At 67.8% G+C, this 52655-nt stretch carries 41 protein-coding genes, 1 tRNA gene, 1 other RNA gene and 2 pseudogenes; 28 read left to right on the forward strand and 17 right to left on the reverse strand.

Annotated elements, in window-relative coordinates:
• Positions 1–13073 (forward strand): non-ribosomal peptide synthetase (locus tag AWC25_RS27730; RefSeq protein WP_142279029.1); only part of this gene is annotated, 13073 nt, incomplete at its 5' end.
• Here the strand turns inward: AWC25_RS27730 and AWC25_RS23925 are convergent.
• On the reverse strand, positions 13070–13507 hold the full coding sequence (locus AWC25_RS23925; RefSeq protein ID WP_085167993.1) for an SRPBCC family protein: 438 nt from the start codon (positions 13505–13507) through the stop codon (positions 13070–13072). The genes AWC25_RS27730 and AWC25_RS23925 overlap by 4 nt on opposite strands.
• Positions 13508–13636: 129 nt before the next feature.
• Between AWC25_RS23925 and AWC25_RS23930 the strand changes: the two genes are divergently transcribed.
• Entirely contained in the window at positions 13637–14971 is a 1335-nt protein-coding gene (locus AWC25_RS23930) for an FAD-binding oxidoreductase (protein WP_211281075.1), read from the forward strand.
• Positions 14968–16284, forward strand: a complete 1317-nt coding sequence (locus AWC25_RS23935) for a class I SAM-dependent methyltransferase (RefSeq protein ID WP_069399983.1) — start codon at positions 14968–14970, stop codon at positions 16282–16284. The genes AWC25_RS23930 and AWC25_RS23935 overlap by 4 nt, the downstream gene beginning before the upstream one ends.
• Here the strand turns inward: AWC25_RS23935 and AWC25_RS23940 are convergent.
• The 3 genes from AWC25_RS23940 to ffs all read right to left on the reverse strand — a co-directional run bounded on the left by AWC25_RS23940 (position 16281) and on the right by ffs (position 19792).
• Complete coding sequence (locus tag AWC25_RS23940) at positions 16281–18131, reverse strand: DNA polymerase III subunits gamma/tau (RefSeq protein ID WP_085167964.1); 1851 nt, start codon at positions 18129–18131, stop codon at positions 16281–16283. The genes AWC25_RS23935 and AWC25_RS23940 overlap by 4 nt on opposite strands.
• A 189-nt stretch (positions 18132–18320) precedes the next feature.
• Positions 18321–19616 carry an aspartate aminotransferase type Ic gene (locus AWC25_RS23945; protein ID WP_069399985.1) on the reverse strand — a complete coding sequence of 432 codons (1296 nt, stop codon included), beginning with the start codon at positions 19614–19616 and terminating at the stop codon, positions 18321–18323.
• Between the two features lie 81 nt (positions 19617–19697).
• Positions 19698–19792, reverse strand: an RNA gene (ffs, locus tag AWC25_RS23950) — signal recognition particle sRNA small type.
• Between the two features lie 80 nt (positions 19793–19872).
• Between ffs and AWC25_RS23955 the strand changes: the two genes are divergently transcribed.
• Positions 19873–19958 (forward strand) — tRNA-Ser (locus AWC25_RS23955).
• Between the two features lie 99 nt (positions 19959–20057).
• Positions 20058–20879 carry a lipid uptake coordinator LucA gene (lucA, locus tag AWC25_RS23960; RefSeq protein WP_069399986.1) on the forward strand — a complete coding sequence of 274 codons (822 nt, stop codon included), beginning with the start codon at positions 20058–20060 and terminating at the stop codon, positions 20877–20879.
• Here the strand turns inward: lucA and AWC25_RS23965 are convergent, their stop codons facing one another.
• Positions 20880–21635, reverse strand: coding sequence for an enoyl-CoA hydratase/isomerase family protein (locus AWC25_RS23965; RefSeq protein ID WP_084229274.1), 756 nt, complete (start codon positions 21633–21635; stop codon positions 20880–20882).
• Positions 21636–21856: 221 nt separating this feature from the next.
• Between AWC25_RS23965 and AWC25_RS23970 the strand changes: the two genes are divergently transcribed.
• The 3 genes from AWC25_RS23970 (at position 21857) to AWC25_RS23980 (ending at position 25495) form a co-directional block, all read left to right on the forward strand.
• Positions 21857–22339 carry a lipoprotein LpqH gene (locus AWC25_RS23970; protein ID WP_069399987.1) on the forward strand — a complete coding sequence of 161 codons (483 nt, stop codon included), beginning with the start codon at positions 21857–21859 and terminating at the stop codon, positions 22337–22339.
• 73 nt (positions 22340–22412) lie between these two features.
• Entirely contained in the window at positions 22413–24137 is a 1725-nt protein-coding gene (locus tag AWC25_RS23975) for a hypothetical protein (RefSeq protein ID WP_085167966.1), read from the forward strand.
• Positions 24134–25495 carry a CHAT domain-containing protein gene (locus tag AWC25_RS23980; RefSeq protein ID WP_069399988.1) on the forward strand — a complete coding sequence of 454 codons (1362 nt, stop codon included), beginning with the start codon at positions 24134–24136 and terminating at the stop codon, positions 25493–25495. The genes AWC25_RS23975 and AWC25_RS23980 overlap by 4 nt, the downstream gene beginning before the upstream one ends.
• A 3-nt stretch (positions 25496–25498) precedes the next feature.
• Here AWC25_RS23980 and AWC25_RS23985 read toward each other — a convergent pair whose 3' ends face one another.
• Positions 25499–25777 carry a hypothetical protein gene (locus tag AWC25_RS23985; RefSeq protein WP_069399989.1) on the reverse strand — a complete coding sequence of 93 codons (279 nt, stop codon included), beginning with the start codon at positions 25775–25777 and terminating at the stop codon, positions 25499–25501.
• Between the two features lie 44 nt (positions 25778–25821).
• Here AWC25_RS23985 and AWC25_RS23990 point away from each other — a divergent pair, with 44 nt between their 5' ends.
• Genes AWC25_RS23990 through AWC25_RS24000 form a run of 3 tightly spaced genes read left to right on the forward strand, consistent with a single transcriptional unit; the run spans position 25822 to position 29395 of the window.
• Complete coding sequence (locus AWC25_RS23990; RefSeq protein WP_069400075.1) at positions 25822–27150, forward strand: hypothetical protein; 1329 nt, start codon at positions 25822–25824, stop codon at positions 27148–27150.
• On the forward strand, positions 27147–28310 hold the full coding sequence (locus AWC25_RS23995; protein WP_085167968.1) for a hypothetical protein: 1164 nt from the start codon (positions 27147–27149) through the stop codon (positions 28308–28310). The genes AWC25_RS23990 and AWC25_RS23995 overlap by 4 nt, the downstream gene beginning before the upstream one ends.
• A gap of 29 nt (positions 28311–28339) precedes the next feature.
• Positions 28340–29395 carry an NAD(P)H-dependent amine dehydrogenase family protein gene (locus AWC25_RS24000; protein ID WP_085167970.1) on the forward strand — a complete coding sequence of 352 codons (1056 nt, stop codon included), beginning with the start codon at positions 28340–28342 and terminating at the stop codon, positions 29393–29395.
• Here AWC25_RS24000 and lipL read toward each other — a convergent pair.
• Both lipL and AWC25_RS27065 read right to left on the reverse strand, forming a co-directional pair.
• Positions 29392–30711: an esterase/beta-lactamase LipL gene (gene lipL, locus AWC25_RS24005; RefSeq protein WP_069399991.1), complete on the reverse strand. Its 1320-nt coding sequence runs from the start codon at positions 30709–30711 to the stop codon at positions 29392–29394. The genes AWC25_RS24000 and lipL overlap by 4 nt on opposite strands.
• 106 nt (positions 30712–30817) lie before the next feature.
• A complete protein-coding gene (locus tag AWC25_RS27065; RefSeq protein ID WP_169717164.1) occupies positions 30818–30973 on the reverse strand; it encodes a hypothetical protein in 156 nt (51 codons plus the stop codon).
• Positions 30974–31126: 153 nt separating this feature from the next.
• Here AWC25_RS27065 and AWC25_RS24010 point away from each other — a divergent pair, with 153 nt between their 5' ends.
• The 3 genes from AWC25_RS24010 to AWC25_RS24020 all read left to right on the forward strand — a co-directional run bounded on the left by AWC25_RS24010 (position 31127) and on the right by AWC25_RS24020 (position 32662).
• Entirely contained in the window at positions 31127–31300 is a 174-nt protein-coding gene (locus AWC25_RS24010; protein ID WP_069399992.1) for a CsbD family protein, read from the forward strand.
• A gap of 19 nt (positions 31301–31319) precedes the next feature.
• Entirely contained in the window at positions 31320–31820 is a 501-nt protein-coding gene (locus AWC25_RS24015; protein ID WP_069399993.1) for a nitroreductase/quinone reductase family protein, read from the forward strand.
• Between the two features lie 143 nt (positions 31821–31963).
• Positions 31964–32662, forward strand: a complete 699-nt coding sequence (locus AWC25_RS24020) for a cutinase family protein (protein ID WP_244899603.1) — start codon at positions 31964–31966, stop codon at positions 32660–32662.
• A 160-nt stretch (positions 32663–32822) separates the two neighbouring features.
• Here AWC25_RS24020 and AWC25_RS24025 read toward each other — a convergent pair whose 3' ends face one another.
• A complete protein-coding gene (locus tag AWC25_RS24025) occupies positions 32823–33632 on the reverse strand; it encodes an alpha/beta hydrolase (protein ID WP_069399994.1) in 810 nt (269 codons plus the stop codon).
• A gap of 239 nt (positions 33633–33871) precedes the next feature.
• Positions 33872–34258 (reverse strand): PPOX class F420-dependent oxidoreductase, encoded by a 387-nt coding sequence (locus AWC25_RS24030; RefSeq protein WP_069399995.1) that lies wholly within the window; start codon positions 34256–34258, stop codon positions 33872–33874.
• 158 nt (positions 34259–34416) lie between these two features.
• On the opposite strand from AWC25_RS24030, the pseudogene AWC25_RS24035 reads away from it, so the two are divergent.
• Positions 34417–35561, forward strand: a pseudogene (locus AWC25_RS24035) (LLM class flavin-dependent oxidoreductase).
• Positions 35562–35676: 115 nt separating this feature from the next.
• Here the strand turns inward: AWC25_RS24035 and AWC25_RS24040 are convergent.
• Positions 35677–36096: pseudogene (locus tag AWC25_RS24040) on the reverse strand (cytochrome P450); the annotation flags it as partial.
• A gap of 217 nt (positions 36097–36313) precedes the next feature.
• On the opposite strand from AWC25_RS24040, the gene AWC25_RS24045 reads away from it, so the two are divergent.
• From AWC25_RS24045 to AWC25_RS24070, 6 genes are all read left to right on the forward strand, one after another.
• Positions 36314–36859 (forward strand): PaaI family thioesterase, encoded by a 546-nt coding sequence (locus tag AWC25_RS24045; RefSeq protein ID WP_069400078.1) that lies wholly within the window; start codon positions 36314–36316, stop codon positions 36857–36859.
• Positions 36856–38103, forward strand: a complete 1248-nt coding sequence (locus AWC25_RS27180) for an SDR family NAD(P)-dependent oxidoreductase (RefSeq protein ID WP_211281076.1) — start codon at positions 36856–36858, stop codon at positions 38101–38103. The genes AWC25_RS24045 and AWC25_RS27180 overlap by 4 nt, the downstream gene beginning before the upstream one ends.
• On the forward strand, positions 38028–38573 hold the full coding sequence (locus AWC25_RS27740) for an SDR family NAD(P)-dependent oxidoreductase (RefSeq protein ID WP_198166636.1): 546 nt from the start codon (positions 38028–38030) through the stop codon (positions 38571–38573). Before AWC25_RS27180 ends, AWC25_RS27740 begins: the two co-directional genes overlap by 76 nt.
• A 108-nt stretch (positions 38574–38681) precedes the next feature.
• Positions 38682–40058: a diaminopimelate decarboxylase gene (lysA, locus tag AWC25_RS24060; protein ID WP_085167974.1), complete on the forward strand. Its 1377-nt coding sequence runs from the start codon at positions 38682–38684 to the stop codon at positions 40056–40058.
• A gap of 2 nt (positions 40059–40060) precedes the next feature.
• Positions 40061–40882 (forward strand): rhomboid-like protein, encoded by an 822-nt coding sequence (locus AWC25_RS24065; protein WP_142279030.1) that lies wholly within the window; start codon positions 40061–40063, stop codon positions 40880–40882.
• 64 nt (positions 40883–40946) lie between these two features.
• A complete protein-coding gene (locus AWC25_RS24070; RefSeq protein ID WP_069399999.1) occupies positions 40947–41162 on the forward strand; it encodes a hypothetical protein in 216 nt (71 codons plus the stop codon).
• Here AWC25_RS24070 and ligD read toward each other — a convergent pair.
• Positions 41159–42202, reverse strand: coding sequence for a non-homologous end-joining DNA ligase (gene ligD, locus AWC25_RS24075; protein WP_069400000.1), 1044 nt, complete (start codon positions 42200–42202; stop codon positions 41159–41161). The genes AWC25_RS24070 and ligD overlap by 4 nt on opposite strands.
• A gap of 25 nt (positions 42203–42227) precedes the next feature.
• Between ligD and AWC25_RS24080 the strand changes: the two genes are divergently transcribed.
• The gene (locus AWC25_RS24080) at positions 42228–43301 is read left to right on the forward strand and encodes an ATP-dependent DNA ligase (protein ID WP_085167978.1); all 1074 of its coding nucleotides are present in this window, start codon (positions 42228–42230) and stop codon (positions 43299–43301) included.
• An 18-nt stretch (positions 43302–43319) separates the two neighbouring features.
• Here the strand turns inward: AWC25_RS24080 and AWC25_RS24085 are convergent, their stop codons facing one another.
• Complete coding sequence (locus tag AWC25_RS24085; RefSeq protein WP_085167980.1) at positions 43320–43616, reverse strand: CDGP domain-containing protein; 297 nt, start codon at positions 43614–43616, stop codon at positions 43320–43322.
• 216 nt (positions 43617–43832) lie between these two features.
• On the opposite strand from AWC25_RS24085, the gene AWC25_RS24090 reads away from it, so the two are divergent.
• Positions 43833–44165 carry a DUF732 domain-containing protein gene (locus AWC25_RS24090; protein ID WP_069400003.1) on the forward strand — a complete coding sequence of 111 codons (333 nt, stop codon included), beginning with the start codon at positions 43833–43835 and terminating at the stop codon, positions 44163–44165.
• A 25-nt stretch (positions 44166–44190) separates the two neighbouring features.
• On the opposite strand, the gene AWC25_RS24095 is transcribed toward AWC25_RS24090, so the two are convergent.
• Complete coding sequence (locus AWC25_RS24095) at positions 44191–45471, reverse strand: cytochrome P450 (protein WP_085167982.1); 1281 nt, start codon at positions 45469–45471, stop codon at positions 44191–44193.
• An 80-nt stretch (positions 45472–45551) separates the two neighbouring features.
• On the opposite strand from AWC25_RS24095, the gene AWC25_RS24100 reads away from it, so the two are divergent.
• Complete coding sequence (locus AWC25_RS24100) at positions 45552–46562, forward strand: DUF2330 domain-containing protein (RefSeq protein WP_244899601.1); 1011 nt, start codon at positions 45552–45554, stop codon at positions 46560–46562.
• 34 nt (positions 46563–46596) lie between these two features.
• On the opposite strand, the gene AWC25_RS24105 is transcribed toward AWC25_RS24100, so the two are convergent.
• Genes AWC25_RS24105 through AWC25_RS24115 form a run of 3 tightly spaced genes read right to left on the reverse strand, consistent with a single transcriptional unit; the run spans position 46597 to position 49373 of the window.
• Positions 46597–47502 carry a haloalkane dehalogenase gene (locus AWC25_RS24105; protein ID WP_085167984.1) on the reverse strand — a complete coding sequence of 302 codons (906 nt, stop codon included), beginning with the start codon at positions 47500–47502 and terminating at the stop codon, positions 46597–46599.
• A 21-nt stretch (positions 47503–47523) separates the two neighbouring features.
• A complete protein-coding gene (locus tag AWC25_RS24110) occupies positions 47524–48009 on the reverse strand; it encodes an NUDIX hydrolase (RefSeq protein ID WP_069400006.1) in 486 nt (161 codons plus the stop codon).
• Between the two features lie 5 nt (positions 48010–48014).
• Positions 48015–49373 (reverse strand): WS/DGAT/MGAT family O-acyltransferase, encoded by a 1359-nt coding sequence (locus AWC25_RS24115; protein WP_085167986.1) that lies wholly within the window; start codon positions 49371–49373, stop codon positions 48015–48017.
• A 236-nt stretch (positions 49374–49609) separates the two neighbouring features.
• Between AWC25_RS24115 and AWC25_RS24120 the strand changes: the two genes are divergently transcribed.
• Genes AWC25_RS24120 through AWC25_RS24135 form a run of 4 tightly spaced genes read left to right on the forward strand, consistent with a single transcriptional unit; the run spans position 49610 to position 52573 of the window.
• Positions 49610–50692: an NAD(P)H-dependent amine dehydrogenase family protein gene (locus tag AWC25_RS24120; protein WP_085167988.1), complete on the forward strand. Its 1083-nt coding sequence runs from the start codon at positions 49610–49612 to the stop codon at positions 50690–50692.
• Positions 50689–51198, forward strand: a complete 510-nt coding sequence (locus AWC25_RS24125; RefSeq protein ID WP_069400009.1) for a VOC family protein — start codon at positions 50689–50691, stop codon at positions 51196–51198. Before AWC25_RS24120 ends, AWC25_RS24125 begins: the two co-directional genes overlap by 4 nt.
• Positions 51195–51968 (forward strand): SDR family NAD(P)-dependent oxidoreductase, encoded by a 774-nt coding sequence (locus tag AWC25_RS24130; RefSeq protein WP_069400010.1) that lies wholly within the window; start codon positions 51195–51197, stop codon positions 51966–51968. The genes AWC25_RS24125 and AWC25_RS24130 overlap by 4 nt, the downstream gene beginning before the upstream one ends.
• A complete protein-coding gene (locus tag AWC25_RS24135; protein WP_069400011.1) occupies positions 51965–52573 on the forward strand; it encodes a TetR/AcrR family transcriptional regulator in 609 nt (202 codons plus the stop codon). Before AWC25_RS24130 ends, AWC25_RS24135 begins: the two co-directional genes overlap by 4 nt.
• Positions 52574–52655 lie beyond the last annotated feature (82 nt).

Genomic DNA, 52655 nt, shown 5'->3' on the forward strand with positions numbered 1-52655 from the left:
CCCCCCAACACCCCACCATCAACCAACCCCCCACCACCGCCATCGAAGAAATCCTCACCGGCATCTACGCCCAAATCCTCGGCCACGACCACATCAACACCAACGACTCCTTCTTCGACCTCGGCGGCGACTCGTTGTCGGCCATGCGCCTGATCGGCGCGATCAACTCCGGGCTCGACGCGGGCCTGCAGGTGCACACCCTGTTCGACGCGCCCACGATCGCCCAACTGGCGCCGCGCATCGGCACCGGCCGCGGCTGGCTGGAACCGCTGTCGGCGACCGAACGGCCGGCAGTGGTGCCGCTGTCGTTTGCGCAAACCCGGTTGTGGTTCCTCGACCAGTTGCAGGGCCCCTCACCCGTCTACAACATGGCGGTTGCATTACGGCTGTCCGGCCATCTCGACGCCGACGCACTGGCCGCGGCGCTGCGCGACGTGATCGCCCGACACGAGAGCCTGCGCACACTGATCGTCGCCCCCGAGGGCACGCCGCAGCAGCTGGTGCTGGCCACCGATGTGGCCGAATTTGACTGGCAGACAATAGATGCCAGCGACTGGTCGACGACGATGCTGGAGGCGGCGATCGATGTCGCGGCCCGGTACACCTTCGACCTCGCCGCCGAAATCCCGTTACGGGCGGCGCTGTTCCGGCTCGCCGACGACGAGCACGTGCTGGTGGGTGTGGTGCACCATATCGCCGCCGACGGCCTGTCGGTTGGTCCACTGGTGCGCGATCTGGGTGAGGCCTATGCCGCCCGGGTGGCGGGTGAGCGCCCGCGCTGGGCCCGACTGCCGGTGCAGTATGCCGATTACTCCCTGTGGCAACACGCCCAGTTCGGCCGGCTCGACGACCCGGACAGCCCGATCGCGGCCCAGCTGTCCTACTGGCAAGAGGCCCTGGCCGGCCTGCCGGAGCGCCTGAGGCTGCCGACGGATCGGCCGTATCCGCCGCTGGCCGATCAGCGAGGAGCCAGCCTGACGGTGCAGTGGCCGGCCGACCTGCAGCAGCGGGTGCGTGCGCTGGCGCGCAACCACGATGCCACCAGCTTCATGGTGGTGCAGGCAGCGCTGGCGGTGCTGCTGACGACGGTGAGCGCCAGTTCCGATGTGGCGGTCGGCTTTCCGATCGCCGGGCGCCGCGATCCCGCCCTCGACCCGCTCATCGGTTTCTTCGTCAACACCCTGGTACTGCGGGTCGACGTCGCCGGCGACCCCACCGTCACCGATCTGCTGACGCAGGTTCGCCGACGAAGTCTGGCCGCCTTCGAAAACCAGGACGTGCCCTTCGAGGTCCTCGTCGAACGCCTTAACCCCACCCGAAGCCTCAGCCATCATCCGCTGGTCCAGGTCATGCTCGGTTGGCAGAGCCACTACGGTGACGACCCCGCCGCCGTGTTGGCGTTGGGCGATGTTCGCGTCACCCCGGTGCCGATCGATTCCCACACGGCCCGAATGGATCTGGCGTTCTCGCTGGTCGAACGCTGGACGCAGGACGGCGAACCCGCCGGGATCTCTGGCACGGTGGAATACCGGACCGACGTGTACGACGCCGACAATGTCCGAACGCTGCTGCGGCGATTCGAGCACGTGTTGGACGCTGTCACCGCCGACCCGGGCCGGCGCATCTCCGCGATCACCGTGGTCGATGCCGACGAGCGGGCCCGCCTGGACGAACTGGGCAATCGGCGGGCGCTGGAAACCGAACCCGCCGAGTTGTCCGTTCCGGAGTTGTTCGCCGAACACGCGGCCCGGGCGCCCGAGGTCGCGGCGGTCAGCTTCGATGCCCGCACCCTCACCTACCATGAGCTTGACGTGGCGTCGAACCTATTGGCGCACAACCTAGTTGCGTGTGGCGTGCGGGCTGGTCATTACGTGGCGCTGCTGCTGGAACGTTCCGCCAAGGCGATCGTCGCGATGCTGGCCGTACTCAAATCCGGAGCCGCCTACCTGGCCATCGACACCACACTTCCGGATGCCCGAATCGGCTTCCTGCTCGACGACGCCGCACCCACCGCCGCGATCACCACCGCGGCCCTGCGCAGCCGGCTGGACGGACGCGACCTGACCATCCTCGACATCGACGACCCCGCCCCGGATACAGCGCCCGAGGCCGCGCTGCCCGCGCCGTCACCCGACGACATCGCCTACCTCGTCTACACCTCCGGCACCACCGGTACACCCAAGGGTGTGGCCGTCACCCACCGGAATCTGGCCCACCTCGCGGCGTCGACACCCGGCGCGCTGCCGGCTCGCCAGGTGTGGACGCAATGCCATTCGTACGCATTCGACTTTTCGGTGTGGGAGATCTGGGCCGCGCTGCTCGGCGGCGGTCGATTGGTCGTGGTGCCCGAGTCGGTGACCGCCTCGCCGGACGATTTCCATGCCCTGCTGCTCGCCGAGGGTGTCAACGTGCTCACCCAAACCCCCTCTGCGGTCGCCGGTTTGGCGCCGCAGCGGATCCCGGCCCCGGCTTTGCTGCTCGGTGGCGAGCCGTGCCCACCCGACGTGGTGGATCGGTGGGCGCCCGGCCGGGTGGTGATCAATGCGTACGGCCCCAGCGAGGCCACCGTGTACGCCTCGATGACCGCACCGCTGACGCCCGGCGTCACGGTGGTGCCGATCGGCGCGCCGGTGACCACCGCCGCGCTGTTCGTGCTCGACCGGTGGTTACGCCCGGCACCGGTGGGCGTGACGGGCGAACTGTATATCGCGGGCCCGGGGGTGGCGTGCGGGTACCTCGGACGCTCGGGGTTGACGTCGTCTCGATTTGTGGCCTGCCCCTTCGGTGCCCCCGGAACGCGCATGTATCGCACCGGCGACCTGGTGCGCTGGCGCGCCGACGGCCAACTAGATTACCTCGGCCGCGCCGACGATCAGGTCAAGGTCCGCGGCCACCGCATCGAGCTCGGCGAAATCCGTTCGGCACTACTGGCTTTGGACGGCGTGGAACACGCGGCGGTCCTCGCCCGCGAGGACCACCCCGGCACCACTCGGCTGGTCGGGTACATCACCGGCACCGTCGACCCCGCACAGGCCCGCGCCGCGCTCGCCGAACGGCTGCCGCCGTACCTGGTCCCGTCGGCCCTGGTGTTGCTGGACTCGTTGCCGCTGACGGTGAACGGCAAGCTCGATACGCGCGCCCTGCCCGCCCCCGACTACGGCAACACCGAGCACTACCGCGCCCCCGCCGGCGAACTCGAGGAGACGCTGGCCACGATCTACGCCCAGGTGCTCGGTCTCGGCCGGGTCGGCGTCGACGACTCCTTCTTCGACTTGGGCGGTGACAGCATCCTGTCCATGCAGGTTGTCGCCCGAGCGCGGGAGGCGGGCGTATTGTGCCGTCCGCGCGACATTTTCGTCGAGCAGACCGTTGCGCGGCTGGCCCGCGTCGTCACCATCGCCACCGACAGCGACGTCGTCGACGGGGGCATCGGGCCCGTGCAGGCCACCCCGATCATGCGCTGGCTGCAGAGCGTGGACGGTCCCATCGAGCAGTTCAACCAGACCATGGTGGTGCAGGCCCCCGGCGCGGTCACCGAAGCCCAGGCGTTGGTGGTCCTGCAGGCGTTGCTCGATCGGCATGCCATGCTGCGACTGCGCGTCGAAAACGACTGGGCCATGCGGATACCCGAGCCGGGCGCGGTGGACGCCCGGGACTGCATGCGGACCGTCGAAGCCCTCGACGACGACATCCTCGATGCGGCCCGGGCCCGGCTGAACCCCGCCGACGGCGTGGTGGTCAGCGCGGTGTGGGCCGGGTCCACCCGTCAGCTGCTGCTGGTCATCCATCACCTGGCGGTCGACGCCGTGTCGTGGCGAATCCTGTTGGAGGATCTCAACATCGCCTGGGCCCAGCAGCGCAGCGGACAACCCATCGCGCTGCCCGCCGGTGGCACCTCGTTCGCTCGCTGGTCGTCCCTGCTCGCCGAGCACACCCACACCGTGACCGACCAGCTGCACACCTGGGCGCGGGTGTTGGCGGTCCCGCGGGCGCTGCCCGCGCCGCAACCCGGCGATACCTACGCCACCGCGGGGCAGCTGACCCGTCAGTTGCAGGGCGAAACCACGCAAGCACTGCTCGCCGAGGTACCGGCGGCGTTCCACGCCGGCGTTCAGGACATCTTGCTGATCGCATTTGCGTTGGCCTGCAACGAATTACTGGCCGGTGGCGGTGCCCCGCTCGCCATCGACATCGAGGGCCACGGCCGCCACGACGACCTGTCCGGCCGCGTCGACCTGTCCCGCACCGTGGGTTGGTTCACCACCAAATACCCGGTTGCCCTCAGCGTCGGAAATCTGACCTGGGCGCAGGTGGCCGGCGGAGACCCCGCGCTGGGCGCGGTCGTCAAGGATGCCAAAGAACAACTGCGCGCGCTGCCCGACGGCCTCAGCTACGGCCTGCTGCGCTACCTCAGCCCGGAGTCGGGTCTGACGGGCGACGACCCCACCATCGGATTCAACTACCTGGGCCGGCTCGGTGGCGCCGCGGAGCTCTCCGATGACGCGTGGCACATCCGCCCCGAGGCCGCTGCGCTGGCAGCGCGGGCCTCGGCGCTGCCAATTCGATTGGGACACAGCGTAGAGCTCAACTCTGTCGTCATGGACACCGGGACGGGACCGCACCTGCACGCCGCTTGGACCTGGGCGACCTCGGCGGTGGACCACGCCCACATCGACCGGCTGAACCGGCTGTGGTTCGACGCACTGACCGGGATCTGCGCGCACGTGCAACGGGGTGGCGGCGGGCTCACCCCGTCCGATATCGCCCCGACGCTGCTGAGCCAGCACCAGATCGACGAGCTGTCCCGCCAGCAGTCCGTCGCCGACATCCTGCCGCTGACGCCGCTGCAACAGGGGTTGTTGTTCCACGCCGACACGATGCGTAACAGCGGCGACGACATCTATGCAATGCAGCTCGACATCACCATCACCGGCCCGCTGCGCCCGGACCGGTTGCGCGACGCCGTGCGCGCCGTCGTCGGCCGCCACCCCAACCTGGTCGCCCGATTCTCTCGCCAGTTCGGCCAGCCGGTTCAAATCATCCCCGCCGACCCCGAAGCGGCCTGGCAGTACTTCGAATTCGGCGATGGCGAGCGTCAGGTGGACCGAGTGGCCGCCGCGGAACGCGCCGCGGTCTGCGACCTCACCGTGCCGCCGGCTTTCCGGGCCGCGTTGATCCGCGTCGCCGAGGACCACCACCGGCTGGTCCTCACCAACCACCACATCGTGCTCGATGGCTGGTCGTTGCCGATCCTCGCGCAGGAAATCTTCGCCAGTTACTTCGGACAGCGGCTACCCGCGGCCGTACCGTATCGCCGCTTCGTCGACTGGCTCGCCGAACGCGACGTCGCCGCGGCGCAGGCAGCCTGGTGCGAGGAGTTCGAGGGCTTTGAGACTCCCACCCTGGTGGGCCCGCCGGCGCGAATGGGCTTGGGCCGCCGCGGCGTACAGATGTCGCGTGTCGCCGCGCGCACGACGGAGGCGCTGCAGCAGCTCGCCCGGACCCATCACACGACCGTCAACACCGTCTTGCAGGTGGCTTGGGCGCAGTTGCTGATGTGGCTCACCGGCCGACCCGACGTCGCCTTCGGCACCGCGGTTTCGGGTCGACCGACGGAGGTCCCGGGCGCCGAGGCGATGGTCGGCCTGCTGATCAACACCGTGCCGGTGCGGGCCCGGTGCACACCGATGACCACGACCGCCGACCTGCTCGAGCAACTGCACCGCGCCAACCACCACACTCTCGAGCACCAGCACCTGGCACTCGCGGAGATCCATCGTGTCACCGGGCACGATCAACTCTTCGACACCCTGTTCGTGTTCGAGAACTATCCGATCGACACCGCGAACCTGGTGGGCGTCGACGGGCTGGCCATCGGCAAGATGGCGGCTCGCGAATACAACCACTATCCCCTGACGTTGCAGGCCATGCCGGGCGCCGAGCTCGGTTTGCGGGTCGAGTACAACGCCGACGTCTTCGCGACGGACAGTATCGAGACGCTGATCGAGCAATTGCACCAAGTGTTGCTGGACATGATCGCCAAGCCCAACCGCAGGTTGTCGTCGACTCCGCTGTTGAATCCCGACGAGCAGACGCTGGTCGATGAGCTGGGCAACCGGCGGCTACTGACCCGGCCCGCGCCCGCGCCGCTGTCGATTCCGGAACTGTTTGCCGAACACGTGCACCATGACCCCGACGCGGTGGCGGTGCGCTACGACGGCCGCGCCCACACCTACCGCGAGCTGGACGAGGGCGCCAACCGGGTGGCCCACCTGCTCGCCGACTACGGCGCCGGTCCGGGACAGGTTGTGGCGCTTCTGTTTTCCCGCTGTGCTCAGGCGATCGTCGCGATGCTGGGAGTGCTGAAGGCGGGGGCGGCGTATCTGGCGATCGATCCGGCCCATCCCGACGCCCGGATCGGCTTCATGCTCGCCGACGCGGCACCGGTCGCCGCCCTGACCTCCGCCGGACTGCGTGGGCGCCTGGACGGATACGGCGTGCCCGCCATCGACATCGACGATCCGGCGCTGAACGGTCAGCCCGCCACCAGTCCGCCGCCGCCGACCGCCGATGACATCGCGTACCTGATCTACACCTCGGGCACCACCGGAACGCCCAAAGGTGTTGCGGTGACTCACGGTAACCTGGCCCACCTGGCCGCCTCAGAACCCCACCACCTGCCGCTGGCGCAGGTGTGGACGCAATGCCACTCCTACGGCTTCGACTTCTCGGTCTGGGAGATCTGGGCCGCGCTGCTCGGCGGCGCCCGCCTGGTCGTGGTGCCCGAGTCGGTGACCGCCTCCCCGGCGGACTTCCACACCTTGCTGGTCGACGAGGGCGTCACCGTGCTTACTCAAACACCCTCGGCGGCAACGATATTGACACCACAGGGACTGGACTCGGTGGCCGTGCTGCTGGGCGGGGAGGCCTGCCCCGCCGACGTTGTGGACCGATGGGCGGACGGCCGGGTGGTGATCAACGCCTACGGTCCCACCGAGGTCACGGTCTACGCCTCGATGAGTGCGCCGCTGACGGCGGGATCGGGCGCGGCACCGATCGGCGCGCCGGTACCCACCGCCGCGCTGTTCGTGTTGGACGGCTGGCTGCGTCCGGTGCCCATCGGCGTGGTGGGCGAGCTGTACGTCGCCGGCGCCGGCGTCGCCTGCGGCTACCTCGGTCGCGCCCGGCTGACCGCGGAGCGGTTTGTGGCCTGCCCGTTCGCTGAGCGTGGCGCCCGGATGTACCGCACCGGCGACCTGGTTCGCTGGCATCCCGACGGCCAACTCGACTACGTCGGCCGGGCCGACGAACAGGTCAAGATCCGCGGCTACCGCGTCGAGCCCGGCGAGATCCAGGCCGCGCTGGCCGCCGCGGACGGCGTCACCCAGGCCGCGGTAGTCACCCGCGACGACGGGCTCGGCGGCACCCGCGTGGTCGGGTATGTCACCGGGACGGCCGACCCGGCCGAGCTGCGAAACCGCTTGGCGGACAAGTTGCCCGGATACCTGGTGCCCGCGGCCGTCGTGGTGCTGGAGACGTTGCCGCTGACCACGAACGGGAAACTCGACACCCGCGCCCTGCCGGCCCCCGACTTCGGGGACACCGGTAACTACCGCGCCCCCGCCGGGGCCGTGGAAGAGATCCTGGCCGGCATCTACGCCCGCGTCCTGGGCCTCGACCACGTCGGTGTCGACGACTCGTTCTTCGACCTAGGCGGGGACTCGCTGTCCGCGATGCGGCTGATCACCGCGATCAACTCCGGCCTGGACACCGATCTAGACGTGCACTGCCTGTTCGACGCGCCCACGATCGCCCGGCTGGCGCCGCGCATCGCGACCACCACAGCCGGGCGACGCAAGCCTTTGGTCGCGGGGCAGCGGCCGGCGCTGATTCCGTTGTCGTTTGCGCAATCTCGGCTGTGGTTCCTGTACCGGTTCGAGGGCGGGGTGGCGACCTACAACATGCCGACCGCATTCCGTATCGAGGGCGCCCTGGACGTCGCGGCGCTCGCCGCGGCGCTTGACGACGTGGTCGCCCGCCACGAAGCGTTGCGCACCATCTTCGTCGACATCGACGGTGTGCCCTACCAGGAGGTGCTGCCGGCCGCGCCGGGGCTGTGGCGGCGCGGCAACGACGCGGTGCGGTCGTTGCCGGGCGCGGAGCTGCTGCCCGAGTTGACCGCGCTGGCCACGTACCGGTTCGACCTGTCGGCCGAGATTCCGATTCGTGCGCAAATTTATTCGCTCAGCCCCGAGGATCATGTCGTCGGGATTGTGGTGCACCACATCGCCTTTGACGGGTGGTCGCTGGCGCCGATGGCCCGCGACATCGGCGAGGCGTACCGGGCCCGGCGCCGCGGCGGGGCGCCGGAGCGTGCCGCACTCTCGGTGCAGTACATCGACTACACGCTGTGGCAACGAGCGCAGTTCGGCGACCTTGCCGACACCGACAGCCCCATCGCGGGGCAGCTCGCCTACTGGGAGGGCACGCTGGCGGGCATGCCGGAGCGGCTGCAGCTGCCCACCGACCGCCCCTACCCGCTGGTGGCCGACTACCACGGCTCCCAGGTGACGCTGCAGTGGCCGGCCGAGTTGCAGCAGCGGATGCGCGAGGTGGCACGCGAGCACAACGCCACCAGCTTCATGGTGATGCAGGCCGCCTTGTCGGTACTGCTGTCCACGCTGACTTCGAGTTCCGATGTTGCGGTGGGCTTCCCGATCGCCGGGCGGCGCGACCCGGCACTCGATGAGCTGGTGGGCTTCTTCGTCAACACCCTGGTACTGCGCGTCGAGGTGACCGGCGATCCCACCTTTGCCGAGCTGCTCGCCCAGGTCCGCCGGCGCAGCCTGGCCGCCTACGAGAACCAGGACGTACCGTTCGAGGTTCTCGTCGAGCGGATCAACCCCACCCGCTCCCTGACCCATCACCCGCTGGTGCAGGTGATGCTGGCCTGGCAGAGCGTCCTGGGCCACAGCGCCGACGCCGCGTCCGGACTGGACCTGGATGATGTGAAGGTCAGCCAGCTGACCATGGATACCCGGACCGCCCGAATGGATTTGGTGTTCCACCTGGCCGAGCACTGGAGCGACGCGAGCGCACCCGCCGGGATCAACGGGAGGGTCGAGTACCGGACCGACGTGTTCGACGAGACCACAATCCGCACCGTGATCGACCGACTGCACCGGGTCTTGGTGGCCGTCACCGCAGATCCCGTGCGGCGATTGTCGTCGGTGAATCTGCTGGAGGCCGACGAGGTTGCGCGCCTACATGATTGGGGCAACCGGGCGGTCCTGGACCGGTCCGTGCCGGCGCTGGGCTCCATCCCGGGCCGGTGGGCCGCGCAGGTGGGCCGCACACCCCACCGCCCGGCGGTGACGTTCGCGGGCCTGTCCATGACGTACCTCGAGGTCGACGAGGATGCCAATCGGCTGGCGCACCTACTGGTCGCCCACGGCGCTGGCCCGGGACGGGTGGCGGCGCTGCTGTTCACCCGATCCACCGAGGCGATCATCGCGATCCTGGCGGTGCTGAAGACGGGTGCGGCCTACCTGGCGATCGACCCCGCGCACCCCGACGCCCGGATCGGCTTCATGCTCGCCGACGCCCAGCCCGTCATCGCGATCACCACCGCGGCGCTGCGTGACCGGCTCGACGGCCACAACCTGCCCGTCGTCACGGTCGACGACCCCCGCATCGCGGGTTACCCCGGCACCGCATTGCCAATGCCGAGCGCCGACGACCTTGCCTACCTGATCTACACCTCAGGCACCACCGGCACCCCCAAGGGGGTCGCCGTCCCGCACCGCAACGTCATCGCGCTGCTGGGATCGCTGTCCGGCGAGCTGGGCCTGGAACAGGTGTGGACACAGGCACATTCGTTAGCATTCGACTTCTCGGTGTGGGAGATCTGGGGCGCCTTGTTACACGGCGGTCGGCTGGTGGTGGTACCCGAATCCGTGGCCCGCTCGGCCGAGGACTTCCACGCGTTGCTGGCCGCGGAAGGCGTGGGTGTGCTGAGCCGGACGCCAACGGCGTTCTACGCGCTGCAAACCGCCGACGCGCTGCAACCCGCACTCGCCGACAGGCTGCAGCTGCAGACGGTGGTTTTCGGCGGTGAAGCCCTTGAGCCACAACGACTTCGGACTTGGATGCAGAGTCATCCGCAGATACCGCGGCTGATCAACATGTACGGCATCACCGAAATCACGGTGCATGCCTCGCTGCGGATCCTGACCGACGACGACGTCGACAGCCCGGTCAGCCCCATCGGCGAGCCGTTGGCGCATCTGGCGTTCTTCGTACTGGACGCCTGGTTGCGGCCGGTGCCGCTCGGCGTGGTCGGCGAGTTGTACGTGGCCGGCGCCGGGGTGGCGAATGGATACGCGCGCCGACCCGACCTGACGGCCACGCGCTTCGTCGCCTGCCCGTTCGTCGACCCGGGCAGGCCCGCCGAACGGATGTATCGCACCGGGGACCTGGTGGCCTGGCAGGCCGACGGGCAACTGCGCTACGTCGGGCGCGCCGACGAACAGGTCAAGATCCGCGGCTACCGCATCGAACTCGGCGAGATCGACAGCGCGTTGCTGGCGTGCCCGCAGGTCACCCAGGCCGTCACCACCGTGCACCACGGCGACGCGGGCGACCACCTCATCGCCTACATCACCCTGGGCGACACCACCAGCGACGACCAGGACGCCGAGATCGTCGAACAGTGGCAGGGCGTGTACGACGAGCTGTACCACCCGACCGAGCAGACTCCGCAGTTCGGCATGGACTTCCGCGGCTGGAACAGCAGCTACACCGGTGCACCGATTCCGTTGGAGGAGATGCTCGAGTGGCGCGCGGCCACCGTGGAGCGGATCGCGGCGCTGCGCCCGAAACGGGTGCTGGAGGTCGGCGCCGGCTCGGGGCTGCTGCTCTCCCAAATCGCCCCACTGGCCGAGCACTACGTTGCCACCGACATGTCGGCGGTGGCCATCGACAACCTGGCCCGCGCGCTCGACCGGCTGCAGCTCCCGTGGCGCGATCGGGTCCAGCTGCTGACCCGGCCCGCGCACATGATGGCCGGATTGCCGCGAGCCTACTTCGACACCGTCGTCGTCAACTCCGTCGTCCAGTACTTCCCCAACGCCGGCTATCTGACCGACCTGATCGACCGCGCCATGGAACTGCTGGCCCCCGGCGGCGCCTTGTTCATCGGCGATATTCGCAACCACGCCCTGCAGGACGCCTTCCAGATCGGTGTCGCGCTGGCCCGCACCACCACCGGTGACGCCGCCGAAATCCGCCAGCGCGTCCACCGGGCGATCGTCAGCGAGCCCGAATTATTGTTGGCGCCAGAGTTTTTCACCGCGTGGGCCGACGACCGTCCGGACACCGCCGGGGCGGACATCCAGGTCAAACGCGGGCTGGCGGACAACGAACTGAACCGGTACCGCTATGACGTGGTCATCCACAAGTCCCCCGCACCGGTGCGCTCGGTGGCCGCCGCAACGGCATGGACGTGGACCGAATGCGGCGGTTTGCTCGGGCTGCACGCCCGGTTGGCGGCCACCCGTCCCGCGGCGGTGCGCGTCACCGAGATCCCCCGGGCCGGACTGATCGCCGAGGTCCGCATCGACAAGGCGCTCGCCGACGGACGGCCGCTGGCCGACGCGTTGACCCAGCCCGCGGCGGCACCGGACACCGTCACCCCCGAACAGCTGCACCGGCTTGGCGCCAACGCCGGCTACCAGGTCGCCGTCACCTGGGGCGCCGAGCCCGGCGTCCTCGACGCCGTCTTCCTCACCCCCGCCGAAGCCGAGCGCGCCCTGACCGACATCTACCTGCCGCGTGCGACGCGCGGGGTCCACGCCAACAACCCGAACACCAACATGGAGATCAGCGCCGTGCGCCAGCGGCTGAGCGCGCGGCTGCCCGAGTACATGGTGCCGGCGCAGATCATGGTGCTCGACGAGTTCCCGGTGACCTCGTCGGGCAAGATCGACAGCAAGGCGCTGCCGGCCCCGGTGTTCGCCGCCACGCCGTTCCAGGCCCCGCAAACCGAGACCGAGCGCGTCATCGCCGGCATCTATGCGCAGGTGCTGGGCATCGAGCGGGTGGGCGCCGACGATTCCTTCTTCGACCTGGGCGGGGATTCACTGTCGGCGATGCGGGTGATCGCCGCGGTCAACGCCGCGCTCGGAGTCCATCTCCCGGTGCGCACCATGTTCTACGCGCCGTCCGTGCGCAGCCTCGGCGAGCAGCTGGGTGCCGCGGACAGCGGGTCGGAGGTCGTCCCGGTCGACGTCCTGCGGCAGGGCACCGGGACGCCGCTGTTCTGCATTCACGACGGGCTCGGCCTGAGCTGGTCGTATCGGGCGCTGGGCGAGCATCTGGATTGCCCGATCATCGGGATCAACCAGGTCGCGCAGGACGGCGAGGCGGGCGACACCTCGATTCGCGGCATGGCGGCGAACTACGCCGACCGGATACAGGCCCGCCAGCCCGACGGGCCGTACCAAATTCTCGGCTGGTCGTTCGGCGCCGTCGTCGCCCACGAAGTCGCCGTCGAACTGCAGCGCCGCGGCCGCACGGTGCACAGCCTGATCCTGCTCGATCCGGTCTTCACCGCGAATAAGTTCGCCGCGATGCTAACCGCCAAGGCCGCAGCGAAGAACCCGGTACTCGACGGCCAGACCGTGGCCCACGTTTTACGCAGCAACGGCGTCGACCTCCCCGCGCAGTCGGCGGGGCTGCTGGAGTTCCTGGTGCACAGCGTCAAGGCAAACCAGGGTCGGCTGGCCGAACACGTGCCCAGCGTGTTCGACGGCGACCTGGTCATCTTCGCCGCGGCCCGCACGAGCAGCGAAAACGGTGGCGGCGGGCGTCCGAAGTCACGGTGGCGGGGACGGCGAACCGGACGCGCGGCCCGCGCGCAGCAACGGGTGTGGCGGCCCTATGTCGCCGGCGACATCGTCACGTACTCCGTCGACAGCACGCACCTGGAGATGCTGACCGCGGACGCGCTGAGCGGCTACGCGGAACACCTGCGGCTGTTTGTGGCAGGCGCGGTGGCGCCACACCAGCCCTAGCCTTCGAGCTCCTTCTTGAGGTTGGCCAGCACTTCGCCCTGAATTCGCTTCAGCCCCAACGGCGCAAACGTCTTTTCGAAGAAGCCTTTGATCCCGCCGGCGCCCGTCCAACTGGTCTTGACGGTCACGCTGGATCCGGGGCCGGCGGGGGCCACCGTCCAGGTGATGACCATCGACGAGTTGGCGTCCTTCTCGATGACGCTGTGACCGGCCACGTCGACGGTGGCCTGCACGTCGCGGCTGCGCGATTTGGTGGCCTGCAGCTTCCATTTGACGACGGTGCCCTGGCCCTGCCCGCCCTGCAGCACCTGGTATTGGCTGTACTGCGGGGACAGGATCTTCGGGCGGACGTTCTGGTAGTCCGCAACCGCGGCGAGCGTGGCCGCGGGATCAACGTTGATCAGGATCGTGCTGGCTGCGCTGACCTGTGCCATCAGGCGCGACTCCTCTGTTGTGATGCCGCCCGCACGCGGGTGCACGTGGTGTTGTCGAAGACTAGGGTATAGCTGGTGCCAATCTCAGGATCTGCACACTCGACGCATACATCGGGCGTTGATCGGTTGATGGCGAGTTATCGTTCCATCCCCGCCACGTCCGCGGTCCGGCTCGCCAAGCCCACGTCAAATCTGTTCCGCGCCCGGACAAAACGGGATGCGCGGGGCCTGGACACGTCCGGCTTGACCGGCGTTCTCGGTATCGATCCGGACACCCGGACCGCCGATGTGGCGGGCATGTGCACTTACGAGGATTTGGTGCGCGCGACGCTGCCCTACGGTCTTTCGCCGCTGGTCGTGCCGCAATTGAAGACCATCACCCTGGGCGGCGCGGTCAGCGGACTGGGTATCGAATCGGCGTCGTTCCGCAATGGCCTGCCACACGAATCGGTGCTGGAGATGGATATCCTCACCGGCGCTGGTGAATTGGTCACTGCGTCACGGACCCAGAACGCCGACCTGTTTCGATGTTTTCCGAATTCATATGGGACGCTGGGGTATTCGACGAGGCTCCGGATCGAATTGGAGCCCGTCACGCCGTTCGTGGCGCTGCGGCACATCCGGTTCGGCTCCGTGCCCGAGCTGATCGCGGCGATGGAACGCATCGTCGACACCGGCGGGCACGACGACCTTGCCGTCGACTACCTCGACGGCGTGGTCTTCGCCGCGGACGAAAGCTACCTGTGCCTGGGCCGGCGCACCACCACTGCGGGGCCGGTCAGCGACTACACCGGGCAACGCATCTACTACCAGTCGATGCGGCACGACGCGCCCAGTACCCAAAAAGCCAGGGACGACCGGTTGACCATGCACGACTACTTCTGGCGATGGGACACCGATTGGTTCTGGTGCTCGCGTGCATTCGGGACTCAGAACCCGCGGGTGCGGCGGTGGTGGCCGCGGCGGTACCGGCGCAGCAGCGTGTACTCCAAGCTGGTCGCCCTGGATCGCCGCTTCGGGATTTCCGATCGCATCGAGCAGCGCCACGGTCGTCCGCCCCGCGAACGGGTGGTTCAGGATGTCGAGGTCCCGGTCGGTCGTGCCTGCAACTTTTTGGAATGGTTTTTAGACAGCGTTCCGATCACCCCGATCTGGCTGTGCCCGTTGCGACTTCGCGACGATCACGGCTGGCCGCTGTACCCGATCGCGCCCGAGCAGACCTACGTCAACATCGGCTTCTGGTCGTCGGTGCCCGCCGGGGACCGGACGGGCGCGACCAACCGGGCGATCGAGGCCAAGGTCGGCGAGCTCGACGGCCACAAGTCGCTGTACTCCGACTCCTTCTACAGCCGGGAGGAGTTTGACCAGCTGTACGGCGGCGAGGCCTACAAGACGGTAAAGAAGTCTTACGACCCCGATTCTCGTTTGCTCGATCTCTACGCGAAGGCGGTGCAACGGCGATGACGACAACCAAACAGCCCGACCGCTCCACCCGTATCGGCGGCAAGCTCACCATGGCCGAGGTGGTGGAGGTCTTCACCGCCAGCGGACGGTATCCGCTGAAGTTCACGGCGTACGACGGCAGCGTCGCCGGACACGAAGACGCCGAACTCGGCCTGAACCTCTGCTCGCCACGCGGCGCCACCTATCTGGCCACCGCACCCGGGGAACTCGGCATCGCCCGGGCCTACATCTCAGGGGATCTGCAGCCCTACGGGGTGCACCCTGGCGACCCGTACGAACTGCTCAAGATGCTGGCCGACCGGGTGGACTTCAAGCGGCCGTCGGCGTGGACGCTGGCCCAGGTGATCCGGTCCATCGGCATCGAGCGGCTGGTACCGATCCCGCCGCCGCCGCAGGAGGCCCGGCCGCGGTGGTTGCGGGTCGCCGACGGCCTGATGCACAGCAAGACGCGGGACGCCGAGGCCATCCACCACCACTACGACGTCTCCAACGCGTTTTACGAGTGGGTGCTTGGGCCGTCAATGACCTACACCTGCGCGGTCTATCCGCACGCCGACGCCACCCTCGAGGAGGCACAGGAGAACAAGTACCGGCTGGTCTTCGACAAGTTGCGGCTGCAACCGGGCGACCGCCTGCTGGACGTGGGCTGCGGTTGGGGCGGCATGGTGCGCTACGCCGCCCGCCACGGTGTCCGCGCGATCGGTGTCACCCTGTCCGCCGAACAGGCGAAGTGGGCCCAGCGGGCGATCGAGACCGACGGGCTTTCGGCATTGGCCGAGGTGCGGCACTGCGACTACCGGGACGTCCCCGAGACGGGGTTCGACGCGGTCTCCTCGATAGGGCTGACCGAGCACATCGGGGTCAAGAACTATCCCGCCTACTTCGCGTGCCTCAAGTCGAAACTGCGCACCGGTGGCCTATTGCTCAACCACTGCATCACCCGCCACGACAACAAGCAGACCTCGTTCGCGGGCGGATTCACCGACCGCTACGTCTTCCCGGACGGGGAGCTGACGGGTTCGGGGCGCATCATCACCGAGGTCCAGGACTGCGGCTTCGAGGTGCTGCACGTGGAGAATTTCCGCCACCACTATGCGATGACGCTGCGCGACTGGTGCCGCAATCTCGTGGCGAATTGGGAGGCCGCGGTCGAGGAGGTGTCGCTACCGGTCGCCAAGGTGTGGGGCTTGTACATGGCGGCGTCACGAGTGGCGTTCGAGCAGAACAACATTCAGCTCCATCATGTGCTGGCCGCCAATGTGGAGCCACGGGGCACGGACAGTCTGCCGCTGCGGCCGTGGTGGCAGCCCTAGCCGCCGTCGATGCGGCGGGCGCCCAGTTCGTTCTGCAACAACTCGAGCGCGACCTCTTCGGGATCACGCCGGGGCGCCGACGAATCGGTGGAACCGGCCTCGGCCAACATCCGCTCCTCTTCGTCGCGTTGAGCCGACTCGGCGGCGGTCACCGGAGGCGGCTCCTCGGCCGGGGGCGGGATGGGGCCGCCGCCGCGCGCGGGCGGTTCCGCCGCCGCGGCCACCGGCCCGCCCGCCTCGCAGCGCACCCGCCAGTTGACCCCAAGCGCGTCCTTGAGTGCCTCGGCAATGACGTCGGCGTTGCGCTGCTCGGATAACCGCTTGGCCAGGGGTGCCGATTCGTGGCTGAGCACCAGGGTGTCGCCCTCGATGGCGCGGACGGTGGCCCCCGACAGCATCACCTCCGTGGTGCGGCTGCGTTGGCGTACCTTGTCGCGCACCGTCGGCCACATCGTGCGCACCGCGGCGGCGTTGAGTTCGCCCGAGGCCCCGGCGGGTGCTGAGACCGGCTGGGCGGCCGGTTCGGGAGCGGGCGGTGGCGGCTCGGCCATGGGCGGGGTGGGCTCGGGTGTGGGCTGGGCCTTCGGTGCGGGCGTGCGCTCGGCCTTCGCCCTGCGCTGCGGTGCCGCGGAGACGGGCGGGACCGCTGCGGGCGCCCTTACCGACGGGGCCGTTTCCGAAGCGGGCAACGACATCGCCAGTCGCGTCTCGATGCGCTCGACGCGGTGCAGCAGCGCCGACTCGGCGTCACTCGCCGACGGCAACAGCAGGCGCGCGCAGACGACTTCGAGCAGCAGCCGCGGCGCCGTCGCTCCGCGCATCTCCCCGAGCCCGGCCTGCACCACCTCGGCGTAGCGGGTCAGCGTCGCCGGCCCGATCCGGGCCGCCTGCTCGCGCATGCGGTCCAGCACATCCTCCGGAGCGTCCACCACCCCGCGACTCACCGCATCCGGAACCGCTTGCAGCACAAGGAGATCGCGGAACCGCTCCAACAGGTCGGTGGCGAAGCGGCGCGGGTCGTGGCCCGCGTCGATCACCGATTCGACCGCCCCGAACAGCGCGGCGGCATCCCCGGCGGCCAGCGCGTCGACGGCGTCGTCGATCAGCGCGACGTCGGTGGCGCCCAGTAACCCCAGCGCCCGTGGGTAGGTGACGTGGTTATCGTCGGCCCCGGCCACCAACTGGTCCAGCACGGACAGCGTGTCGCGGGGTGAGCCCCCGCCGGCCCGGATGACCAAGGGATAGACGGCATCGTCGACGACGACGCCTTCCTGTTCGCAGATCCGCGCGATCAGTGCCCGCATGGTCTTGGGTGGCAGTAACCGGAAGGGATAGTGGTGCGTCCGCGATCGGATCGTCGGCAGCACCTTCTCCGGTTCGGTGGTGGCGAAGATGAAAATGAGGTGCTCGGGCGGCTCCTCGACGATCTTGAGCAGCGCGTTGAACCCGGCCGTGGTGACCATGTGCGCCTCGTCGACGATGAACACCCGGTACCGGGACTGCGCGGGCGCATAGAAGGCCCGGTCGCGCAGTTCCCGGGTGTCGTCCACGCCGCCGTGGCTGGCCGCGTCGAGCTCCACCACGTCGATACTGCCGGGCGCGTTGGGCGCCAGCGCCTGGCACGAGTCGCACACCCCGCACGGGGTGGCCGTCGGCCCCTGCGCGCAGTTCAGCGATCGGGCCAGGATCCGGGCCGAGGAGGTTTTGCCGCAGCCGCGCGGGCCGGAGAACAGATACGCATGGTTGATCCGCCCGGCCTGCAGGGCGACGGACAGCGGCTCGGTGACGTGCTCCTGCCCGACCACTTCGGCGAAGGTAGCCGGCCGATATTTGCGGTAGAGAGCCACGGTCAGCAGGCTACCGGCGCCGGCCGACTAGAGCCCGGCTGGCTATCGAGTGTGCGCCGGCGGCGTTCAGTGTGCGCCCAGGGTGACGACACGCCGGGGCGGGCCGCCCTAGCGCAACGCCACAAACCGTCAGCACACCCTCGACGCCGTCAGCGCACACTCGACGCCCCCGGCGCACGACGAACGCCGTCAGCTCACAGTGGGCGCCGCGGCGCCGACCCGGGCTTCCGACGCCGCCAGCAGCGCGCACGTTGCCAGGCCGTCGACCGCGTCGCGCAGATCCGGGAGCGACGGGAAGGTGGGCGCAATCCGGATGTTCTTGTCCTCCGGGTCCTTGCGGTACGGGAACGTCGCGCCTGCCTCGGTGACCGCGATGCCGGCGTCCTTGGCCAGCGCCACGGTCCGGCGGGCCGTGCCGGGCCACACGTCGAGGCTGATGAAGTAGCCGCCCTTGGGTTCGGTCCAGGACGCGATCTTTGAGTCGCCGAGCCGCTGCTCGAGGATTTCCAGCGCCAGCGCGAATTTCGGCGCCAGGATCTGCTGGTGTCGCAGCATGTGCAGGCGGACCCCGTCGGCGTCACCGAAGAAGCGCAGGTGCCGCAACTGGTTGACCTTGTCCGGGCCGATCGATTTCTTGCCGGCGTACTGCAGATACCAGGCGATGTTGCCCAGCGAGCCGCCGAGGAAGCTGACGCCAGCTCCGGCGAAGGTGATCTTCGACGTGGACGCGAAGACATACGGCCGGTTGGGGTTGCCGGCCGCCGCGGCCAGCCCGAGCACGTCGATTTGGCTCAGGAAGTCATGCGTCAGCGTGTGCACGGCGTAGGCGTTGTCCCAGAACAACCGGAAGTCGGTCGCCGCGGTGCGCATCTGGACCAGCCGCAGCACGGTCTCCCACGCGTACGTGACGCCGGTGGGGTTGCCGAACACCGGCACCGTCCACATGCCCTTGATGGCCGGGTCGGCGGCCACCAACTCCTCGATCAGATCGACGTCCGGGCCGTCATCGCGCATCGGGACCGAGATCATCTCGATGCCCATGGTCTCGGTGATGGCGAAATGCCGGTCGTAGCCCGGCGCGGGGCACAGGAACTTGACGCTCGGCTCGTCCTTCCAGGGTCGCTGCGAGTCGACCCCGCCGTACAGCATCGAGAAGGCCACCACGTCGTGCATGAGCTCCAGGCTGGAGTTGTTCGCCGCGATCAGGTTGGGCACCGGGATGCCGAGTAGCTCGCCGAAGATGGCCCGCAGACCGGGCAACCCGTGCAGGCCGCCGTAGTTGCGGGTGTCGGTGCCCTCGGCGTCACGGAAATCGTCGCCGGGCAGGCTCAACAGCGGGTTGGACAGGTCGAGCTGCTCCGGGGCGGGTTTGCCCCGGGTCAGGTCCAGGTGCAGCTTCTTGGCCTGCAACTCCGCGTAGCTGTGCTGGTGGCGCGTGTGCAGTGCGGTGAGCTCCGCAGGGCTGAGAGAATCGAACGCCGCCATGGCTTTTCGCGGGCCTTTCGCTGTCGAACGCCGGAAGTGACGGGCCGGCGAGCAATAGAAGCACTGGTTGCGCGGCCCCGACATAGGGGACCCCGCGCACCCGACAGAGCCCATTGACCCTTGCTGCCTTCCGGCCCTGGGGGAGTTCACAGGATAGACGCCGCGCGGGGTCCATGGCGAGTGTAATACCTGGCGCGCATCGGCCGGGGCCGGCCGCAGCTCATTCGGCGTTGACCCAGCCGCTACCATGGCCCACGGAGGATTCGCCTAGTGGCCTATGGCGCTCGCCTGGAACGCGGGTTGGGTTAACAGCCCTCGCGGGTTCAAATCCCGCATCCTCCGCAAATTGGGTGCACGCGGCCTCGGACGCGGCCACACGGTTGTTGGAATCGGTTTTGGCTGCCTCTAGGCTGGCGTGGGCTCACCATCAGGAGGAGGCGTATGGGCCGCAAGGTCGCCATACCGTGGCACATGTTGTTCTCGGTCGGTGCCGGCGTCCTCTATTTCCTTTGCGTGCTCCCGCGCTGGTCGGAGCTCATGGGCGACACACCGCGCGCGCTGGGGATAGCCGGGCGGATCGGCGCGGGCGCGCTGATCGCGCTGGCTGCCCTGCCGGTGGTGTTCACCCACCTGCGGACCCGCAAGCCCGAGCTGGGCACTCCGCAGCTTGCGCTGACGCTGCGGCTCTGGTCGATCGTGGCCCACGTGCTGGCCGGCGTGTTGATCATCGGCACGACGATCAGCGAGCTCTGGCTGAGCCTGGACGCGGCCGGGAAGTATTTGTTCGGCATTTACGGCGCGGCCGCGGCGATCGGCCTGCTCGGGATTTTCGCGTTCTACCTCTCGTTTGTCGCCGAGCTGCCGCCGCCCCCGCCGAAACCGATCAAGCCGAAGAAAGCGAAACGCCGCCGTCTGCGCGGCAAGAAGGGCGCCGAGGCCGAAGACACGGAGGAGGCTCCCAAAACCGAGGCCGAAGCCGAAGAAGCCGAGACCGTCACCGCGGAGGAATCCGTCGAGCCCACCGCCAAGGCCGTCGAGGCCGTCAAGGCCGAGAAGCCGGCAACCGAAGACACTCCAGAAACTCACGACGCCAAAGACGACGCCAAAGACACCGCCAAAGACACTGAAAACACTGAAGTCACCGAGTCCGCCGACGAGGGCGAGGAGCCCCGCAGCGGATTGCGCAACCGCCGGCCGACGGGCAAGGGCTCACACCGCATGCGCCGCAGGCGCACTCGCGGCGGCGTCGCACTCGACGAGTGATCAGTCCCGTCGCTTGAGTCCCTCGACGTAGCCGGCAATGCGCTGCTGCGTTTCGTCCGCGCCCCACAGTTGCCGCACGCCGGCATCGATGGTTTCGCCCCGGCGGATGCGTGCCACGGTCGGGGCCCGCAGCTGGATCTTCGTATCCCGATACGCATCGGCGGGCAGGGCACCGAGTTCGGCGGCCTCCCCGATCGCGGCGTCCACCACATCGTCGGCCACGACGCGGTGGGCCAGCCCCCGGGCGATCGCCTCGACACCTTTGTAGGTGCGCGCGCCCAGCAGGACCTCCTCGGCGCGGTCCCCGCAGGCGTGGCGCATCACCTCCAGCGCGGCGACCGGGAACGCAACGCCGACCCGAACCTCGGCGGCTCCGATCCCGGCGTCGGGCGAAATCAGGCGACGGTCGCACGCACAGGCCAGCACGCATCCCCCGGCAATGGCGGCGCCGTTGATAGCAGCCACGGTCGGCCACGGAAAGCCGAACAGCGCGTCGAAGGCCTGCGACAGCGCCGGCACCAGCCGATCGGTGTAGTCGCGTCCACCGTCCACCACGCGGTTCAGATCGACCCCGGCGCTGAACACCCGGCCCGCCCCAGTGATGACCAGCGGGCTGTTATCCGAATTCTGCAATTCACGGATGGTGGAGGTGAGTTCGCCGAGCACTTCCACATCAAGGGCATTGACACGCCCCGACGACAGGGTCAACACCCGCACCGACGCCGCCTCGGTCTGCACAGTCTGGATCTCAATCACAGTCCCACTCAAGCACCCGCCGGCACCGGCACCGCTCGTGGGGCCTGCCCACAGCCGCGGCTGCTCCGAAAAGTCCTGTGGCTCAAATGCTTTCACCTAGCGAGCGCCAACCGCGGCGGCCCGGATACGCCGCAAAAATTGGGATCGGTAGCAAGGACTCGGTCTTGCACTGGCTGCCATGACGACGCCACTCGGGCGGAGCATGACGGAAGGAATCAGAAGTGAAACGTCTTCTCGCGGGTGCAATCGGAACCCTTGGCTTGGCGACGGCCGTGGTGGGTTGCTCGAGCGGCGGCCACACGGCCGGCCCGGCGTCCAGCCCCGCAGCCAGCATCGGCTCCGGAAGCGGTGCCCAGGTCAAGGTGGGCGGAGCCGACTTGGCGGGCGTGAACCCGGCATCGGTGACCTGTGTCAAGCAAGGCGGCAAGATCGACATCGGGAGCGGATCCACCGGCGGCGCCCAGCAGGCACTGGCCGTGGTGCTGACCGACGAAGCCACCCCCAAGGTCGAGTCGCTGGCACTTGTGGTGGACGGCAACGCATTGTCGGTCGCCAACAATATGGGCGCTCGGGTCGGGTCGGCCAACGTGGTGGTGGACGGTAAGACCTACACCATCACCGGGCAGGCGCAGGGCGCCGACCTGAAAAACCCGATGGCCGGGATGATCACCAAAGACTTCAGCATCAAGGTGACATGCGGCTGATCGGCTCGACCCTGGCGCGGCGGGCGTGCTTCACTCACGCGCCCGCCGTGCCAGGCTGTCTTATGATGCAGCCGTGGCGATCTCCGACGATCTAGAGCGGGCACGCCGCCTGGCGCTGGCCGCCGACGAGGCCGGCGCCCGCGAACTGCTGCTGTCCCTGGTGCCCGAAATCGAGCGGCGGGACCGCGACGACGAGCTGTTGGAAGTCTTCGCGCAGCTGGGTGAAATCTACCTCGCCCGCGGCGCGAATGACGCGGTGCACGAATGCATCCGGCGCATCGACGACTGCCTGGCGATCTACTCCGGGATTGTGGACGGCACCATGCCCGAGGCCGCGGGGCAGACCACGATGCCCGGCACCGACATTGTGCGAATGATCCGTCGTTATTCGCGCCGCGCTCGGTTTCTCCGGGCGGGAGTCGCCGCCGCGCTGGGTGAGCACGAGGGCGCGGCGACGGCACTGGCCGCATTGCGCGACGCCGACGAGACGTTCCCCGAACTGGCCGCCGAACACGTCCGGCTGGTCGTGCAGGCGCAGGTTTTGTGCGCCTCCGCGCTGTGCGACGACGACCTGCACATGGATTCGGTTCCGTTGTGGGAGAAGGTGGTCGACGCATTCGACGGGCTCGGTGATTCCGAGCTCGACGACCGGGTGCGGGTGGACGCGGGCACGGCGTACGGCAGATTCTGCGTAGAGACCGGACGACTCGGCGATGCCGAGCCGTGGCTGCGCCGCGCCGGTGCCCGAGCTCGGCCGCGGGGATGGGAATTGGCAGACGCCAGAACGCAATTAGAGCGGGCCGCGGCCAGCTGGCTGGTGGGTGACCATACCACGACCGAACAGCTGGTGTCGCAAGCCTACCCCGTCATCGCGCGGTATGAACGGGCGCACGACGTCGCGCGCTGCTGGTTGTACCTGGGACTGATCCGGCTGGCGTCCGGGGCGCTGGAAGCCGCGAATGAGTGCTGGGAACACGCCGAACGACATTGGCGCGAACTCGGCAAGCCCCTACGCCTACACCGTATCCTGTTGCAGCGCAGCTGGATTGCGATTTTTCGGAGTCGGTTCGCGGACGCGGTGGAATTGATCGCCCAGGCCCGCGAACTCCTCGACTCCTCACCACGCAGCAGTTGGCTGCAGTACGCCCAGCTGGACAATCACCTCGGCACGGTGTGGCGAGCGGATGCGTTGGCAGACCTCGGATTCGACAGCTCGGGCGACCCCGACGAGACACTGCAGGAGACCGAGGCGCGGCAGGTCGAGGGCATCGGGATCGTCCGCGGCGAGGTCGGCACGCCCGAATATTGGCGCGCGATGACCAAACTCGAACAAGCCGCCGAACTCAAAGTGCCGGCCGCCCTGGCCGTCGACTCGGTGCGGTTCTCGATTGCCGACGCCGACGCCAGATCGCGCTGGGCGGCGACGATTTCGGCACCCATCCTGGCCGGCGCCTTCGCCGTCGCCTGGGAGTGGGAGAACACCCAATTGATCAGTGAGCTCGTCGAATACCACAGCGCACGAGGTACTTTCGACACCGACTCGCAGCGCGCTGCCATCGGCGAGTGGGCGTCGACCGGTACCGCCACGGTGCTCGTCGACGCCGCTCCGGAGCCGGCCCTGGCCGCGTCCGGGCCGGCGGTGAGCGCCGGGCGCTCGCTCACCCGGCTTGGCCCGCTACCCCCGCTGCAGATGCAGCCCGACAGCCCGCCGATCATGAGTCACTATCGCGAACTGGCCCGGCAGCGTTATGGCCGCCCGGTCACCGCCGCCGAGCCCGCCTGGTCGACCTGGCCATGACCCAACGGGATCGGCCTACCCTCGTGCTGCGGTACGCTGACGTCGGTATCGCCACCTACGCCAGTTTGCGCGTCGTCGGGCAGCCGTCGCGGACCGTGAACTGGGTGATCGAAGATCCCATCCTGCTGGCGGCCTTGGCGGAACTCGACAACGCCATCCCGGAACCGGACGGGCCGGAGAGCCGCCGCGCAGCCATCGAGCGAGCCTTGGCCACAGGGCCTTTCGCCGCACCGGACAGCGAGCTTACCGTCGCCTACATCCTGGGCGTGCTGCTGATCGGCATGGCCGGCTGGCAACTGCTGGCCGAGTTCACCGCCTCGCCGCGCGCGGCGCTGTTCGTGTCGCCCAGCGCTCGTCTGGCCCGCGTGCCGTGGGGCCTGCTGGCGGTGCCGAAGTCGGGCCCGAGCAAGGAGGAGTTGGTGCGCGCCCGCCACGAGGCCATCACGGCCAGCGGTCGCGTCGCGGCCCGGATCCCTTGGCAGTTGGCCGATATCGGCGAGCATACCGACGGACAGCGGCTGGTGGAGCTGGTCGACGTGCTGATGGCGGTTCCGGCGAACATCGTGCACGCGCCCCGCACACCGGACAGTTGGCATGCCCGCAAAGACGGTCCGCCCCTGCTGGTCCTGGACCCGCGCGTGCCGGGGCAGCGCCCGGACTCGGCGCTAGGCTCCGTGCTGGGCCGTCCATCCTCGGAAACTGTCGTAGCACAACATTTCTGTGCACTTCGGGTACGTCGGTCGGTGCTGCCCAGGGTTGACGAGGTCATCGAATTGTTCCGCCGGCCGGACGCCGACCGCGCGTGGCTGGCCGAACAGCTCAGGCAGGAGCCGAGTCGGCTGTTCTACGTCGGTCACGCGAGTTCGGCTGACACACACCCGGATCATCGCGCCCAGGCCGACCGGGCTGCCCTGCACCTGGCCTGCAGGGCGGCAGCCCCCGGCGATGCCGACGCCATTGGCGACCACCGCCCGCTGACCGCGTCGGACCTGATGGCGCTGCGGTTGACGATCCCGCCGCGGGTCGCCTTGCTGGCCTGCGGATCGGGCGGCGACTACCGTTTCGACGAGGCGACCGGTCTGGTCGCCGCGATGATCCTCAGCGGCGCACAACTGGTGACCGCGACGCTCTGGTCGCTTCCCACCACGGCCGCCTACCGCCAATTCACTGCTGCGCAAGGCGATCCGATGGCCGATGCGGTTGTCGCGGTGGATCGCGCCCACGAAGAGGCCGAGGCGGGATCTGCGATCAACCGGTGGCAGCGTGAGCAATTGCGCCGGTGGCGCGGGGGCGACGTCGCCGCGAGCCCTCTGTACTGGGCCGCGCTGATCACGTTCGCGGTCGACGGTGTCCGTTAGCACTCAGAGGGCGGCCAACCAGGCCGCGTGGACAGCCAAAACATCGTCGGGCAGCGAAAGCTTCTCCCGCGCAGCCGGATCGAACGCGACCAGCACCACCAGGCCGGGCCGCAGCAACGATACGTCCGGATCGTCCTCACCCCTCGCGAGCCGACCGATGAACGTCTCGCCGGACGCGGCAACCACCTCGATGAAGACCTGCCGCTCGCCGGCCCGACCGAGCACTGACATCAGCTTGTTCATGCGTCCAGGCTGGTGGTGCGCCCGGGCTACCGAACCCAACTTTTTCGCTGCCTCTCGCCGCGAAATGCCCCTATTCTGTGCTGATGAGTGCCGAGTCCCAGCTGGCCACCAACGTGGCGGCGGGCCATCCACGCCGGTCCGTCATCGACCAGGCGTGGCGGTCGCTGGGTCCCGGAGTCGAGGTGCTTAGCAGCGACGACGGCGGCCCGCTGACCCGGACCGTCAAGCGCATCATCGACCCGCTGGTGCTGCGGCTGCGCGCCAATCCGCAGTACTCGGCCCCCCTCGTCGACGCCGCCACCGCCGCGGCCATGCACGATCTGATAACGTCCACTGCGTCCGAATTGCGTTCCACGGCAGCATGGTTCGCGGTTCTCAAGCTCGAACGCCGCAGGCAGCGGATCCGTAGCGGCAATGCCCAGGAACTCTACTTCCCGGTATGTTTCGAGCTCGCAGTCACCAAAGGTCCACCGGCGCCGGAAGATAGCGAAACCGCTGCCGGAGTGCTCGCAGATATCCATCAGGGTCGCGACCGCACCGGGATCGAGGTGCTGCACCAATACGTGGCGGGTCCCGGCGTCGTCGCCGCGCTGACCGAGCAGCTGGACCGCAGCTGGCGTGACGTGCGGGCCGGTGACACCGGGGCGGACCGCTTCCTGGCCGAGCTCGGCGTGGTGCTCGGGCCCGCGCACGGCCACAACGCCGCCGCGGCACGACAGCGGCTCTGGTCGGCCATGATCGACGACGCCGCGCCCTACAACCTGGGCGCCCTGGCACGGGTCGACCCGGCCGCACTGCCCTGGTCCATCGTCGGGCTGGGGTTGAGCTCGGCGGTGCCGCTCCGGCCGCCACCCCTCACCGGCGACCTGGACCGCGACCACAGCGACCGCCCCCTGGACCGCAGCGTGGTCGACCGGGTCCGCGCGACATTGCGGCGCGCCCTCGACCGGGACGCCCTGCCCGACATCCCGTTGCTTTGCGAGGAGGAAGTCGACCGCGCGTGCGCGCCGTGGGGCCTGCTGTCGGAGGACAAGCAGGCCACGCTGGTGGCCGGTATCGAGGTCGCGGTCGAACTGGCGCCCTTGGACCGCTCCGTCACCAGCCGTTACGCGCTGGCCGCCCAGATCCAGGCGCGGTTACGGAAGGAGGCGTACGTGCTGCACGCCCGGCGCTATCTCGCCGAGGGCGGGCCGATCCATCCCCGGCAACGGCAGGTGGTCGATGACCTGGCGGCCTACGCTCCGCTCTACCTGAGCCGGTTGTGGGCCCGCCTGCACGGCCGCGACGTCTGGCAGGAGCCGTGCGACGACGTCGACGAGATGCGGTCGCTGCTGGAGGGGGTGGCGCGGTCGGTCAGCCTTGACCACCGGCAACGCATCAAGGCGATGCTCGAATTGCAGGTGGCCGGATGAGGCTCGTCGCCGATGCCGGGCTGTGGACGGTCGGGCCAGCCGCCGCGAAGACGCCGCTGGCCGCGGTGCTGGAAATCAGCGGCGCCCTGCTGTCCTGGACGGTCGACGATCCCCCCGACGACGCGGGAGTCCACATCACCATCACCGAGCTGTCGCGCGCCGACTGGCTGTGGCGGGTGTTCGGCGAGGCCGGGCACGTCGCGCTCGCCGCTGCCACGCAGGAGGGGGCCGGCCAAAGCAGCATCGAGCTCACCGGTGTCGACATCCTGCCCGGATCGGTGGCCCCGCTGCGCCGGCTCGCCGTCGGCCACTGGTTGCGGCGCTGGTGGCCGGCGAGCCGGCAGGACGGCATCGCCGGCCTGGACCGCGCCCTCCTGGACGCCGAGCTGGCACTGCTGACCGTGGGGGCGCAGGGCTTTTTCACCGACGACACGCTGGACTCGGATGTGGCCGGCTTGTTGGCTCCGCATGCCCCGGCACTGTTGGTCCATGCCCGCGCCGGTGATCCCCGGGTCACCGACCTGGTCCGCGCGGCCGCCGACCTGGCCGATGAGGTCGGCCAGGTCGGCGGCGACGAGAACGCGTGGACCGAACTGTTTGTCGCCCTTGATGATTCGAGCACCGCGATGGCGTCGACACTGGCCGAGCCGAGTGGGGTCCGCGGCGACTACGCGCTGGCCGCCGGCTCGGACGCGGGTATTCGGGGTGCGTCTCCGATCGCCCGAGGGGTCGCGTCCATCAATTGGACCGCGGTGCCGCCGGCCATCTTCGACGCGGGTGAGGACACCGTCAGTTGGCGCATCGAAGCGGCGGGCGCGTCCGCGGTCGCGGTGGTCGGTGCCGCGCTCGTCGGGCCCGACCCGGCCACCGGCATTGTGGTGCGGCTGCGCTCGGGAACCGTCAGCGGCGCCGACGTCCTGGACGCTGACGGCCTCGCGATCCTGCCGCTGATCGACATTGAGCAGCGCCCGATCACCGAGTCCGCCGCCTGGGATCACGACTGGGCGGGCACCACCGTCACCGTCGGAGCCGAGACGACCGAAACTCGCGAGGCCCGGGACCGGATTCGGCGCTGGGTCCGCGCCCGGCTGGACCGCTTGGCCCTCGACACCTCCGACGCCTTCCTCGCCGAGATTTTGGCTGCCGAATCCGCCTACTAAGACCAGTCACTATTCCCTATGCTGAGCGAGTGCCAAACAACTATCGAGTCGTTCAGTGGAACACCGGAAACGTGGGCAAGAGCTCGCTGAAATCGATCGCCGACAACCCCACCCTGGAGCTGGTCGGCTGCTACGCGTGGTCGCCGGACAAGGTCGGCCGCGACGCCGGCGAGCTGGTGGGCATCGCCCGGCTCGGTATCGCCGCGACCAATGACGTGGACGAACTGCTCGCGCTCAAACCGGACTGTGTGGTCTACAACCCGATGTGGATCAACGTCGACGAGCTGGTGCGTATCCTGTCCGCCGGCGTCAACGTGGTGACCACCGCTTCGTTCATCACCGGGCACAACCTGGGTGAGGGCCGCGACCGCCTGCGGGAGGCCGCCGAGTTGGGCGGCGCGACGATCTTCGGCTCCGGCGTCAGCCCGGGCTTCGCCGAGCTGCTGGCGATCGTGTCGGCGATGGTGTGCAACCGGATCGACAAGGTCACCGTCAACGAGGCCGCCGACACCACGTTCTACGACTCCCCCGAAACGGAAAAGCCCGTCGGCTTCGGGCAGCCGATCGACCACCCGGACCTGCCGGCGATGGCCGCGCAGGGGACGGCGATCTTCGGCGAGGCCGTCCGGCTGGTGGGCGACGCGCTCGGGGTCGAACTCGACGAAGTCAAATGTGTCGCCGAGTTCGCCCAAACCACCGAGGATCTGGTGATGGCGTCGTGGACCATCCCGGCGGGGCACGTGGCGGGCACCTACATCAGCTGGCAAGGCATCAAAAACGGCAGCCCCCTGATCGATTTGAACGTGCGGTGGCGCAAGGGCCAGACGCTGGAGCCCGACTGGAAGATCGAGCAGGACGGCTGGGTGATTCAGATCGACGGCCAGCCGACGGTGACGACCAAGGTCGGCTTCCTGCCGCCGCCGTACTTCGAGGCGACGACGCTCGAGGAATTCATGGACCTCGGCCACATCATGACGGCGGTGCCCGCGATCAACGCGATCCCGGCCGTCGTCGCCGCGGCACCGGGCATCGCCACCTACGCCAATCTGCCGCTGACACTGCCGAGGGGTTTCGCCAAGGTCTAGCTCACCTCCGAGGCAGCCTGAGTCGACCCCGACGGCGAAACTTTTTGGCGCCGACCGGGTTTGGCGTACGTCGCGCCCAAGGCCGGCACCTCGAGCGGGCCGTGGTGGCGGGCGGCCGCCATGGCCGAACGCAGCGGACCCGCCAATGCGGCGAACGATCCCATGTCGAACAACCGGGAGGTCAACAGCCGGTTGTGCACGTATCCGAACGCGCCGCCGACCTCGGGATCGGCCCAGCCAAGCGTCCCACCCAGACCCACGTGCCCGAAGCCGCGCAGCAGGCCCGGTACCGGCGATTCGTGAAACCCGAGGTGAAAAGGCATGGGCACCACCATGTTTGCGTCCGGCCACTTCATGCGTGCTTGCCCGGTCAGGCCGCGCGTCAAATCCTTGGACAGGTACTTCTTGCCGTCGATGCGGCCGTCGTGGGCCAGCGCGGCATACATCTTGGCCAGGCCGCGGCCGGTCACCACGCCGTTGGCCGCGGGGATCTCGGCGTCCAGGAACGGGGTGTCGCCCTGCATCAGCGACATGATCCCCGGGAAGTACATCGCGCCCAGCGCGCCCGAATACCGCATGTTGGCCACCCGCGGCGCGATGAAGCTGAGCACCGGGGTTGGCATTCTGATCTGCGGCATCAGGATCTGCGCCGGCGTGGTGGGCGACCCTTGCGGCGGCCGCCCTAGGTGCAGGCCGTCAGTGTTCAGCGGGCGCGCCACCTCCTGGCGGATCAGTTCGCGCATCCCCTTGCCGGTGACCGCCCGGGCCAGGCCGGACAGCAGCCAACCGTAGGTCAGCGCGTGGTAGGCCTGCACGCCGCGCAGGTGGTCGACGGGCGCCGCGGCCAGCCGCGCCTCCATGGCCCGGTGGTCCATCAGCTCGGTCTTGGTGACGCCCCGCAGGTGCGAGAGCCCCGCCCGATGCCGCAACACATCGCGCACGGTGATGCCGCCCTTGCCGTTGGCCCCGAACTCGGGCCAATACTCGGCAACGGGATCGTCGTAGGACAGCAGGCCGCGGTCGGCCAGCCGGTGGATCACCGTCGAGGCGACGCCCTTGGTCGCCGAGAAGACCATCGCTGCGGTGTCGGCCGTCCACGGTTGGACGCCGGCCCGGTCCGACCAGCCCATCCACACGTCCACGACGGGCACGCCGTCGAGGTAGACGCACAGCGCGCCGCCGCCGAGGCGCCGTCCACCGAACTGCTGGGCAAATTTCTTCACCACGTTCGCAAAATGCGGGTCGGCCGCCCCTGACATGCCGCGGGGCAAGCCATCGCCGGTGGTGAGCAGAGTCGGCGTTGTCGACGTTGTCATTGTGCCCCCGGGCTCATGTGCACGGGGCCAGCTACGCCGCAGCGGCTCCTCCCCGCTGAGGTGCCATTACGAAGACGTAAGTTATCAGCCCAGGAAAACGTGCGGATCAACCCGGCAGATCGCGATGCGGAGGGTTGTCCGCGTCCGCCCCGGGGGGCGCATCGCGCAGGTACTTACGCAGCCGCAGCAGCTGGTTGATCACGATGCCGAGGCCCAGCAGCATCAGCACGACGACGATCGTCACCACCGCTGCAGTGCTCATCCACTCATTGTGGGTCATCGGTTCGCAGCCGGTGGGCAGCCTGTTTGCGGGTGTGTCCGGTTCGGGGTTTCACCGCCGGAGGTTCGCGGGTAGCCAGGGCCAGAACGATCCAGCAGTGACTCAGCCACGACTCGTGTCAGAAGGGAACAACCCATGAGCAACGAAGACAAGATCAAGAACAAAATCGAGGACCTGGGCGGACGGGCCAAGGAGGCCATTGGCAAGGTCACCGGCGACGACGACACCAAGAACGAGGGCCGCGGGGATCAGGCGAAATCGAGCCTGAAGGATGCCGGCGAGAAGGTGAAGGACGCGTTCAAGAAGTAGGGCGGATTATCGTCGTTTCATGCCGCTGCCGTTCGTCGACCCCGAGCGCCACACGTCGGGTTTCAATCGCGTCATGACCAAGCTCGTTCGGAGCAGATCGGGGAAGTTCCTCGCCCAACATGTCGCCGCGCGCACCGATCCCTGGCTGATGCGGGCTTCGGGCGGCAAGCTGTCCTGGGGAATGTTCGCGGTGCCGTCGGCGACGCTGGTCAGCACCGGCGCCAAGAGCGGGCAGCGGCGCACGGCGCAAATCTCGTATTTCCACGACGGCGACGACGTGATCGCCGTGGCGTCTAACTTCGGCGGCGACAAGCACCCCGGTTGGTATTACAACCTGGTCGCGCACCCGGAGTGCGAACTGGGTGGCGAGCGCTTCCGGGCGGCCGAGGTCACCGATCCCGCCGATTATCAGCGGCTGTACGGCCTGGCCGAACGTTCCTATCCGGGCTATGGCGACTACCGGGCCGCGACCGAGGCGATCGGGCGCCACATTCCGGTATCGCGGCTCTCGCCCCGCTGAGCGGAGCACCCCGGGTTCGGCCAGGCCGGGGATTGAGACGTGATGCTTTGGGCAATCCCTACCGCCACCTGCGTCGAATAATGGGAGGGCTCGACGCAACGGGCGAGATGAGGGTGAAAGTCGTGAATTCGTTCAACAGCCGAATGCGCACGCTCGCGGCCGCCGCCGCCACCGCCACGCTGACGGCATCGGCGGTGCTGTTAAGCAGCACCGGCGCCAGCAGCATTGCGGCGCGGGCCAACGCCGAACCGTGCCCGGACGTGGACGTGGTTTTCGCCCGCGGCACCAGCGAGCCGCCCGGCGTCGGCGGCATTGGTTCCGGCTTCGTCGACGCGCTGCGCGGGCAGCTCGCCGGGCGATCGGTCGCCGTGTACCCGGTGAACTACCCGGCCAGCAGCGACTTCGGCAATCCGGACTTCCCGGCGACTTTCATCGACGGGATTCGCGATGCGAGTTCGCACCTCGAGACCATGGCGGCCAACTGCCCGCACACCAGGGAAGTGCTGGGCGGGTTTTCGCAGGGCGCGGCGGTGGCCGGTTTCGTCACCTCGGCGGCCGTGCCGAAGGGCATCTCTCCGGCCGCTGTGCCCAAACCGATGCCCCCGGACGTGGCCAGCCATGTGGCTGCCGTCGTCCTGTTCGGCACGCCGTCGGATCAATTCCTCGAGCACTACGGCGCCCCGGCGATCGCCATCGGACCGGCGTATCAGGCCAAGACGTTGCGCCTTTGCGCCCCCGGCGACCCGATCTGCGGCGGCGGCAACGACGGTGCGGCGCACGCGTCGTACGTCGTCAACGGCATGGCGGGACAGGCCGCGAACTTCACCGTCAGCCACCTGTGAGGCATGGCCGGCTGCGCACCCTGATCACCGGCGAACCGGATTCGTGGGTGGACCGCCGAAGCCATCGAGGATGCGGGGGCACTGCGTCCTTTTCGCCCCTGTGCCAGCCCGCCCGGCGCTAGCGAAGCCAACGACTGGCTGACCACTGACCGCCCAATTGCTAACTTGTTCCCTCGTCATCGAGCCGCAAATCCCGTGTTCTGAGCCATACATGAATTCGCTCGGCGACAGCGGCCCATCCCGGCTCCAGCATCATGTTGTGGCCCATTTCGGGGAAGATCTGTGCTTCGGTGCGATATGCACGTGCTGTTGAACGCACTTCGTTGGTAGTAAAGCAGTCGTCGCATTCCGCGCCCAGCACGAGCAACGGTGTGGTCACGCGCTCTGGGCGCGGGAGGTCGAGAACCATCGCGTCGAGCATAATTCGTGTGCTCTCGTCCTGGATCCGAGCGGCGCAGTGCGCGACCGTTGAGTCGGGAGTCCTTGCGGAGAAGAACTTTTCACGGACGGCATCGGGAGTCTTGAACAGGGCCGACGCCTTGCCGGTGATGAGCGCTGCGGTGAGTCGCCCCAGGTGCTGCTTCGTAAAGCGGAGAAGGAAGCCGGCGGCTCCTCGCGGGGGTACTGAGGCGACCAGCACGCCGGCGGGAGCTGCGTGCGACTCCAGATACTTCTGCACCACATAGCCGCTCATCGAGTGGCCGATCACCACCGGTCGTGTGGGCAGGCTGTCGGCCACTGACGCCACGTCGTCGACGTAATCGGCGACCGAGCACCACCGAAGCGGCTTGGGTGTCGGGCTGTTTCCGTGGCCGCGGAGGCTAACTGCCAGTGCGCGGTAACCCTCGTTTGCGAAGAAGTCCAGAAAGTGTTCGTCCCAGCACCACGCGGCATGCCAGCCGCCGTGGACGAAAAGCAACGGCACCGGGTGAGACTCGCTGCAGGATCCCTTGTCGATTACCTCGAGCATGCCCCAGATTCTCGTATGGGCGGCGTCGGCATCGGCAGAGCCCCCGCGCCGCGGTTGGCTGCAATGACGCTGAGAACCTACCGGTCACGCTGTCGAGGCGCCAATTCGGTGAATCACAGTGCTCCGCGACCCGCGGCATCACCTACCGGGATCCGCGGGAAACGGTGTTCGACACCGTCGACACCCTGCGCAGCGCCGGCGGCTAGCCGGGCCGGCCGACGGACAACCGGGAAGCGTTGCTACGGAGCGGGTTTGATCTCAAGCCCGACATGTACCTTGTCGATGCCGCCACGCACGATCGAGTGCACGTAGAACCACGGGGCGTGATACCAGTACCGTTTGAGCACCGCGTTGTAGACCCGTCGCGTCTCCGATTTCGGCAGCACCCGGGCGACTCCCTCGACCTCTTCGCTCTTGGGCTTGCCCAGCACCGCGCTCTTGGCGATCGTGACGCGGGGGGTGTTGTTGATCCGTTTGGTTTTCCACGAGCCGTCGTCGGTGATGACGAGTAGCTTGTCGCCCTCGGGCACCCCCCAGACCGGCGTGGGCTTGGGCCGGCCATCCTTGGTGAAAGTCGTCAACAGCAAATACTTGGACTGGATCACGTCCTGGAAATTCAAAGCCACGCCTTGTCCTATCTGTATGGGGTCCCCCGGACCATTCCCCGATCGTCAATTCTCTAATCCCGGTCATCATCACGCGACTATTCCGATTACGCCAGCAAACTCACGTCGTTCAGGTGATACTCCAACCGTCGTGCACCCCAGTGTCGGGAAGGACAGTGATGACCGGATTTCGCGTGGGCGTGGGGGACCCGCTGCTGGTGGCTCGACCCGCGGCCGACACGTTCACCCGAGCCACCTACCTCAACGCCGTCGCCAACCGCGTTGACTCACTATGGGTTCCGGATCACCTCAACCAGCTGTTGCCACGGTCCTTGTGGCAGCCAAAGTATTGCGGCGCAACGAAACTGGTGCCGAAGATCGACGCGGTCATGGAACCGTGGACCATGCTCGGCCACATCGCGGCCCGTAACCGCATCGGCCGGCTGCGGCTGGGCGTGGGGTGACCGACAGCGGCCGACGCAACCCAGCCGTCACGGCACAGGCCGCGGCGACGCTGCATCTGATCAGCCGGGGCCGGGCGATTCTGGGCATCGGCCCGGGCGAACGCGAAGGGAACGAGCCCTACGGTGTCGACTGGTCCAAGCCGGTCGCGCGGTTCGAGGAAGCCATGGCCACCATCCGCGTGCTGTGGAACTCCGGCGGTGCACTGGTCAACCGCGACTCACCCTTTTTTCCGCTGCGGGACGCGGTCTTCGAACTGCCGCCGTATCGCGGTAAGTGGCCGCCGATTTGGATCGGCGCCCATGGGCCGCGGATGCTGCGCGCCGCGGGCCGCTACGCGGACGGCTACTTTCCCAGCTTCGCGCACCTGCCGGAGGAATACGCGGAGCGCCTCGATGTCGTTCGGTCGGCCGCCTCGGATGCGGGTCGCGATCCGCTGTCGATCATCCCGGCACTTCAGGCGTTCGTTGTCACGGGGCGGAATCGACAGGAGATCGACGCGGCTCTCGATTCCGACGTGTTGCGCTCCTTCGCGCTCAACGCGCCGGACGAGTTATTTGTCCGACACGGGTCGCAGCATCCGCTGGGAGCCGGTTTCTCGGGTGCCCAGGACCTGCTTCCACAGGGAATCGACGAACACACCGCCCTGTCTTACGCGGCGAAAATACCGCCGTCGGTGGTGCGGGAGTTCCTCCTCACCGGAACACCCGATGAGGTCATCGACCAGATCGCGCACTGGCGCGACTGCGGGGTCCGCTACATCGTGCTCAGCAATATGAGCCTGGTGCAACCCAGTTTGCGCGCCGGGCTGGCTTCGCTGACCGCGTTCAACAAGGTGGTCCGCGGACTCGGCAAGCTGTGATGACGCCGAATCTTTCGATGAGACCTTGACCTCGTATACATCGAAACCCATGGCTGGCAGCGGATTCCGTATCGTATCGGGGTCTGGTTTTGCGGCAGGTGCCGGTTCTCGGCGTCGGCATCATCGACGCGAGTTCTGCGATGATGTCGAACCCCGACGAACCCACCAGAGGGTCCAGGCACCGGATGCAGTAGCGGCGGATCTGATCCTCGATCTCGGCCATCCGGCGCGGGGTGAACACCCGCGACATCAACCCGCGCAACCTGGTGTGCTCGGGCGGGTCCTGAAACATCATGACGCCGCGCGGCATATCGAACTTCGACTGGACGAGCTCGAGGATGTCGCTGCGCCGGTTGGAGAACGTCTCCCAATGAGCCAGCGCCCACTCGACGTCGGAATGCCGCGATATGGCCCAGAAGTCGTACTTTTCGTTGTAGTAGAGGGGGGCGTGCTCACGCAGCCGCGCGTAGGTCGGATACGGGTCGGCGTTGATGCCGACATCGTAGGGGTCGTAATAGACCTCGGTGTCGTCCAACGCAGCCTCCACCGATTTCTTGGGCGATCGCTCAAATTAGTGCAGGCCACGTGTAGCAGCACCACCCCGCGTTAGTCAAGAGTGCCGGGGGGCGTCGATCCGCGTGCCCGATCGGTGCCCCGACCAACCATTCCCGCTCATATATACCGGTCGGTTTCCTTCGGCTCGCAAGGCGAGTAGGGCTTTCCAGGCGTTCAAAACTGTCAGGGGGATGCGCATGCCGCTTCCGCACGTTTCGCGCTCCGCCGTCCCGGGCGCGCCATCGTGGGGTGCCCAGCAGTCCCGGACGGTCACCTGGCGTGACCCGGTGGCAACGCAGTCCGCGGCGGCCTCGATGAGTGGGTTGGCCTACTGGCAGGCGGTCGCCGATGGGCAGTTGCCCGCTCCGCCCATGGCCGAGCTGCTGCGGACCAGCGTGGTCGCGGTCGAGCAGGGCCGCATCACTTTCTGCTGCAGCCCGGATGCCTCGATGTACAACCCGCTCGGAATGGTGCACGGCGGCACCGTGTGCACACTCTTGGACACCGCCGCCGCCTGCGCGCTGCATACCACGTTGCCGCTTGGAGTCGGCTACACCTCCGTCGAGATCAAGGTCAACTACCTCAAACCGGTGACGGTGGACAGCGGTCCGTTGACCGCGGTGGGATCGGTGGTGAAGGCCGGGTCGCGAATCGGGTTCGCCGAGGGTGAGGTCACCGACGCGGCCGGAAAGCTGATCGCCACGGCGAGCACCACCCTGTTGATCTCCGAGCTGCCCCGGTGACCGCGCCCATTCTGGTCGTCGGGGCGACCGGCCGACACGGCGGCACCGGAACGACCGTGGTGCACCACCTCTTGCGCGATGGGCACGCGGTGCGCGCATTGGTTCGTGCCGACGACGCGCGGGCCGGACGACTGCGCGGGCTCGGCGTGACGACGGTGGTGGGCGACCTACACGATCGGGCGTCGCTTCTCGACGCGGTACGCGACGTGCGGGCGGTCTATTTCACCTATCCGATTGCAGCGGGCATTGTTTCGGCTGCCGCCAACCTGTCGTCCACGCTGCTGGCCGTGAGCCCGGACGCGCATCTGGTGGTGATGTCGATGGCGGTGTCCGCGGTGGACAGTCCCAGCAAGTTGGGTCAGGCTCAGGCGGTCGCCGAGGAGGTGTTCGGCTGGGCCGGCCTGCACCCGACCGTGCTGCGGTTCGGTGCCCTGTTTCACGAGAACCTGAGCCTGCTGCACGGCACCACGATCAGAGAGAACGGATTGATAGCCAACAGTTTTGGTGACAGTCCGACGCCGTGGATCGGTGGCGATGACGCGGCCGAGATCGCGGTGGCCCATCTCGTGGAGCCACCGCCGGAGTCGAGCAGGATCAGCTATCCGCCCCCGGCCGAGGTGATGACGCACGGCGAGGTGGCCCGCATCATCTCGGCCGAAACCGGTCGACACATTCGATACGAGTCGATCTCGGCCGCGCAGTGGCGCCGGCATTTGGAAGGTACGGCCCAGGCGAATCCGGGCGGTCCTGTCAATATGGCTATGGCTCAACATATTCAACAGTCGGCGCCGCGCTGTCCCGGCGGGCCGAGCCGCTCGTCCCGCCAGATCCGCAAGCGCTGGCCGCAGTACCCGGCCGCGAACCCGTGCGCTTGGTCGACTTCATCCGGAATAATCTGTCCGACTTCGCCGGGTCGCCCACCGGCACGTGAGTCCACACGAATCATCAAGGAGCACAGCGTCATGTCTTCCGTTCTGATCACCGGGGCCAACCGCGGGATCGGCCGCGCCGTAGCCGACGAGTTCGCCCGTCGCGGCTATCGCGTGGTGGCCACCGCGCGTGATCCCGCCACGCTGGCCGACGTCGACGCCCACCAACGGCTAGCGCTCGACGTCACCGACGATGCCAGCGTCCGGGAAGCGGTCCAGCCGCCGGCGACATCGACGTCATGGTCGCCAATGCCGGGCAGATCTTTTACGCGGCCGTCGAGGCGATCCCGACGGCGAAGCTGCAACACCTGTTGAACCTGAACACCGTTGGCGCCATCCGGGTCGCGCAGGCGGTCTTGCCGCAGATGCGGGCCCGTGGCGCCGGCAAGCTGATGTTCATGTCCAGTGTCATGGGCCGCGTGGTGCGCTCTCCGAATGCCGCCTACGCGGCCACCAAGTGGGCCCTGGAGGCGCTCGTCGAGGCGCTGGCCATCGAGGTCGAGCAGTTCGGCATTCAGGCGACGCTGCTGGAACCGGGCGCGGTCAGTTCCGGCGGACTGGAGAATGTCACCACCTACACCCTGCCCTCCGATCCCTACACCGCGTTCTTGAAGGGCCGCGGTCCGCGCGCCGGCATGATCAGTCCCGCACAGGTCGCCACCGCGGTCGTTGACGCCGCGGACACAGATCGGCTGCCACTGCGCATACCCATCGGTGACGCCGCCCGGGCACTGATGGCCGCCCGGAAGGCGGCAAACGACGACGTCCCCTTTGTCATGCCGTAACCCTCAGACGAGGCGTGTTGGGCCGGGAACCGTGAAGATTGGTCGCCCGGGTGTGAAAGATTCGTTAAGAACGAGGCGGCGCATCCGCACAGACCTCAACGTGGAAGCATGACCCTGTTCGAGCTGCTTCCCTCGCTGCGGCACGGGTTGAATCCGCATCTCGACCGCGCAATCTGGCCGTTGGGCAGCTACATCGACGACCTCGGCCGGTTGTGTCTGGGCGGGATGCCCGTCACGGAGATCGCCGCGGAATTCGGGACGCCCGCCTATGTCCTGGACGAAGAGGATTTTCGGACGCGGCTGCGCTGCTATCGCGCCGCTCTGCCCGGCATCGAACTCGTCTACGCCGGCAAGGCGCTGGTCAGCACCGCGGTGGCCGGTTGGGCGGCCGCCGAGGGCGCCGGGCTGGCCGTCTGCTCACCCGGCGAGCTCGCCACCGCGCTGACCGCCGGCGTGCCGCCGTCACAAATCGTCGTGCACGGCAACGCCAAGACCGCCGACGAACTGCACGTCGCGGTCGGCAGTGGGGTCGGCCGGATCGTCATCGATTCACCGAACGAAATCGCGCTGCTGGCAGCACGAGTACGGCGCCGCCAGGACGTCTTGATCCGAGTGATACCCGACGTCGACGGCCAGGCCGGCGCCGCGTTCGGCTTCACCCTCGCCGACGGCCGGGCTGCCAGCGCCATCAAACGCGTCCTCAACCAGCCCTGGCTCAATTTGGTTGGGCTGCACTGCCACCTGGGCGGACAGATCGCCGATCCGGCGCCGTACGGCACGGCGATTCGTCAACTCGTCGCGCTGATGGCCGACGTGCGCGACCGGTATGGCGCCGTGCTCGGCCAGCTCAACCTCGGCGGGGGACACGAAACTCCTTACGTCTCCGGCGATCCCGAGCTCAGCCCGCGCGCGCTTGCCGCGGTCATCGAAAGCGCCGTGTCCTGCGCGTGTACCGAATTCAACTATCCGCGACCGCAGCTCGTGATCGAGCCGGGCCGGGCCATCGCCGGTCGTGCTGGGTTGACGCTCTACCGAATTGTCTCCGTCAAGCGCCAGCCCGGCGGGCCAACCCTCGTCATCGTCGACGGCGGACTGCCCGACAATCCGCACGAGACGTTGCGGCGCGTCAAACACACCGTGGCACTAGCCAACCGGCATGTCCCCACGAAGACAACACCCGTGACCATCATGGGCCGCCACGGTGAATGCGGCGAAGAGATCGCACGCGATGTCGCGCTGCCCACCGATGTCCACCCCGGCGATCTACTGGCGATGGCCTGTACCGGCGCCTACCACCATTCGATGGGGTCGACCTGCAACATGGTGGGCCGGCCGCCGCTGATCGCCGTCGCCGATCGTCAGGCCCGCGTCCTCGTGCGCCGGGAGACCGTCGCCGATCTGCTGTCGCGTGACTGTGACTGGTCTCACCAGCGGCGTGGCGGGCGGCCCGGCACAATAGATACCGGCCGAGCGAGCGGGGAATAGGCGTGCTTCGCAACGAAAATCTTTGGACAGCGGTGCGATTACGGGTGTTGTCGGTCGCGGCCGCGTTGCCCGTGACGCTCGGGTACGCCGCGACACTGCTCGCGGTGGCTGTCTTGCTGGCCGGCCTCGGTTCGCACCCGCACGACGTCGCGGTCCGCGAAATGAGCACCAATTTGCACAATCTGGCACACGGCCATGTGGTCACGCTGGTCGGCAGCGCCTTCATCAGCGACGGCGGGGACATGTTGTTCTGGCTTCCGGGCCTGGTGTGCCTGCTGGGCTTGGGTGAACTCGTCTGGCGCAGTACAGGTTTGATCGTCACATTCGCACTCGGCCATATCGGGGCGACGCTGGTGGTGGCCGTGTGGCTGACCGCCGCTCTGACCGCCGGATGGTTGCCGATGTCGCTCGCGCACGCCACCGACGTGGGGATGAGTTACGGCGCGGTGTGTGTCCTGGGCGCGCTCACCGGATCGATACCTGCACAGTGGCGCCCGGTCTGGATTGGCTGGTGGCTGGGCAATGCCCTCGCCGCGGCCAGCGGCGCGGACTTCACCGCTGTCGGTCACGTCGTCGCATTGCTGTTCGGCATCGCATTGTCCTTCCGGCTGCGGTCGATTGCGCGGTGGACGCTCGTGCCTTCGGTATTGCTCGCCATCGGTTCGGTCTTCGGATACCTGGTGCTATGCGGCCCCGCCGGGGCGATGCCGGTGGCCGGCGCGACCGGGGCGCTGATCGCCCTGGTCGCCACCTGGTTGATGCCGTCGCGTGACCAGGCGCGGGCGCGGTCCGGGCAGCCGATGCCGCAACCGGCGCGTCCGTAGTCACGGTTGCCGATCAAAAGCCTTGCGAATAACCGGCTTTCAAGCTTGGCGTACAGTTGGGTGGATGAACCTGGTCGAGCCCATCCAACGCGGTCTGAACTGGCTGTCAACCCCGCACTATCTTCGGGCGCGGCTGGACATGCAGACCCGGCCCGTCCGGCAGCTTCCGCTGGATGTGGAGATCGTCTATTGCACGATCTCCCAGGGTGGTGCGGCGCTGAAATTTCCGGTGACCGTGATGTTGCTGCCCAAGGGCGTCTCCCCCATCAAGAGCGGTTAATCGCGGGGCCGGTTCTTTCTGGTCAGGTCGGTGTCCCGGCTCGGTTGCACGCGTTTGGGTTCGCCGGGCATTTTCGGATAGTTCGGCGGGTAGGGCATATCGCCCAGGCCGCGCTCTTCGTCAGCCGCGACCATCTGCAGTAACACGTCCAGCGGCTGCACCACCTCGTCGATGCCGGCCCACGGATCCGCACGCCGGCGCACCAGGTCCGGCACCGTCGCCATGGTGTACTCGTCCGGCTCCGCCCCGGCCAGCTCATCCCAGGTCAACGGCGTCGAGACGGTCGCGATGGGCGTGCGCCGCACCGAGTACGGCGAGGCCATGGTCCGGTCGCGGGCGTTTTGGTTGAAGTCGACGAAGATCCGTTCGCCGCGTTCTTCTTTCCACCACGAGGTGGTCACCGCGTCCGGTGCGCGCCGTTCGATCTCGCGGGCCAGCGCGATGCCGGCCCGCCGCACGGCGATGAAGTCCCATTCGGCGGCGATCCGCAGGAACACGTGGATCCCGCGCCCCCCGGAGGTCTTCGGATAGCCGACCAGCCCGAGCTCGTCGAGCAACGGCCGCAGCACGTCGACCGCCACCGAACGCGCCTGTTCGAAGCCGACTCCGGGCTGCGCATCGAGGTCGATCCGCAGCTCGTCGGGGTGATCGGTGTCCGGGCAGCGCACCTGCCAGGGATGCAGCGTGATCGTGCCCATCTGCGCGGCCCAGACGATCGCGGACGGGTGGGTCACCCTCAACGCGTCGGCGGTGCGTCCCGACGGAAACGTGATCCGGCAGGTCTGCAAGTAGTCAGGGTGATGCTGCGGTATCCGCTTTTGGTAGATCTCCTCGCCGTCGATGCCGTCCGGGAAGCGTTGCAGGTGGGTGGGGCGGTCACGCAGGGCGGAAAGCATCGGGCCGGCCGCCACGGCGAGGTAGTACTCGACCAGTCGTCGTTTCGTGCCGTTGGAGCCGAGCCGTGGAAAGTAGATCTTGTCCGGGTTGGTCAGCCGTACCGAGACACCATCGACCTCGAGCTCTTCTGCTGCCGCAGCCATGGACTGATTCCAGCACAATGGCCAGATGGAGTTGCCCGTCATGCCGCCGGTGTCGCCGATGTTGGCCAAGTCGGTTCGGTCTATACCGCCCGATGCCTCGTATGAGCCGAAGTGGGATGGTTTCCGGTCGATCTGCTTCCGCGACGCCGACGAGGTCGAACTGGGTAGCCGCAACGAACGCCCGATGACCCGCTACTTTCCCGAGTTGGTCGCGGCGATCAAGGACGAGGTGCCGCGGCGCTGCGTCATCGACGGCGAAATCGTCATTGCCACCGATCACGGCCTGGACTTCGAGGCACTGCAGCAGCGCATTCATCCGGCCGATTCGCGAGTGCGGATGCTCGCCGTGACCACCCCCGCCTCCTTCATCGCGTTCGACCTGCTGGCCCTGGGCGACACGGACTTCACCCGGCGACCCTTCACCGAGCGGCGCGCCGCCCTCGTCGACGCGCTGGCCGACTCCGGGCCGTCGATTCACGTCACACCGGCCACCACCGACTGGGACACCGCGCACCAGTGGTTCGACGAGTTCGAGGGCGCCGGACTCGACGGCGTCATCGCCAAACCGCTGACCGGTAGCTACCAACCAGACAAGCGGGTGATGTTCAAGATCAAGCATGAGCGGACCGCCGATTGCGTGGTCGCCGGCTACCGGGTGCACAAATCCGGCGGCCCGGAAGTTCAAGCCATCGGGTCGCTGTTGCTGGGGCTCTACCAAGACGACGGCCAGCTCGCCTCGGTCGGCGTGATCGGCGCATTCCCGATGGCCGAACGGCGTCGGCTGTTCAGCGAGCTGCAGCCGCTGGTCACCGAGTTCGACCACCACCCGTGGAACTGGGCCGCCCACGAGGCGGGCGAGCGCACCCCGCGGAAGAACGAGACTTCGCGGTGGAATGCCGGCAAAGATCTCTCGTTCGTCCCGCTTCGGCCCGAGCGGGTCGTCGAGGTTCGCTACGACCACATGGAAGGTCGCCGGTTCCGGCACACCGCGCAATTCAACCGCTGGCGTCCCGATCGCGATCCGCGCTCGTGCACGTACGAACAACTCGAGCAACCGGTTACGTTCAGCCTCAGCGACATCGTTCCCGGGCTGGGCTAGCGCTAGCCGGGTTGCGCGTCAGTCGTCGATGCGCGTCGGCGGATCGGCCAACGGCTGACCGGGGCCGACCGTATCGCAACGGCGCTCGGGCACCAGAAACGAACTGGCGCCGTTGAGCACCAAGTTCTTGGACACCACACACCGCTGCCAGGTGCCGTCGGGCTGAGTCGGCCCGTCACACTTGCTGATAACGGGCCCGCCGTACTGGCAGCCGGCGGCGGCGGGCGGCGCCGCGGCGATCGTCGCCCCGGCCATCAAGACGGTGGCAACTGCTCCCACAATTCGTCTGATAGTTCCTCTGATAGTTCCTCCCATAGGGTCCTCCCATAGAGCAGTGCTTCCCGACTCTCCCGTCGGATCACTCGCGCGTCGCGAGCACTCGGTGGCAACTGCCGTCGACGACTACCCGTTACCGACGACGCTACCGCTTGGGCGGCGAATGGCGGGCCGTCGAAATCAGGATCGACAAACAACTTGCGGTACCGCGGCAAAGCGGATTTCATGTGTACAAACTCCGAAGGAAGTGACCGAATGAACGTTGCTGCAGCGGCCCTGAAGAAGCTCGCGGGAATGTCTGCTGCTACCACGCTGCTGCTGCTCGGCACGACGCCGATCGCGCACGCGACCCCGACGGACGATTTCGTGCGACAGGTGCGGGCCAACGGGATCGGGCTCAACGTAAGCGATGCCAGCTTGGTCGAGGACGCGCAGGAGGTGTGCGACATGCTCGACTATCAGGAGTCGGCCTACCAATACCTCGATCAGCATTCCGGCCTTAACCGCAACCAGTCCGCCTTCTTCGTCGCCGCATCGGTCACCTATTACTGTCCGCAGTACGCGCCCAAGCTGGGTCCGGGGCACTGACCTCGGTTGCGGTGCAGCCAGGCAATCACACCGCGACCGTCAACTCCGAAAGCCCCCGCAGCGTCACGTTTGCCTTGTACCGTGGCTCGCCGTCCAACCGCGCGGCGGGAAAGCGGGCCGTCAGCTCCGACAGGGCGATGCCGGCTTCCAGCCGGGCCAACGGCGCGCCCAGGCAATAGTGAATCCCACGACCAAAACCCAAGTGCCGCAACGGCCCTCGATCAGGATCGAAGACATCGGGCCGTTCGAATTCGGCGGGATCGCGGTGCGCCGCGGCCAGCAGCAGCATCATCACGTCCCCCTCCGGCACCGTGGCGTCTCCTATCATCATGTCGCTCAATGCAATTCGGCCGACCATCTGCACCGGCGGGTCGTACCGCAGCGTCTCCTCGAGGACCGCCGGGACGCGGGTGGGATCGGCGGCCAGCGCCGCCCATTGCGAGGGCCGGCGCAGCATCGCCAGAATCGCATTGCCGATCAGATTGACCGTGGTCTCGTGCCCGGCGACCAGTAGCAGCAAGCAGGTGGAGACGATCTCTTCCTCGGTCAACTGGTCACCGGACTCCTCGACCGCGATCAGCCCCGACATCAAATCGTCGCCGGGTCGCGCGCGGCGTCGGTCGATCAGGCCGTGCAGGTAGTGCCGCAACCACGCCCCGGCGTCCAATCGTTCCTGCAGGCCTTCGGGTGCCGAGCCGGTGAAGGTGACGAACGGGTCCAACGCCTGGGCCAGCAGTCCGGACGCGCGGCTGAACTGCGGTTCGTCGTCGAGTGGGACTCCCAGCAGCCGGCAGATCACCGCCACCGGCAACGGGTAGGCGTAGTCGTCGACGACGTCGAAACGGCCGTTCTCGGCAATCCGGTCCAGCAAGCCGTGCACCAGCACGCTGATGTCCGGCCGCAACGCGTTGACCACTTTCGGCACGAACGCCTTGCTGACCAATCTGCGCAGCCGGGTGTGATCGGGCGGGTCGAGGAACAGAAATCCCGGCGGGACTGGTGCGGGCACCGGTAAGCCGGCGTCGGTGAGCTCCTTGATCTGCGCTTGGACCTGCTCCCGGGCGCGGGTGGACTTCATCCGGTCGCTGCTCGACGACGGATGCCGCAGCACGTCGTCGCAGTCCCGGTAGCTGGAGAACACCGCGAGATGCGCGTCGGGCAGCAGCAGCGGTCCGCGGTGACGAAATTGCGCACACAGCCCGTAGGGATCGGCCCGGGTGGCCGGATCGAGCAATTGGACGAGCAACCCTTGCGATTCGGCTGGGTCGGCGGGGCCGGAGGCCGGGTGAATCGGCGCAGTCGTCATGCACACATTGTGCCTGCCGCCGCGAAACCCGCCGCCGAAAGCCACGGATTGTCGCCAGCTCAGCAACTACGATGTGCGACATGAAGATGCCCCGCACGTGCGGGTTGGGCCTCGTCGCCGTCACCATGGCAACGCTGGCGAACGTGGCGGTGGCCGCCCCGGGGTATGCCTGCGCCTGCGGTGCGGTGGCCCCTCCCGTCGGTAGCCAGGCCACGATGAACCGCGAAGTGGCGCTGGCGCACTGGAACGGATCCAGCGAAACCGTCGTCATGCAGCTCGCCCTGGCTGCCGACACGGACAACGTCGCGCTGGTGGTGCCCACCCCGGCGGCGGCGACGGTCACGGAAGCCGACCAGGCCACGTTCACCGAGTTGGACGAGCTCACCGCGCCCCGAGTACAGCAGCGTCGGCATTGGGTCTTGGGCACGTCCGAACCCGCGGCCCGCACGACGCTCGAGGCGGGCGCGCCGCGCGGCCCCACCGTGATCGATCAGGTCCGCCTCGGACCGCTGGAAGCCACCACGCTGGCGGGCGGCGACCTGAGCGGATTGCGGAAATGGTTGGAGGACAACGGTTACGCGATCCGTCCGGCGGTGTCCCAGGCGCTCGGACCGTATGTCCGTGACGGCTGGTCGTTTGTCGCGATCCGCCTGGTCGGTTCGGCGCCGATCGTCGGTGGCCTCAAGCCGGTGCGGATGAGGTTCGCATCGCCGCAATTCGTCTATCCCATGCGGCTTTCCGCCGCGGCCGAGGGTCCGCAGCAAGTCACCGTCTTCACGCTGTCCGACCACCGCCAGCAGCGCACCGATGCCGACGCCCGGTCCGGGCAGTCCGTGCAGGTGCAATTTGCCGGCAACATCGCCGCCGACGTACACGACCCGCTGCTGCGCGAATTGACTGCGGATCACGGCGGCTACCTGACTAAAATGGTGGTGAACATCCCCCAGCCGCAACGGATCTCAGCGGATTTCACGTTCGGCAACGCCGCCGGCGACGACTCGTATCGCCGGGTGATCTACGTCGACCGCGACGTCGTCATCCCGGTCGAGCTGGTCGCGTCGGTCGTTGGATGGTTGCGGCGATCGCGGTGACGGTGCTAGTGGTCGTCCGCAGGCGCCAACGCGCTTAGCGGCGCAGAAACTCCACGATGTGACCGGCCAGCTCCTCGCCGGCGTCCTCCTGCAGAAAGTGCCCGGCCTCTCGGATGACGCGGTGGTCGATGCCTTGAGCCCCAAGCATTTCGCGCTGGAAGATCGCCGCCATTGGGCCGGTGATGGGATCGCTGTCGCTGAATGCGACCAGCATGGGCGTCGAGCTCGCCGACAGGGCGGCCCACGCGGCCTTGTTCGCCGGCGCCGCCGGATCCTCCGGTGCGGTCGGCACCAGGCCGGGCATGGCACGCGGGCCGGCGCAGTACTGGTCGTCGGGGAAGGGCGCGTCGTAGGCGGCGCGCGCCTGCGCGCTCAGCCCGCGCCGGCATCCCGACTGCACGAACGCGCCGACGTCCAGTTTCGGCACGGTGGTGATGGCCTCGCGAAACCGCCACCAGACTTCCGCCATCGGCTGCTCCCCGTTGGGCAGCCCGGTGTTCGCGACGACGATCCTGGCGAATCGCTCGGGATGCTCTGCGGCCAGCCGCAATCCGATCAACCCGCCCCAATCCTGACCAACCAGGGTCACGTTTTGCAGATCAAGCACGTCGAAGGCCAGCGCCCGCATCCATTCGACATGGCGCGCGTAGCTGTGGTCCTCACGGCGGGTGGGCTTGTCGGATCGACCGAACCCCACCAGGTCCGGGCAAACGACCCGATGCCCTGCACCGACCAGCACCGGGATCATCTTGCGGTACAGATACGACCAGGACGGCTCGCCGTGCAGCAACAGAATGGGATCGGCGGTTTCGGGCCCGTCCTGCACCCACGCGATCCGCAGCGTCCCGCCTTCGCCGTCGGGTACTTCGGAATACCTTGGCGGATACGGGAAATCGTCGAGACCATCGAATCGAGCGTCGGGCGTGCGCAACGTCTGCATGCCAGCAACATACGCCGCCGGTCAAGCCCCTTCGGTGTAGCCCGCCAACTCCGGTTGCGCCATCAGCACATCGAGGTAGGCGCGCTGCCCCTTGAGCAGTTTGTCGCGCGCCCGCGCCACCGGAAGCCACTCGACCCGGTCTACTTCAGGGAATTCCCGTATCCGGCCCGACCCTTTCGGCCACTCCAGCTCGAAGGTGTTGCTGTGCGCCCCGGTGATGTCGAGGTCGCCGCGCACGGCGAAAGCGGTGACAACCTTGCCGCCCGGTTGTTTCAGCGCACCCAGATCGAGGCGCGGTCCGGTCGGCGTCGGCAGCCCCAGCTCCTCGGCGAACTCGCGTTGCGCGGCGGCCCAGGGATCCTCGTCGTCGGCATACTCGCCCTTCGGGATCGACCAAGCCCCGTCATCTTTACGCGCCCAGAACGGCCCACCCGGGTGCGCGATCAGAACTTCGACCACGCCGTCGCGCACGCGATACAACAGCACGCCGGCACTGAGTTTCGGCACCGAGGTCAGACTCCGGCGGCGCGCTCGAGGTCCTTCAGGGACGACTCCAAATGCGCGAGCAGCCGTTGCAGGTGCGGCACGCTGCGCCGGCAGCCGACCAGACCGAAGTCGAGGGTGTCGGCATTGCTGACCAGGGTGATGTTCAGCGCCTGCCCGTCGAGAATCGCCGACAGCGGGTAGCTGCCGTCCAGGCGGGCCCCGCCGTAATACATCTGTTCCCGGGGTCCCGGGACGTTGGAAATGATGAGGTTGAACGGCGGTGCCGTCGACGTCACCCAGCCGGGGACCGTGGCCAGCGCCAGCGAGCTCATGTTCACCGCGGACAGCGCCAGCGCCTGGACCCGCGGCAGCTGCGAGAACACCGTCTTGTTCTTGTACATCGACTCGCTGACCGTCTCCAGCCGGCTGGCGGGATCCTCGATGTCGGTGGCCAGGTTGCACAGGATGGCGCCGACCAGGTTACCGCCGGCGTCGGCCTCGTCCTCCCGGCGCAGACTGACGGGCACCATCGCCAACAACGGCGTGTCCGGCAGCGCGTTCTGCTCTTGCAGGTAATAACGCAACGCACCCGAACACATCGCCAGGACGACGTCGTTGAGCGTGACCCCGGCCGCGTTCTTGACGTTTTTGATGCGGTCCACCGACCAGGACTGCGCGGCACACCGGCGGGCGCCGCCGATCTTGACGTTGAGCATGGTTCGCGGCGCGCCGAACGGCAGGGTCAGCTGCTGCTCGAACAGCGCCGCCCGGGCCAGTGACACCGTCGAAGGGGCAAGTGCCGCAAGCGATCCGGTGGCATGCAGCAGTGAACTCAGCCGCGATGACGACCGCGTACTGGCGCGCTTGGGTTTACGCAGGCTCCACGGGGCCCGGATCTCGCCGTCGTCCGGATCGTTGGACAGTGCGCGCTGCATCAGCTTCAGCGCCGAGACGCCGTCGATGAGCGAGTGGTGCATCTTGGTGTAGATCGCGAAGCGGCCGTCCTTGAGGCCCTCGATCACGTACGCCTCCCACAGTGGGCGATGCCGGTCGAGCAGGCTGCTGTGCAGCAGCGAGGTCAGCTCGAGCAGATCGCGGACCCGACCCGGCGAGGGCAGGGCGGAGCGCCGGACGTGATAGTCGATGTCGAGGTCCTTGTCGTAGGACCACCCGAGGTTGGCGATGCCGCCCAGGAACGTCGCCGGACGCTTGAGGAAGGTGGGCTGGAAATCCTGCTGGGCCACCAGCGCGTCATAGAACTCCCGCACGAATTCTCGGCCGGTTCCTTCGGGGGGCTCGTAGAGCTGCAAGCCACCGACATGCATCGGGTGCTCACGGGATTCGCCGAGCAGAAAGATCCCGTCGATGGGGCTCATCAGTTCCATCCACCAATTAGACCCCTACCGGGAAGCACCCGCCAGCATCTCGGGTGGCATCGATAGCGGCTTCGCGGTGTGCACCGATGGCGTTGATCGTGGGCTGGCGGTGGGCGTGGTCGGCGTGTCGGCACCGTGGGCGTCCAGTCAAGTCCGTCGATGCACAGTTGACAGTGACTGCCACCGAGTCATACGGTGCCAGTTCGGCCGTTGACGTGTAAAGGCGCACAATCGGAAGGACACCGATGAGTAGTTCGTCGAAGCTGGGCGTAATCCAATGGGCGACCGGAGGCGTCGGCAAGGCAGCCATCGCCTGCGTGCTCAATCACCCGCAGCTCGAGCTCGCCGGCTGCTGGGTGCACAGCGCCGAGAAGAACGGCCTCGACGTCGGGCGGATCATCGGGACCGAGGACCTGGGCGTCACGGCCACCTCGAGCATTGACGAGATCTTTGCGCTCGACGCCGACTGCGTCGTGTACAGCCCGCTGATCCCGAATGACGACGAGGTGATCGCGATCCTGCGCTCGGGCAAGAACGTCGTCACCCCGGTCGGCTGGGTCTATCCCGACCCGGCCAACAAACGGCATCAGGCCGCGGCCGCCGCCGCGCTGGAAGGCGGTGTGACGCTTCACGGTTCGGGCATCCACCCCGGGGGCATCACGGAGCGCTTCCCGCTGATGATCTCCTCACTGTCGTCTGCGATCACCCACGTGCGCGCCGAGGAGTTTTCCGACATCCGCACCTACAACGCACCCGATGTGGTGCGCCACATCATGGGCTTCGGCGGCACCCCCGAAGAAGCCACCCAGGGTCCGATGGCCGGCCTGCTCGACGCGGGCTTCAAGCAGTCGGTGCGAATGATCGCCGACCACATGGGTTTTCGCATCGATCCCAACATCAGGACCATTCAAGACGTGGCGGTGGCGACCGCCCAGATCGATTACGACCCCTTCCCGATCACCGCGGGCACCGTGGCCGCGCGCCGGTTCCGCTGGCAGGCACTCGTCGACGGCGAGCCCGTGATTACCGCGGCGGTCAACTGGCTGATGGGTGAGGAAAACCTGAATCCCGCATGGAATTTCGGAGGGATCGGTGAGCGATTCGAGGTCGAGATCACCGGTGACCCCGACGTGAAACTCACCTTCAAGGGTCTGCAACCGGAGACGATCGAGGAGGGGCTGGTGAAAAACCCGGGCGTGGTGGTCACGGCCAACCACTGCGTCAACGCGATCCCCGATGTCTGCGCCGCCGAACCCGGTATCAAGACTTACCTTGATCTACCGCTGTTCGCGGGACGCCCGGCACCCAGCCTCACCCAGCCGGCATGATCGGCGAAGGCGTGCTGGACGACCTTGCGTTCTGCCACCTGGTCGTCGGCGTGACCGACATGGATCGGGCGCTGACGTTCTACCGTGACCTTCTCGGCCTGGAAGTAGTCTTCGAATCCCTGATCTCCGGTGAACCTTTCGACGCCGTGCTGCATGCGACCCGCAAGCAGGAGGGGCGGGTGGTCGGCGGCCTGCTGGGCGGGTTGATGATCGAGCTGCTCTCGATCGGCGCGCACCCGCCAAAGGAGAGCAAGCCGGGCCGGCGTGGCATCACCGGAATCCACAACGTGTCCTTGTCGGTGACCGATCTTGACGACGCCCACCGCCGCATCGTCGACGCCGGGTACACCCCCGACCAGGAGCCGTTCGAAATCGGCGGAGTCCGAATGTTTTTCGTCAAGGACCCGGACGGAACGCCGGTGGAATTCATCGAGCTACCCGATGGAGCACGCAGCACATACGAGATGCACCGGGGTGTACCGCTGCGAATGGGGCCGGACAGATGAGCTACTGGCACGCCGATTCGATGCGCGGACACGTCGCCATCGTGACCGGCGCCGCCCAAGGCGTGGGCAAGGGCACCGCGACCGCGCTGCTGGAGCGCGGCGCATCGGTGGTGCTGGCCGACATCCAAGCCGACGTTCTGGCAGCGACAACCCACGAACTCAAGGAATTGGGCCCGGTGGAAAGCGTGGTCGCCGACCTGCGTGACCCGGACAGCGCGCCGCGCATCGCCGCCGCCGCGGTCGACGCGTTCGGCACCGTACATGGCCTGGTCAACAACGCCATTGCCACCAACGAGCCCAAGGCATTCGTCGACATCACCCTCGATGACTTCGCCCTCGGCCACGACGTCGGCCCCCGCGCCACATTCCTTCTGATGCAAGCCGTCTACCCGCACATGGTCGCGGCCGGCGGCGGGTCGATCGTCAACCTCGGCTCGGGAACGGGCACCGGCGGTGAGCCCAAGTGGGGCGGCTATGCCGCCGCCAAGGAAGGCATTCGCGGGCTGTCGAAAGTGGCCGCGCTGGAGTGGGGCCGCGACAACATTCGCGTCAACGTCATCTGTCCCTTTGCCGAATCGGATGGGGTCAAGTTCTGGAAGTCGTTCGCACCCAAGGAGTATGACAAGGCGGTGGGGCGGGTGCCGATGAAGCGCATCGGCGATGTCCGCAGCGACGTGGGCGCGCTGGTGGCGTTCCTGCTCAGCAGTGACGCGACGTTCATCACCGGGCAGACCATTCACGTCGACGGCGGGATCGGCTGCTTCCGGTGACCGACGGCTCGTTGCGGGATCGACAGCGCGCGCAGATCCGCGCCGACATCCGCCGCGCGGCGTTCCGGCTGTTTGTCGAACGTGGATACGACACCGTGACAACGGAAGAGATCGCCACGGCCGCAGGCGTTTCCCCGCGCACCCTGTTCCGACACGTGCCGACCAAAGAGGAGCTGCTGCTGGCCCCGGTGCGCCATGGTGGTGCCGCGATTGTCAACCTGCTGGAAAAGCGTCCGGCCACCGAGGCGCCCGACGTTGCGCTGATCAACGCGATCATCACCCGGACCCGCTCCTTCGACCGCGCCGACTGCGAGGAGTGGCGTGCCGCCCTGCTGGTCGCCCCCGGTCTACTGGACAAGGCCACCATCCATACACCCGCGGACAAGGAGCGGGCGATGAAGCTCGTCGCTGAACGCATGGGCGCCAACCCCGATACCGACATGCGGCCCGGGTTGCTGATCCATCTCGCGTTCGGCGCCGCGGATTTCGCGTTCCAGCAGTGGGTACGGCGCTCGGCGCCCCGACGGCCCCTGGACCGCTATGTGATCGAGGCCCTGGAAGCCGTCAAGAGCCCCTATTGGCGAAAGAGGCGCTCGACGGCCTAGTGCGGGGTCAAGTCCAGGGACGTGGTGTACGAGGCCGTCGGGTGATTCTTCGACTTGATGGTTTAGGCGGTCAGTGCCGCTG

The sequence above is a fragment of the Mycobacterium sherrisii genome, assembly GCF_002102355.1.
Classification (GTDB): domain Bacteria; phylum Actinomycetota; class Actinomycetes; order Mycobacteriales; family Mycobacteriaceae; genus Mycobacterium; species Mycobacterium sherrisii.

Bases quoted from the DNA above. Each gene is read 5' to 3' on its own strand.
- AWC25_RS23925 (WP_085167993.1), bottom strand. From the start codon at position 13,507: ATGGCACAGGTCAGCGCAGCCAGCACGATCCTGATCAACGTTGATCCC.
- AWC25_RS23930 (WP_211281075.1), top strand. From the start codon at position 13,637: ATGGCGAGTTATCGTTCCATCCCCGCCACGTCCGCGGTCCGGCTCGCC.
- AWC25_RS23935 (WP_069399983.1), top strand. From the start codon at position 14,968: ATGACGACAACCAAACAGCCCGACCGCTCCACCCGTATCGGCGGCAAG.
- AWC25_RS23945 (WP_069399985.1), bottom strand. From the start codon at position 19,616: ATGGCGGCGTTCGATTCTCTCAGCCCTGCGGAGCTCACCGCACTGCAC.
- lucA (WP_069399986.1), top strand. From the start codon at position 20,058: ATGGGCCGCAAGGTCGCCATACCGTGGCACATGTTGTTCTCGGTCGGT.
- AWC25_RS23980 (WP_069399988.1), top strand. From the start codon at position 24,134: ATGACCCAACGGGATCGGCCTACCCTCGTGCTGCGGTACGCTGACGTC.
- AWC25_RS23990 (WP_069400075.1), top strand. From the start codon at position 25,822: ATGAGTGCCGAGTCCCAGCTGGCCACCAACGTGGCGGCGGGCCATCCA.
- AWC25_RS23995 (WP_085167968.1), top strand. From the start codon at position 27,147: ATGAGGCTCGTCGCCGATGCCGGGCTGTGGACGGTCGGGCCAGCCGCC.
- lipL (WP_069399991.1), bottom strand. From the start codon at position 30,711: ATGACAACGTCGACAACGCCGACTCTGCTCACCACCGGCGATGGCTTG.
- AWC25_RS27065 (WP_169717164.1), bottom strand. From the start codon at position 30,973: ATGAGCACTGCAGCGGTGGTGACGATCGTCGTCGTGCTGATGCTGCTG.
- AWC25_RS24010 (WP_069399992.1), top strand. From the start codon at position 31,127: ATGAGCAACGAAGACAAGATCAAGAACAAAATCGAGGACCTGGGCGGA.
- AWC25_RS24015 (WP_069399993.1), top strand. From the start codon at position 31,320: ATGCCGCTGCCGTTCGTCGACCCCGAGCGCCACACGTCGGGTTTCAAT.
- AWC25_RS24020 (WP_244899603.1), top strand. From the start codon at position 31,964: ATGCGCACGCTCGCGGCCGCCGCCGCCACCGCCACGCTGACGGCATCG.
- AWC25_RS24025 (WP_069399994.1), bottom strand. From the start codon at position 33,632: ATGCTCGAGGTAATCGACAAGGGATCCTGCAGCGAGTCTCACCCGGTG.
- AWC25_RS24045 (WP_069400078.1), top strand. From the start codon at position 36,314: ATGCCGCTTCCGCACGTTTCGCGCTCCGCCGTCCCGGGCGCGCCATCG.
- AWC25_RS27740 (WP_198166636.1), top strand. From the start codon at position 38,028: ATGGTCGCCAATGCCGGGCAGATCTTTTACGCGGCCGTCGAGGCGATC.
- lysA (WP_085167974.1), top strand. From the start codon at position 38,682: ATGACCCTGTTCGAGCTGCTTCCCTCGCTGCGGCACGGGTTGAATCCG.
- AWC25_RS24070 (WP_069399999.1), top strand. From the start codon at position 40,947: ATGAACCTGGTCGAGCCCATCCAACGCGGTCTGAACTGGCTGTCAACC.
- ligD (WP_069400000.1), bottom strand. From the start codon at position 42,202: ATGGCTGCGGCAGCAGAAGAGCTCGAGGTCGATGGTGTCTCGGTACGG.
- AWC25_RS24080 (WP_085167978.1), top strand. From the start codon at position 42,228: ATGGAGTTGCCCGTCATGCCGCCGGTGTCGCCGATGTTGGCCAAGTCG.
- AWC25_RS24085 (WP_085167980.1), bottom strand. From the start codon at position 43,616: ATGGGAGGAACTATCAGAGGAACTATCAGACGAATTGTGGGAGCAGTT.
- AWC25_RS24090 (WP_069400003.1), top strand. From the start codon at position 43,833: ATGAACGTTGCTGCAGCGGCCCTGAAGAAGCTCGCGGGAATGTCTGCT.
- AWC25_RS24095 (WP_085167982.1), bottom strand. From the start codon at position 45,471: ATGACGACTGCGCCGATTCACCCGGCCTCCGGCCCCGCCGACCCAGCC.
- AWC25_RS24100 (WP_244899601.1), top strand. From the start codon at position 45,552: ATGAAGATGCCCCGCACGTGCGGGTTGGGCCTCGTCGCCGTCACCATG.
- AWC25_RS24105 (WP_085167984.1), bottom strand. From the start codon at position 47,502: ATGCAGACGTTGCGCACGCCCGACGCTCGATTCGATGGTCTCGACGAT.
- AWC25_RS24115 (WP_085167986.1), bottom strand. From the start codon at position 49,373: ATGGAACTGATGAGCCCCATCGACGGGATCTTTCTGCTCGGCGAATCC.
- AWC25_RS24120 (WP_085167988.1), top strand. From the start codon at position 49,610: ATGAGTAGTTCGTCGAAGCTGGGCGTAATCCAATGGGCGACCGGAGGC.
- AWC25_RS24125 (WP_069400009.1), top strand. From the start codon at position 50,689: ATGATCGGCGAAGGCGTGCTGGACGACCTTGCGTTCTGCCACCTGGTC.
- AWC25_RS24130 (WP_069400010.1), top strand. From the start codon at position 51,195: ATGAGCTACTGGCACGCCGATTCGATGCGCGGACACGTCGCCATCGTG.